We start from the raw sequence: 57671 nt of genomic DNA on the forward strand, positions 1-57671 counted from the left end.
GACAATTGTAAAATGAGTAATTAATAACTCAGGTAGAATTAACTTTAATAAGTCTAAGGACAGTTCCATTTTTTTTACAAAAATCCAACTTCTATTTTAATTCACACACAACTTTTAGGAATGATCCCTTATAAGTTGTCAAGTTACAGAAATAAATTTGCTGTCTTTTTATTTAACTCTGCTCTATATATTTGAGTTTGTTATTGATTTTTAGATTCGTCAATAAACTTAAATATTTCTCATTTCCAATCAATTATACTATAGAATTAAAATGTGAATCCTTAAGATTGGATAGGTATTACTAAATAAAGATTTTGAAAAATAGCACTTAAAAACATTGTAAAATCAAAACAGGGAAGAAAAGGAAACTGTACATGTGAAAAAGCTGAAAGCACACTAAAAATAAGTAAGCATCATCAAATTAAACAACAAGAAAAATGATTAAAATAGAAAAATCGTTCATTATAGTTTTTATACTAGTGAGCATCTTTGCGTGTAATACAGAAGAAGAAATTCCTCTAGAGTATAATGAAGAACCAATAGAATCTAGTGAAAGTAACAGATATATGGATGCTTTAGATTCAAAATTTGATGCATTACCAGAAGAGGATTTTGCATACATGAATTCCCTACCACCGTATGATCCTGAAGAATTAGCACTTGCGTTGAAAAAAGAATCTCAACAAAATTCTGGCAATAGATCAACAGAAGAGGTTTGGGGTATTGGAACTGGCCGCACTGTCTGGAAATGGAATGGGGCTAGTTGGGGGCAGCCAAATCCAGCCGCTAGGCTAGACATTGTTGAAGTTGCAAAAAATGGAGATGAAAGTGTTTGGGGAATTGGTACTGGTGCTACCGTATGGAAATGGAATGGTGCCAGTTGGGGGCAACCAAATCCGGCGGCTAGGCTATACCATATTGCAGTTTACTCTTCTACGATTGCATTTGGAATTGGATCAAATGGAACGCTTTTCGTAACCTACAATGGAGGGCAAAACTGGGGGTATTTAAACCGTGATTTTACTGGTGCAGTCTGGTTGTCTACTGGTAGTAGTTATCCTAATGGTATATTGTCTGTTTCAGACAATATTGGAAATTTGTATAAATACAATGCGCTTACTCAGCAACTAAATTATATAACCATACCTTTTGTTTCTAATGTACATACCACTACGTCTGGTGGAGGTGTTTGGGCCATTGATCTTCTCACAAAAAGAGTATATAAGAGTTTGAATTATTTAAACTTTACCATACCAAATTATTTTACGCAATTGTCAATTATATCTTCTAATGACAATCAGAAGGCTTGGGCAATAAGAAATGACCGTACAGTTTGGAAAACAATCAATTCAGGAGCAACTTGGTATCAGCCAAATTCTGCTGCACGTTTGGACTACATATCTGCAGCTTTTAATTAGTAAAGATTTAGGTTTTAATTACCAAACAACACTTTTTCAAAACAAAGAACTGGCGCGCTACCTTATTGAATTAGGTAGTGCGCCATTTTTAAATGATTCTTCCTATGTCATGTTAAGAGAAAAAAACATAGGTCTTTTTCAGTTTAAGCTGTTTATCAAGACCTAAGAAATGATGCGTTTATACAAAAGAATAATAGCATCTATAGTCCATTAAATAAAGGATTTAGTGATTTAGAAAAGTCGTCAAAATAGGAAAACAACTAATCAATAATGGGATAGTTCGATGTCCAAAAGGCGGGCTACTTAATCAAAAGCCTGATCTTTAATAAATTAAACTCTTTTGCTTGGTCTTTATTTTGAATTACGTTGATCCTAATTGCGACTTACTTAACCAAGATCACGAAACAACACTTCTGTACACGCTTTCGCGAAAGCGTACTCAACCTGCTACCCTATAATTAAATGTGTAAACAACAATTCAAAATATATTAACGACGATTGAACAAAATCCCGTTTGTATTCCTATGTAATAATCACATCTTTGAACCATCAATTAAAAACGAACAACTATGACACCCACCGAAGTTTTCTCTATTGCCGGCATGATCACCATGCCCATGTGGATTTTGATGATTCTATTGCCCAAATGGAAAGCCACCCGATTCTTAATAGACTTTAAAGTCATTCCGTTAGCCTTATCAATTATCTATGCGGTCTATATTTTTAAAGCGATGCAAATAGGAGGCGCACCAGATTTTGGAAGCCTTGCCTCTGTGATGGCATTGTTTACAGAAGAAAATGCCGTACTAGCCGGCTGGGTTCATTATCTCGCCTTTGACCTTCTGGTGGGGATGTGGATGCTAGATCAAAATAAAAAACTACAAATTCATCAAATACTCATGGCTCCGTGTCTTTTTGGAACGTTTATGTTCGGGCCTATAGGATTTCTTGCCTTTATGATCATCAGAACTTTTAAACTAAAAAAATCATGAATGCAGTCAAACATTTAATCAGTACCGTAAGATCTTCAAGCCCCATTCTGTATGGAATTGTGATCCTACATCTTTTAATGGCCGTAGCTTGCTTTATTGGTTTACTAATAGATGAGAGAACATTAATGGGGATCAATGTCTGGATCAAACCCTTAAAGTTTACCCTCTCTGGAGCCATCTATATTTTCACATTTGGATATCTCATTACGTTATATCCTTTCTCCGTAAGGAAGAAAAACATCATTAATAATATCACTTCGTGGACATTACTATTGGAAATAGGCATTATTGTATATCAAGCCGCACGCGGTGTGCAATCACATTACAATATGTCTTCTGCTTTTGACGGATTGCTCTTTGCAGCGATGGGCATCTTAATAGGGATTAATGTCGTGATTATGGTGTTCTTTATTTTTGAGACGATACGATTACGATTAAAAGCCCCGAGACCTGTACAATGGGCGATACTCATGGGATGGATTATTGTCGTAGTAGGAAGCTGGGTTGGCGGTCAGATGATCAGCCAAGTAGCTCATAATGTAGGTGTAGCCGATGGAGGTGCAGGATTGCCTATACTTAATTGGAGTACAGTTGCTGGCGACTTAAGAGTAGCACACTTTTTTGGATTGCATAGCATCCAAATAATACCGTTATTCGCAGTGGCGCTGTCTAAAAAATGGAAGACAACCACAAGAAATCAAACTGTTGCAGTGCTTATTTTTGGGTTAGTATTTGCCGCGTGGATTGGGTATACTTTTTATCAAGCCAAACAAGGAATGCCATTTATTAAACTATAGGGATTTGTCTCTGTTACGCTTTCGCGAAAGCGTACTCGGAAAAATAACCCTCAGAAATCATGGGTTTGACCCTTGCTAAAACAATTAAAATGTTATTTAACAAAAAGAAACGGATCAAATATTTAGGGTTTAATGACTTTTGGTTTACCTTTTTTGGAATTGTCATTCTGAGTTTTGTCACTGATTATCTTTTTAATAATTCATTTACACGTTATCCGCTTGTCGAAGCTATTATTAATTGGAGTTTTTCTTTACTATTCACAATCCTGAACTGGTTTTTCATGAGATTAGTGATTTTTTATCTACGTAAAAAATACCCCTCATTTCAAGACACTAGTAAGCGTATTATCATCGCCTTCATTTTTATCATAGTTTCTGTACCACTGATTGATTATGTTGGAAGTACTGTTATAGGAACACTATTTTTTGATAGCTATTATTATAATTTATTTGATAGATTTAAAGTGCTTTTGCCTATTATTATTATAGCAATGATGATTCAAGCAATTTACGAGGCCATTTTTTACCATGCGATACTCAAAAAAATTATCAGAGAAGAAGAGCAAGCAAAACAAGTGATGGTACAAGCACAACTTGATGCATTACGTAATCAAGCACAGCCACATTTTTTCTTTAATACTTTGAATACCTTGCGTGATATTATTGACCAAAACTCAAAAGAAGAGGCAAAGGAGTTTGTTGATAAATTATCTAATGTATATCGTTTTATCCTAGAGTCTGAAAATTCAAATTTGATTTCACTAAGAGACGAATTGAAATTTGCGCGTGCATATATCCATATTCAGTCAGAACGGTTTGGGGATAACTTGCGCATACAATGGGATGTTCCTGAAACTGCATTAGATCGAATGGTGGTACCTATGAGCGTACAGCTTTTACTAGAAAACGCTATTAAACACAACGTAGTATCAAGATCTAAACCGCTTCTCATAGAGGTATACATTAAAGATAATCATGTCTTGGTAACCAATAAGATTCAGGCAAAATCTACACAACTCCCTTCCACTAAACTAGGACTAAAAAACATTGATAAACGCTATGCCTTAATTTCTAATAAATCTATTGAGGTAAAAAACGATGAGCATACATTTAGCGTAACCCTTCCATTATTAACCTTATCTGATCAAAAACAGTAACTATGCAAGTACTGATCATTGAAGACGAGCCAAGAGCTGCCAGTCAATTACAAAACATGCTTAAGGCATGTGATTTTGAATATCAATTATTAGATATTATAGATACTGTAGAAGATGCAGTGATTTGGTTTCAAAAAAACACAGCACCCAATTTGGTGTTTATGGACATTCAACTAGCAGATGGTTTAAGTTTTGAAATCTTTCAAAACATAGAAGTAGAAGCACCTATTATTTTTACAACAGCCTTTGACCAATACGCGATTCAAGCATTTAAAGTTAATAGTGTTGATTATTTATTAAAACCAATACAGAAAGAAGATCTGATGAAGGCATTGGATAAGTTTGATAAATCAAATAAAACACCAGCTATAGATCCTATCATTTTAAAACAACTACTAGCCAACATCCAAGCACCTCCATCACGAACAGGTATTCTTGTAAAAGAAGGAGCTGGTTTTGTGCAAATTAAAGTGTCAGAGTTACTCTATGTGTATTCTCAAGAAAGCATCACTTTTGGGGTTACCGCTAGCAAACGCTATATCGTAGATGAAACCATCGATCAATTATTCAATACGCTCGATAATTCTTTATTTTATAGAATAAATCGAGGTCAAATTATTGCTAAAAGCGCCATACAAAAAATAGAATCTTACTTTAATCATCGCGTAAAACTATCTATATCAAATCCTCGCGACCAAGAATTTATAGTAAGCAGACCCAAAACAAGTGATTTTAAGGAATGGATGAATAGGTAATACGCTCTTATTCAATTACGGTACATCCATTCACCGACACTTATTGTCTATTTGTCTACACACTTATTTCGTTAAAAGAATATATCTAGATCAAATCATCTTCTGCTTTACTTTTGATCTATACTCATAAAGCAATGGAGCCTTACGATATAGAAAATAAAGAATCGGAGACAGTCAATAGGGATGCATTAAGCTTTGCTCTTAAGCATTTGGAATTTATTTCATTCTTTGAGCTTGATTTAAAAGAAAAAAACACACATTCTAGCCGTTTCTTAAAAGCCTTTAAATCGATTAAGGAAGAAGCCCAAATAGAGGTTTTAAAATATAGTACGCACTGTAAAAAATGATCAAAATGCTATTACCACTCGTCGACACTTAATGGTTATTCACCGTACTTAAATTATAGATTAAACGAAACAATTGATGATTGACAAAAAATTAAATTATTTTTCTATTTAATTTTGATACAAATTCTCTTATGAGTAATTTACTGAATGTTCTATTAATTGAAGATGACACTATAGAAGTCATGAAATTAAACAGAACGATTACTACCCTAGACTTAAAACATACCATTGTTGAGGCTCGTGATGGCGAACAAGCACTTGACATTTTAAAAGGTAAAAGTTTACTGCCAGATATTATTTTATTAGACTTAAATATGCCAAAAATTAATGGAATCGAATTTTTGAAGATTGTAAAAAGTGATCCGCATTTAAAATATATCCCTACCATTGTATTAACCACCTCAAACAATGAGAGAGATTTATTGGAATGTTATAAAATAGGAATTGCTGGTTATATTTTAAAGCCTTTAAAATATGAGGATTACGTCTCTAAAGTTGAAAAACTTTTAGCATATTGGAGTATTAATGAATTAATAAAAGCATAAATGAAAGGAATTGTTTTTACAGAGTTTTTAGATTTAGTAGAGCAGAAATTTGGACTAGAGATGGTTGATAAAATCATCACTCAATCTGAGTTAGCATCCCAAGGGATCTATACCTCGGTGGGTACGTATAGATTTTCTGAAATGTTATCCCTACTTCAAAACCTAAAAAATAATACAGGCATTGCCATAGATGATTTACTATTAGCCTATGGAGAGCATTTTTTTAGTGTAATAGAGAATAGTTATCCTGGGCTTTTAAACACGTATAAAGACCCTATAGAGATGATTTCTTCTATAGAAAATCATATCCATGTTGAAGTACGAAAAATATATCCTGATGCCGAACTTCCTACTTTTTTTGTAGAAAGTAAAACAGAAAACACGCTAGTCATGATCTATACCTCTAGTAGAGCAATGCATCATTTTGGCCTAGGATTAATGAATAAAACATTTGAACATTTTAATACGAAAGCCACGATTTCTTTAGAAAAAATAAAAGAAGATGGCACAGAGGTAAAATTCATTATTACTAAAGATTAATGAGTCAAGAGCAAATTGACATATTACAACGTACGCTACAAAGAGAAAAAGCGGCAAGGAAAATAGCCGAAAAAATTCTAGAAGAGAAGTCGCTACAGTTATACAACACTGCTCAAGAATTAAAAGTAGCAAATCAACAATTAGAGCAACTTCTAGACGAAAAAACATCACAACTTCAAGGGATTTTTGAAAATATTAATGATGCTTATGTCGTCATGAATCTGGAAGGGAATATCCTCAAAATGAACGACGCTGCTATTGATCTTTTTGGATATGACATTGAGAAAGAAACGCTAAACGTTGTCTCCCTAATTTACAAGGAAGATTTTGCCTATGCCATGCAATCCTTTCACGAACTAAAAACTAACCATTTTTTTACAAATTATACCGCTCGTATTACTACAAAAAGTAAAGAGGTTAGGTGGGTACATATTAATGCAAGTATTGTATTTGATAAAAACAAAACTCCTATCGCAGCGCAGGGTATTGTACGAGATATTACAGAAGAAAAAGCTGCTGAACAACGCCTTATAGATTCAGAAAATCGGTTATCTACATTAATCCTAAATCTAGAAAGTGCTGTTCTTTTGGAGAATGAACATCGTAATATTGTCATCACCAATAAACGTTTTTGCGACTTTTTCAGTATTCCTGCTACCCCAGAACAACTTGTAGGACAAAACTGTGAACATGCCGCAGAGCAAAGCAAGCACCTATTTGAAGACCCCGAAGGATTCGTAGCGCGTATTCTTACGCTTACGCGAAATAAAAAACAGGTCCTTGCTGATGAGCTTACCCTTACTGATGGTCGTATTTTAGAAAGAGATTTTATCCCTATCTATGAAGATGGACACTACAAAGGTCACCTATGGACGTATAGAGATGTTACCCTAAGAAGAAGATTTCGCGAAAACATAGAAGCAGAGCGTGTTAAGTACAGTAATATCATTGCAAATATGAAACTCGGACTCATCGAAGTTAATAATGATGATGAGATTTTAATGGTCAATCAAAGCCTTGAAGAAATGTCTGGCTATACAGAGGCAGAGCTATTAGGCAAGAAAGGAGCAGAAATTTTACTTGAAAAGGGATTCAAGGAAAAAATGCAAGATGAAAACCAAAAAAGAATCAAAGGGCAATCTAACTCCTATGAAGTTCTAGCCAGAACAAAGAATGGAGACTTAAGATATTGGCTTATTAGTGGAGCCCCTAATTATAACCTCAATGGTAAAGTTGTAGGCTCCATAGGAATTCACCTAGATATTACAGAATTAAAACAATTAGAACTTCAGAAAGAAAATCTTTTACAAAAACTAGAAAAAAGTAATGACGAGCTACAAGAATATGCACACATTGTATCTCATGACCTAAAATCTCCCTTACGAAGTATTGAAGCACTTACCTCTTGGATTAAAGCAGATAATAAAGAAAAGCTTGACGAGGCGAGTTTAAAAAACTTTGACCTTATAGAAATGACCCTAGAAAAAATGGAGCAGTTAATTTCTGATATCCTAAAATATTCTAGTATTGGATCAAATACTGAAGATACTCAAGAAGTAGATCTCAATACCGTGGTGCAAGATGTAAAGCAGGTATTATATATCCCAGATAACATATCCGTCACTTCACTAAAAAACTTGCCTGTTGTAAAAGGAGATAAGATAAAATTTCAACAAGTTTTTCAAAATCTGATAGGAAATGCAATTAAATTTAATGACAAAGAAAAGGGAACCATTACCATTGATTATGTAGATAAAAAATCCTACCATCAATTCTCGATAAGTGACAACGGAATGGGAATTGAAAAAAAATACCATGAGGCTATATTTAAAATATTTAACTCCTTAAAACAGAGTAAAGATTCTTCTGGAATCGGACTGTCTATCGTCAAAAAAGTAATCGATCTATATAAAGGAAATATCTGGGTCGCATCAGAACTCAATAAAGGCACTACATTTTATTTTACCTTAAAAAAATAATCCCTTGGAGCTACCCAATTTATCCTATATAGATCAACTCTCTGCTGGAAATATATCCTTTAAAGAAAAGCTAATCACGGTTATCAAAGAAGAGTTTCCCGATGAAAAAGAAGTATATCTTGCTAACATACAGACAAAAAACTATAAAGAAGCTGCAGAAAACGTACATAAGATTAAACATAAAATTAGTATTTTAGGACTTGAGAAAAGTTATGAAATAGCAAGAACATTTGAAAACAATCTTAAAGAAGGAAACACCGACTTAAAAGAGGATTTTAAAAACATTCTTCATGTTATTTCTGAGTATCTGATAACATTGTAAGCTATTTGTATGAATTGTATTATTATAGATGATGAAACTACTGCCCGAGTGATTATAAATCAATTATGCTCTCAGATAAATGATCTGACCATTATCGATGAATTTCCTAATGCGATACAAGCCATCAAATACTTGAATCAACATGAAGTAGACCTCATTTTTTTGGATATTCACATGCCAGATTTCACAGGATTTGACTTTATCCAGACATTAAAAAATCCACCAAAAATTATTTTAACGACTTCTGATGCTAATTTTGCTATCGAAGCCTTTGAGTACGATTGTATCGTAGATTATCTCGTTAAACCGATTCTTTTTCCAAGGTTTGAAAAAGCGATTCAAAAAGCACATACTATTCCTGCTGTACAAAAAAGTGCATCCACTCCTAGTGATGGTGTAGAAGGAACTTCAGACAATCATTTATACATCAATATTGACAGACGATTAATCAAATTAGAGATTCCTAGTATTTATCTGATAGAAGCCAAAGGCGATTACATCAATGTAAAAACTGAAGAAAAAAACTATACCGTACACTCTACGTTAAAGAAAATAGAAGACAAACTTCCTAAAGATCTCTTTTTAAAAGTGCATAGATCCTACGTGATTAATATCAAAAAGATCATTGATATTGAAGACAACAGCGTCCTCATCAAAAAAGATGTTGTTCCTGTAAGTAGATCTAACAGACCCGAACTGATGAAACGACTTAATTTGTTGTGATATCCATTTATTTTATACACGATTTGAAAAAATAATGCAAAACAAGAAATCTGTTATTAAAAATGAATACATTCCTATATCTGCAGTCGTTTCAATAGAAGAATTACCCACAATAGATTTAATAAATACATATACAAAGGGAAAAGAACAAACAAAAGAAATTACTCATTACCAAAATTGGAAAAAGTCACCAGATGAATTAGTTGCTTTCTGTAGAGTAATTTATGAAACAGAAATTCCCAAGAAATTTGATTTTTTAATAGATTTAAGTGATGATTGTGGAGGAATTGAGATAGCTGCAACCATTACTCAAGCAATTTGGAATGGAATATTACCTTTGAAATTTATTGAGTTAGGATACAAAACAATTTTGATAATCCAATTTGAAAATGGAATCCCAGAACGCCTGTATTCCCTTAAAAATATTAACGACGCCGATTTCAAAACAAGGTTTGCGCTATGTTCTGCATTAAATAAAGAAAAGGTATTATCCAAATTAAAGACCTATTATAAATAAAGTATAAAATTTTCTCGTTCGAAAATCTGTAATTGCTCTAATTATAATCATTCTTTTAACTCCCCAACCACTTTCCTAAAAATAGGTTTCTTCGTCAAATCCCATTTTACATGAAATCCAACCTCTGTAAAACGAAAACCAGCAGCAGTCGCAGAAGCAATATTACTATGCAATCCAAACACATCCACAGACAATCTTTCTGAAACATGATACCCTAGCTTCCCTTGAAATCTATAGATAGCTTGTTGCTCTTGATCTTCTATAAATTGTAATCCTGTGGCGGCATTTAGATTGTAAAACCACTTCCCTTTTTGATTCTTTAAAAAATCGACAAACACCTCCACCACATTAAACGATTCCGGACTAAAATAAATAGCTGGCACTTGATCTTTAAAGCTGATATATTGATAATTAATCCCCGTTTTCAATAACGGTTTATCAAAAATAGAGTAATATAAAGAGGTGAATAGTAAATGTTTCTGGTTGTCATCATTTTGAAAGGTAAAATTATACTGTGTATACCATCCTATATTTGCATTGGTGCTTAGGTTGTACGTACCATACAACGTATTTTTTGCGATCGCTCTCTGTAATAAATCGGCATTAAAATCTTCCCATTCTCTTCGGTAGCCTAGATCTAAGTTTTGACGTTTCCCAGGTTGTAGACTCAAAGATACATCTGCAAGAAACGCTGCATAATTCCCATCATTTGTCGTCACATCTGTAATCCCTGCTTGTGCATTAAGCATCACTCTAGGTTTCACGGCATAGCGCAATCCTACATACACACTAGAGGCTTTAGCTTCGCTATTGGTCACGGTATTTTGTGCATCTCGATATTGATAGGCGCCAAAGACTTTTAACTTCGTAGACAACGGCAACGATGCATTGGCTAGAAAGGTTGTTGCCTCATTATCACCATTGTCAAAACTATAAGACGTTCGGGTTTCTACCACAGGAGTAAATTGTTTATCCAGTGTTTTTGTAAAAGTCATGACATCCTTTTGTTTTCCAAAAATAGCGTATGCTTTCGCTGCTTGATCATAGGCTTTTTCATAATCTCCCAAAGCTTTCTGTGCATTTGCTTTCCCTAGATTTCCATCAAAGGACAGGCTGTCCTTTTCTAAAATGGAATCATACTGTATCAATGCCTTTTTAAAATCTCCTGTGTACACGTCTTGTGTTGCGCGTAACGAGCGCACCCAATTCTTATCAGGATATACTTGGGTTAGGCTATCAATTACATGACCGGATATCGTGTATTTTTTATTCCATACTAACGCTTGCGCGAAACGTTCTACAGTTTGATTGCGCACTGTTTCATCGGTTTGGTCTGTAAGGAGTGCCATGGCTCGTTTACTTATTTTCAACGCTTTTTTTTCTTTTCCTTCCAAATGCGATACGAGCGAGAGACCGTTTAACGCAATAATGCTGTCATTTTTTTCTAGAGTGAGGTACGTTGTTTTTGCTTTCGCGAAAGCGGACGTAATCAAATACACATTGGCGATATTGAGAAGCGTCTCGGTATCTGATGGATCAACCTCTATATTCTTCTGTAATACTATTAGTGCGGTGTCATACTCTTGAGATTGCACATATTGATTGGCGTATCCTAAATAGATGTATTTTTTTGACACCAATGCATTCGCATTTCCGGGCAAAACCGTTAGTGCTTTATTCACATAGGCTAATGCCTTTTCATACATCTTAAGATTGGAAAGTGTATTGGCATATCCTAATAAGGTAGGAAAACTGGTGTCATCCTTTTTTAATAAGGTCTCGTAATATGTTTTTGCTTCAGTATATTTTTTATTCCATAATAAAGACTCGGCATAATTGAGTTGAATTTCGAAATCCTGCGGATACTCTTTTAGTAAGTTTTCAAAAATAGCCACTGCTTTTGGCGCGTCGCCTTGAAGACCTACCGCACGTCCATAACATAATCGAGCGGTTTTGTTTTCTGGATAGGTTTCTAAGACAGACTCAAAGTAGGTAACAGCCTCTTGATACTTGCCCGTTTCCAAATACGTAAACCCTTCTTGCATGTCTTGAGCGTGACCTAAAAAGGATTGTAAAATAATGAGTATTACTATAATAGTAGTGGCTTTCATGGTGTTGTTTTAAGTTATATGCAAGTTAAGCACAAGCTCTTCTTCATTCATCTACAGCAAATGGTCACTCATCGAAATGTATGCGGAGTACAAAGAAACCCGAACGATATTTACACCAGATTTAAGAAAATAAACCCCAAAATAACACACATTATGGCCTTACAAATTTTAGAATGCAACGGAACTTTTTACTTAAAAGGAGCGCTTAACCTAACAACCTCATATCCTTTTATACATCACTTTGAAAACGTACTTAAAAGCACTAAAGAAGTCACTGTAAACATTGATCAGGTGCAAGAAATTGACAGAAGCGGTGTAGATGCTTTTAAAACAATATACTGCAATGCAGAAAAGGAACACAAACAATTTTCTGTGATAGGAAATGGATGTAAGGATCTCTATGATGAGTTTAGATATTCTCCTGTAGCATAATTTATTATACTCATATTAACACCACTACCCTCATGATTAGTATCCCTAAAAAACGTCCTTATGTGCTCACACAAGAACAATTGTTTATGGTCAGTGCGCTTGTCGTAAATGCAGGCAACTATCTCTATAATCTTATATTGGGTCGGTTGCTAGGGCCTGAACAGTTTTCGGATGCCGCAGTACTCATCACTTTTTTATTGGTTTTATCCTTTGTAGCAATGACTTTTCAACTGGCTACCGCAAAATTTTCGGTAACACTTACAAAAGAAGTACTTCCAAGGTTTATATCTAATATGCATGCGTACGGTATTCTCATTGGAGTCCTAACAGGAATACTCACCATCGTTTTTGCCAATCAATTACAAGCACTCTTTCACACCTCATCCTCAGGAATGTTTACGGTTTTTGGCATCGGGATCCCTTTGTATTTTATGATGAGTGTTAACAGAGGTGTTTTTCAGGGAAAAAAACAATTCAAGATGCTTTCTGTCACCTATCAATTAGAGATGTTGAGCCGTTTAGGAATCACATTAGGACTGATTGTGCTTTTTGATATCACCTCTTCGTTAGTCATTGCTATCGGAATCTTACTTTCTTTTGGCTTTGGACTGATTCCTTTTGAATTTAAAAAAATATCGTTTCAAGGACTCGGGGCTATGCATGTAGCAGAGATCAAGCAAATACGTGCCTTTTTTATAATCACGGCTTTTTATGAGCTGACTCAAATCATTATTAACAACAGCGATATCTTACTCGTAAAGCATTACTTTGACGCATGGGATGCGGGTCTTTATGCCTCGCTAGCCCTCATTGGTCGTATTGTGTATTTTATTGCTTGGATGTTTGTGATGTTATTACTTCCTACAGTGGTGCAATTACGAAAAGAAGGCAAAGCGACCGCACCTATCTTATTCAAATATATAGGATATATAGGCTGCGTGGCACTTGTCATCATAGGAGTAAGTGCAGTATTTCCAGAAATAGCTATTCAGTTATTATTTGGTGAGCAATACCTAGAAATAGCTCCTTTATTATGGAAATATGCCCTAGCGACAGGACTCTTTGCCATCGCAAATATCTTTGCCTATTATTATTTATCATTAGATACCTACGTCCCTGTGATCATCTCTGGTATTTTTGGAATGCTTCAGATGGGATTGGTGATTTTCTTTCACGACAGCCTAGCCCAAGTAGTCCATATGCAAATAGCAGCGATGGTTTTATTACTTATCACGCAAGTTGCTTTTTTCTTTTTAGACACACATAAAAAATAATATAAAATTTAAAAGTAATGCTATCTATCCTCTTGATTATCAAAGTTTATTATACGCTTTCGCGAAAGCGCACACAAATAAAAAACCGTTATATCGACACCTATATTCCATTCATCTACAGCAAATAGCATCCTATCTAATACTACTGTTTTCTCAATTCATTAATTGACATATTTGTACTGTAATTATCAAACAACACTATTATGAAACTTGCCATTGTCACCGCATATCCTCCTAGTAAAGTCACATTAAATGAATATGCATTTCATCTTGTAAAGCATTTCAGACAAAAAGAAGCGATTACGGAGATTGTATTGCTTACAGACAGAACGGAAGAGAAAAAACCTGTTTCATTCATAGAATACGGTTGTAAAGTGACAGTAAAGGAATGTTGGTCTTTTAATAGCTACCGTACTCTTTTTAGTGTGAGTAACGCAATAAAAGACGTACAACCAGATGCCGTTTTATTCAACTTACAGTTTATGAAGTTTGGAGACAAAAAAGTGGCTGCTACTTTAGGACTGTTATTGCCATTAGTGTGCAAGTTGAAAAAGATTCCAAACATAGTTTTACTACACAATATTATGGAAGAAGTAGATTTGGCATCAGCTGGATTTACTTCCAATAAAATGCTTCAGAAAGCATACGGTTTTATTGGATCAATGATCACACGATTAATCCTTCAGGCAGACGTTGTCGCCGTAACCATGCAAAAATATGTAGGTATTCTTGAAAAAAAATATAAGGTTTCTAATGTACAACTCATTCCACACGGGACCTTTGAAGTTTCCCATCAAAAACCAGATCACATCCTTCCAGAAGGCCCTTTACAGATTATGACTTTTGGAAAATTTGGCACCTATAAAAAAGTGGAGTCTCTCATTGAGGCTGTTGAGGTCGTAAAAAAATCTTCTGGATTGGATTTAGAAGTAGTGATTGCTGGAACCGATAATCCGAATGTACCTGGCTATTTGGCAAGCGTACAAAACAAGTACAAACACTTGAGCCAAGTTCGCTTCACAGGATATGTAGAAGAGCATGAAGTGCCTACGTTGTTTAAGAACAGTGCAGTGGTTGTCTTCCCGTATACCGCTACTACAGGGAGTTCTGGCGTGTTACATCAGGCAGGGAGTTATGGCAAAGCTGTCGTCCTTCCAGACTTGGGAGACTTAGCACTCTTAGTGAAAGATGAAGGCTACCGAGGGGAGTTTTTTGCCCCAGAAAGTGTCCAAAGTTTAGCAAAAGCTATTGAAACCATTATTACAAATGACGTTTATAGAATCGAATTAGGAGAACTTAACTACAAGGCCTCTATTGCATTCCCTATGGAAAGAATCACAGATATGTATTTAGATACATTTCACAAAATTATAGAAGCAAAAAAACACCATACCGTGACACAAAAACAACCTTCTATTATTTAAACATGTTTACTTGAACACCTACTTTCACCCCTTTTTTTAATGCCCCAACTTGTTTCTGATTTATTGCCAGAGAAGTTTCCCTAAGATTTCTCTGGCATTTCAGAAATTTAATTTCCTAGTTAAGTCTCGATTTTAGACTCTAAAAGCGATCCCTCAAAATATAACTGAATACACGCTTTCACTCCAAGTATTTTTAATTCCCAAAAATTATTTTTTTGATTATTTTTTCACCTCAGAAGTTTCCCCTAAAACTACTGAGGTGTTTTTAGAGTGCTTATACCATTTACCAATTGAATTTACTGTAATAAAACACCCTTTTTCCTTTCTATTTCACAAGAAAAAAGAAACCGTAGCTTAGGCTATGCTTTAGTTTTCTTTCTCATATAAAGAAAAAAATCATCGTTTTCTTTTCCAGTAAATTCAATTAATAACTGGTATAATTTTAAAATCTATGTAATCGCACTTATCGTTTTGATAAACAAAAATTTGAAACACAGAAATAACACTTCATCAAACTATAAAGAAGATTAAAATGCCCATTGGGCTTGACTAGAGATAGTCTACCTACTCAAACGCTCCTTCAACTTAATATGAGGAGCTGTTTTTCGGTTATTATAAGCATGCAAGGTGGTAATGGCTATTAAAACAATCGCACCACATAGCGCATAATAGGCGATACTTTCTATGCTATCCTTGTGTCTCATGTAAATAGCAATAAGAGCCCAAACGGCAACAAGCGCAAACTCACGCATATTACGTAGCCAGACCATAAACATATTAAGAAGCACGGCAATGGTGATCATAATCATGGTCCATAGAATCTGTGTAAATTCATCTCCTGTAACATCTATGCTTGCAAAAAAGGCACTAAAATTGGCAATGGTAGCCACAGCAATCCAACCACTATAAATGCAAATAGGCCACCATACAAAGGCAATCACCTCGATAGGAGCGTCCCATCGCTCCATATTAGTTTTTCGAACAATCTGCATGAGACTAACTAGAATACCGAGCATAATGACCACAGAAAGACCTACGTATCCATAGGTGAAAGCCACAACCCAACTCGCATTACACACATTGGCGACAGCAAACCACCAACCTGTTTGTTTGATAAATGGGGATTCTTTTTTACTAAAAAAGGCTCTTCGTATTTGAAACAGCGCATACCCAACAAGCATCAAAAAAATAATCCCCCAAATGGCAAAAGCATATCCAGCAGGTGTAAAAAGATTCTCATATTGATCACTTATTTCTCCAATAGTAGTGTCATTCCACCGCTGAGATTGAGATAAACCATTTACTAAAAGCACAAGAAGCACCGAAAGTAGATTTATAATAGCAAGCGTCTTTTTCATATGACTAAGTTCATTTTTTATAAAGATACGTAGGCTTTCGCGAAAGCGCACTTTAAATTTTAGCTTACATTGAGATCAAAAATAATTTTTTTTATGGCAAAGTGTGATTTGTTTAAAATTGATGCGAATAATAGGGTATAACAACAAAACGGAATCGTTTGAATAAGCAGGCAACATTTATTGAAATTATCGAAAAGTATAAAGGCATTTTATATAAAGTGATCACAATGTACTGTACCGACGATGATGATAAAAAGGATTTAGAGCAAGAAATTCTTATACAGATATGGAAATCTCTAGACACGTATAATGACACTTATGCAATGACCACATGGTTGTATAGAATCTCAATGAATGTCGCTATTTCTCATTATCGTAAAACATTTAAAAAGAAAGACAATACCATTAGATTAGATACTGGTTTGCTTGAATTTACACCTGCTCCCGATACTAGTGAAGGGAGCTATGAGCAAGATCTTTTACAAAAGTTGTTAGCTGAACTGAATGAATTTGATAAAGCCCTGATATTTCTTTACCTAGAAGACAAAGATTACGAGGTCATTGCAAGGATTTTAGGAATTTCAAAAACGAATGTTGCCACAAAAATTAACCGAATTAAAAACCGATGGAAACAACAACTTTCATCAACTAAAAAGTAGAAATTATGAATATAGATGATATAAAAAGCATTTGGAAAGAAGACATGAGCCAATTAGAAGCACGTGTTAAAGTCAATGAAGAAAAAATAAATAAACTAGAGTTTAATAAAGCAAAAACAGGGTTTGATCAACTTTTAAAAATATCGCTTGCAGGGAAAAATATGGCATTGGTATATGCGTTTCTCTCCTTGTGTATGATATACACTGTAAGAAATTCATTTCCATATATATTAATACTTTTGGTCGCTTCTGGGACGATGGTTTTCTCTTATTTCCAGCATAGTGTCTTAAAAAAGATAGATTATGGGAAACTGAGTCTTATCCAATTACAAAAAGAGATTACTAATTTTAGATTGCATACAGCGCGTACAGCGATATATGATATGTCTATCGTAGCTATTTGGTTTGCAGCAATAGGACTTGCTTTTGCAAAATGGAGAAATAATTTTGATATTTTTATAGCACCAGAAAAAATAGGATATTCCGTTGTTGTTTATGGGGTATTACTAGTTGTAATGATTCTTTTATCTAAATTTATTTATAAGGATTATGACACAAAGCTTAAAAAATATGAAGCAGATCTTGATGTACTAACTAATTATGAAGCAGAATAACACGTTTTATATACTAATAGATTTTTTGAAAAAGTATTTTTAATTGTCTTCCTGAGCCTATATGATATTTTAACTTATTGATTATCAGTAAATCTAAAAGGATCAGGAAGGCGATTAACTTATGTTACATCTTTATCAAGCAAACCCTTCACAAAGAGCAATGGTGTCTTTTACATCCTGAAAACTAGTTCGCGGATTAATCAAGCACATCCTCAATACCACTTGACCATTTAAGACCGTAGTGACCAGAAAAGCTTCCTTGGAAGCCATCACGCTTTCGGATATTTTTTGGTTCAAGGCATCGAGTTCTTTTTCAGAAAGTTGGTTGCCAATAGGATTATACCTAAAATTAATAATTGCCAAAGTTGCAGGAGAAACAATTTCCCATTGCGAACTCTTACGAAGGAGTTTTTCTGTTTTTTCAGCGAGGGTTATGTTGTATGTGATGGCATTTCTAAATGCCTCTAATCCAAATGTTTTAAGAGACATGTAGAATTTTAACGCTCTAAAACGACGGGTAAGCTGCACGCCATGATCATAAAAATTAATCTCAGACTCATTCCCTTCGATATCGCGCAGGTATTCTGGTTTTTCTACAAAGGTGCTTTTAAGGTGTTTGTGATTCCGTATTAATAGGCATCCCATTTCATACGGTTGAAAAAACCATTTATGAGGGTCTACGGTAATCGAGTCTGCTTTAGAGATTCCTTTGAGGAGTTCTTTGCCTTTTTTGTCTAAAATCGCTGCCCCTCCATAGGCACCGTCTATATGAAACCACAATTTTTCTTCTTTACAAATCTTAGAAATCTCTGTCAGCGGATCGACGGTTCCTGTATTGGTGGTTCCTGCAGTTGCAATCACACAAAAAGGATGATATCCTTCCAGACGATCTTTTGCAATGGCATTTTTTAGTTTTATGGTCGAAAACTTAAATTCAGAATCGGTTGGGATTAAGCGTATTTGTTCTTTCCGAAAGCCAATGGTTCTAATCGCTTTGATATTACTAGAATGAGCTTGATCAGATAGGTAAATAACCGCCTTTGAAAAATCATCCCCACACATGACGCCTCTAGCGGTGACAATAGCGGTAAGATTTGCCATAGAACCTCCACTGGTAAAAATCCCGCCTCCTTTTTTTACAGGAAGGCCAAAAATTTTGAGTAACCAACTAATGGTGACAATCTCAAGCTCGGCAGCAGGGGGTGATTGTGACCATCCTCCAGAGAACACATTATATCCTGTTGCTAATGTATCTGCCATGGCACTGATGTAATTACTAGGACCTGGTACAAATGAAAAGAACTTAGGATGTGCCGCAATCGCTCCTTTATTCATCACCTTATCAATCACAAAATCTAATACTTCTTTAGGGTCTGAAGACTTTTCTGGCGCTTCTTCTAGAAATAAGTGATCCATTTCTTTACGATTGCCCGTCGCGATTGGACTTCTGTCATTAAGCGTATCATAATGCGCTACCACAGCATCTACGACGCTATATCCGTAGGCTTTCATTTCTTCTTTAGAAAGTTCTAAAGTGTCTTTGTTCATGGGAATGTATTTAAATAGACCGCAAAGGTAGGGTATTGCTCAGACCATTAAAATTATTATTGAAACTCAATTTTGAGAAATCTGAAAGATGCACTCAAAATTGCAAGTTGAAATAATCCCGCTTTCCCAGCGGGATCTCACTATGCTTTATTGAAACTCAATTTTGAGAAATCTGAAAGATGCACTCAAAATTGCAAGTTGAAATAATCCCGCTTTCTCAGCGGGATCTCACTATGCTTTATTGAAACTCAATTTTGAGAAATCTGAAAGATGCACTCAAAATTGTACGTTGAAATAATCCCGCTTTTCCAGCGGGATCTTGCTATGATTTATTTAAAAAACGATGCTTAGTTGATACTTCTTACACTTTTTCTCTGCGATACAAACTGTTGATGATATTTAAAATAAAACTTAGATAAGAAAGAAATAAAATAAGAAAATATGCACCATCAAAAATAAATTGAAATTCAAAAATAATAATAAGTGTTATTGTTGTAAATAAATGAATTTTGGAGAGTATGACGCTGGTTTTGAATCTTAATAAGCCTATAAGAGCATAGAGAGTTAAAATGATAGCCCAATCATAAATCATGATTACTTTTAAATAATAGGTAGGATCAAACAGAGGTCCTATTGTTTGATTAAAGATCTTTCCTCATACGATGTTGTGTAAAACGCCATTAGATAGGTAAAACCCATCAGAAGGAACATTCTTCTTTCTACAAGCTCATTAAAATTTAGTGTTTTTCTCATTTTAATAAAAACAAGCGACAAATTTTTCAAAATCTTCGGCAGTATTATACACGTGGGGAGCGACTCGAATGGCTTTGCCACGAATGCCTACGGAGATTCCGCTTTCGCGAAAGCGGTCTTTGACAGCATCCATCTTGATATGATCAGGGAGATACACCCCAAAGAGATGTTTGGAACGATACTCTGCCTGCTCTATAAAACAGCCTTTCTCGCGTAATTGTTGAATGGCTGTTGCAGAAATCGAATCACAATAGTCCTGAATATTTTGAATACCCCATGCTAGTAATTGCTCAATAGCGCTGATTTGCATGGGGAGGAGTATAAAATTACTAGATTCTCCCACGCAAAACCGATCAGCTTTGGCTTGGTATTCGTCTTGATAATGAATCAACTGACTAAAATCCTCACTATTTTTTCGATTCATCCAATTATATTCTAGGGGTTGCCCGTCGTTAAAGGTATTGGCGTAATACGCCATTCCAATAGAATAAGGACCTAATAACCATTTATATCCTCCTACAATCAACGCATCTGGTTGAATTTCCTTGACAGAAAACGGAAGTGCTCCTACACTTTGGGTGCCGTCTATGACGAGTTTGGCGCCGACTTCATGGGCTTTTTTACGAATAGAAATCAAATCAAACAACGTACCATCTGCCCAATGGATATGCCCCATAGCAACTACTTTTGTCTTAGGGTTGATCGCTTCAAGAATTGCTACATTCCACTGTTTTCCTCGGTTTTCAAAGGTTTTTGGCGGTGCCACTACATTAATGATAGCACCCGTTGTGTTTGCTTTTTCGCGCCAAGCGTATACATTACTAGGAAACTGCTCATCGATCAATAGGATTTCATCTCCTTTTTGTAAATGTATATTTTTTGATACCGTCGCAATGCCATACGACACCGAAGGGATAATAGCACAATTTTGATAGTCTGGTGCGTCAATGAGTGTTGCAAAACGTTGTTTTATGATGGCACGATTAGTAAAAAAATCTGACTGCGAAATAGATGTAGGATCATTTTTCTTTAAAACACTTTCTAAGCCAACTTGAGCAACGCTTTTGAGTTGCGGCGACATATAAGCGCCGTTGATATAGGTGACATTTTCAGGGAGTGAGAATAGGTGTTTTTGGTGTTGCATGTGTTGTTTTTAAGGTAAAAAAGTAAAAGCGCTTTAAAAGTAATTTATTTATGAGTGTCTATCTGTATGAATATTCTTAATTTTAATCACATAATATGTAGTATTCATGAAAATAATTACAGAGACCAAAAATCTCATTCTTAGAGAAGTTGAAATAGAAGATACTGGTTATATGTATGATCTAGATAGTAACCCTTTGGTACATGAATATTTAGGTAAAAAACCTATTTCTTGTATCGGCAAAGCGCGTGCCTACATAGATAGTATCCAGATGCAATATAAAAAGTATGGGATAGGTCGCTGGGCGGCCATTGAGAAATCAAGTGGCGATTGGATTGGATGGACAGGACTCAAAATGAATACCGAGTGGTCACCCAATGGACACACCAACTTTTATGATATCGGCTACCGATTTATGCCTCAATATTGGGGTAAAGGCTACGCCACCGAATCTTCTATAGCGGCGAAAGACTATTTTTTTGAGCATTTTCCAGATCAAAAACTTTGCGGTATCGCAGAGCTAGGAAATGGCGCTTCGTGTCGTGTACTAGAAAAGATAGGTCTAGAGCGCAAAGAAGATTTTTTCTATGAACCCGAAAATTTGATGTTGGCTTGGTTTGAAAAGTGTATGGGTTAATTATTTCCAGGTTTGACCATTTAAAGTGAGTGCCGCTTTGAGAACATCTTTTTGACTGATTTGCCCTACGAGCTTTCCATTTTCTACAATAGGAAAACGACGGCGCTTGGAGTTAACAAACTTATTGGCAGCGTCAAAAACATTCATGTTTCCGTCTATGGTTTCTACTTCTTTGACCATGTATTTTTCTACAATCATGTCTTCCATGGGCATATTGTAATAGCGACTTTCTGAAATTTGCTTCATACAATCACCTTCTGAAATAATGCCCATAAGTTCATTATTTTCGTTCACAACAGGACCTCCTGAAATTTTATTTTTAATCAACAGGTTCATAACTTCTAAGACCGATTGATCTGACTTAAATGTGATTAATTTTTTAGTCATGTAATCGCTTACTTTAATATCTGTGGCGTTGCCTTTTGTAGGTTTGGCACGACGTCCTGTAAAACTTTTGATTCCCATGGTGAGTTATTTTATGTGTGAGTAAATACTCTTAAAGTTAATGAATTAAAAGGAGATTATGTGGTTTATGCTTTCGCGAAAGCGGAAACAACATCAAAAATCGTATTTTTAGGAGTATAAAACCAACCAACCATGAAACGAATTGTACATGTTTTTTCTATCATTCTTATTATAGCGTTAGTTTCTGTTGCCTTCAATTCTTTATTACCAAAAGAAATAAGTGATCTTAACACCCCTCCTACCGAATTTTCTACCGAACGTGCTTTACAACACCTCGAGGTCATCGCAAAAGAGCCTCATTTTGTCGGAACCAAAGCCCATACAGAGGTAAGAGATTATATTGCCCAAGAGCTTGCAAAATTAGGATTAGAACCACAGGTACAAGAAGGATTTACGTTTAGTCAAAATGGAGGATACGGTAATTTGGTAAAGCCTCAAAATATCGTAGCGCGTATCAAAGGAACAGGAGACGGAAAAGCACTGATGCTGATGTCTCATTATGACAGTGCGCCACATAGTTCTTCTCATGGAGCTAGTGATGCTGGTTCTGGCGTAGTGACCATACTTGAAAGTGTGCGTGCGTATCTCGCAACGGGAGCTACCCCAAAAAATGATATCATTATTTGCATTACAGATGCAGAAGAAGTAGGACTAGATGGAGCTTCCTTATTTGTAAATGAACACCCGTGGGCAAAAGATGTAGCCCTTGCACTCAACTTTGAAGCACGTGGTAGTGGCGGACCCTCTAATATGATTGTAGAAACTAACGGTGGCAATGGAAACCTGATCAAAGGATTTATGGAAGCAGATGTGAAATATCCTGTCGCTACTTCTCTCATGTATAGTATTTATAAAATGCTTCCTAATGATACGGATTCTACCGTTTTGAGAGAAGATGGAGATATCGATGGATTTTTCTTTGCTTTTATAGATGACCATTATGATTATCATACCATCAATGATACGACCGAAAATCTAGATAGAAGTAGCTTAGAACATCAAGGAAGTTATTTGATGCCACTTTTACAATACTATGCAGAGGCAGATTTGTCTTCGGTCAAATCAAATGAGGATTATGTATATTTTGATACGGCTGTTGCTACGTTTGTGGCCTATCCTTTTTCTTGGATCTGGCCGATGCTTATGCTGGCAATTGTTCTTTTTGTTATTCTCTTGGTCTATGGGCTTAGAAGAAAAAGACTTTATGCAACCGAAATAGGAAAAGGATTTAGTGCTTTTATGTTGAGTCTCGTACTAGGTGGAGGGTTGCTATATTTGTTTTGGGAATTGATTAAAATCATCTATCCTTCTTACAATGATATCTTGCCTGTATTTATTTATAATGGCCATTATTACACGGCTGTTTTTGTTTTTTTAGGGATCAGCTTGTGTTTTGGGATCTACCACAAGATGGTGAAACCAGAACATACCGCTAGCTCTTTGATCGCGCCACTTGCCATTTGGCTGGTTATCAATATAGCACTAGCCCTTAAACTTCAAGGAGCTGCGTTCTTTATTATTCCAGTGTATTTTGGATTATTAGCTTTGTTCTTGTTGATACGACAAAACAATCCGAGTATGACACTTATGGTATTGCTATCGGCGCCAGCTATTTTTCTATTTGCTCCCTTAATCCAATTTTTTCCCGTAGGTTTAGGACCTAATATGCTCTATGCTTCAACTATTTTTGTAGTGCTACTATTTGGGCTATTACTCCCTGTTTTTGGCGTTTTTAGAAATAAAAAAGCGGTGGGAATCTTGAGCTTATTGATAGGAATTGTTTTCTTGGGCATTGCACATTCAAAATCAAGTCCTTCCCCAGAACGGCAACAACCGAATAGCTTAGTGTATTACCAAAATGCCGATACTGATAAGGCCTATTGGGCAACCTATAATAAAGAAATAGACGACTGGACGCGGGGATATCTAGGCGATACTCCTGAAAACGCCACAGCTTATATTGGGAATGCCGCCGGAAGTAAATACAATACGCCGTATTCGTTTGCAAAAGAAACAGCCGTAATGAATTTACCCGAAAGTGAGATTCGGATATCTCAGGATACGATTATAGACAATATTGCTTATAGCACCATGACCATTGTGCCACAACGTACGGTACACCAAATACGATTATATACCGCACAAGACACACCGTTCAGTTATTTGTCATACAACGGAAAAGTATTTAAGCCAGATAGTACCGAGACGCTGTATAAAAAACGTCGTAGTAATGGTATTTTGAGTTACTATATGACATTAGGAGATTCTTTGGAGTTCACGTATGCGGTGCCTAAAAATGTATCCCCTACTTTTACATTGAAGGAGTTTTCTTATGATTTGTTGGATAATCCAAGTTTTACAGTTTCAGCGCGACCCAATACGACCAAGCCGACTCCATTTGTGGCAAATGATGCAGTAATTGTAGAGCGTACGATTGATGTATCTGAATTACTTGAGAATAATATAGTAGTCAAAAATGATACGATTGTCGTAGGGCAGAATTAGAAATAGCATATAAATTGGGTGAAATAGTATTGTGAATTTAAAAGATAAATTAGCTAAAATAGAATCTGAAATAGATAATGGATTAAAGCTAAAAGCTGCTGATAGATTACGGAATTTGATTAATCAATATCCCAATGAAACAGGCCTATGGGATCGACTTGCAGCATTGTATTATGAGAGTGGTTTTTTAGATGCAGCGGGAAGATATTGGATCTTAACAGAGCCAACCGAAGATCGAATAAAAAGATGTGTAGAAATTTATGAAAAGTCAGTCAATTATTCTGGCACAAAAATACTACAAGACATTACCTTTAGAGGCGACAAGCATTCGTTGAGTGAATTTGCCTTAAAAAAGCTAACTGATTTAGAAGTAGACAGTAAAAATAAATCAAAGTATATTCCAACATATACTAATAAATTAAATAAATCGAAGCAAAATACAGCACAGTATAAAAGCACTTTTAAGGATAAATTATTAGGTTTTGCTTTTGCAACCTTTTTAATTTCAATACCTATTTTTGCCATTATTGGATTCATAAAAGTTATACATTGGGTTTTATAGTATTGGAAACCTAAAATAATATTTTAATTGCAAGATGTATACGCTTTCGCGAACCTGCCTGACGGTAGGCAGGAGCGTGTAAAGACAAAATAGACACTTAAAAAGATTACTAATGAGATTGCTGCCCCTTCGCAGAACATACAACTAAACAATATTAATGAGATTCCCCCCGAAGTTTATGCTTAGCATAGTCGAAGTACGGGAATGAAAAGAAAAGCTATTGAATAAAAAAATAACAATTGCAGGATTAGGGTGGTTAGGAAAAGCATTTGCAGCGACGCTTATCAATTTAGGTTACACTGTAAAAGGAAGCGTCACTGATGCTAGTAAAGCGCAAAACATTTCAGAAAGCGGCATCACGGCATATCCTGTGCTTATCACAGAAGGAGGTGTGACAGGAAAAATAGACACTTTATTATCTGACACCGATGTACTGGTCATTATGATACCTCCGGGTCTTCGGAAGAATACAGGAGCTAATTATGCGTTAAAAATGGCTCATTTTTTACACCAGATAGAACGTACTTCGATACAAAAAGTAATCCTGATTAGTAGCACGTCTGTATATGATGATAATCAAGGTCACGTCACAGAAAAGGATATTCCAAAACCTCAAAGCAATGCTGGAAAACAGCTATACGATGTAGAGCAATTGTTTTTTAATACGCCTGCTTTTGAGACGACGATTGTTCGTTTTGGAGGTTTGTTTGGAGGAAGCCGGAACCCTGTTAAATTCCTAGCAGGGAGAACAGGATTGAGTAATGGAAATGCGCCTGTCAATATGATTCATCGGGATGATTGCATCGGGGTTCTTTTATCCATTATTCAGAAAAATGCTTTTGGGCATATATTTAATGCTGTCTCACCAGAGCACCCTACAAAGCGTGAATATTACACCGCACAAGCAAAAAAACTAGATCTAGAAGCCCCTCAATATGATGCAGAAGACACTACTGTTTTCAAAAAAGTGGATAGTACCTCTGTGCCTGATGTGCTAGGATATGAGTTTAAAGTAGGTTTGTAAATAGACATTTATTCCAAACAAAAACCACCTCATTATTGAGGTGGTTTTTTTATGTTTTCATACTTCGATTTCACACTTCGGCAAGCTCAATGTTACATGGTATAAGCTTTAGCAAAAACGTTGAACGTCAACATTAATAACTATGTTTTTTACCAGATGCGAACACGTTTTTCTGGCGCTAAGTACATAGAATCTCCTTCTTTGATATCAAATGCTTCATAGAACGCATCTATATTGAGAAGCGGTTGTGTGGCACGTACTTTTCCTGGAGAATGCGGATCTGTTTTTACTTGTGTGCGTAATGCTTCATCACGACTTTTGGTTCTCCATACGGTTGCCCAAGACATAAAGAAACGTTGCTCTGGAGTAAAGCCATCAATATTGTCTGGGCGTCCATTTTCTGCGTAGAATTTTTGAAGTCCGTCATACGCACCTAAAACACCTCCTAAATCTCCAATATTTTCTCCTAAAGTAAACTTTCCATCCACATATACACTGTCTAATACTTCTATGTTGCTATACTGTTCTGCCAGTGCATTTCCTCTTTCAGTAAAGGCTTTAAGGTCTTCTTCTGTCCACCAGTTTTTTAGGTTTCCCTCACTATCAAAACGAGCACCGCTATCGTCAAACGCATGAGAAATCTCATGGCCTATCACGGCCCCAATACCTCCATAATTAACAGCTTCGTCTGCGGTGTAGTTATAGAAAGGGGGTTGTAAAATAGCAGCTGGAAATACAATCTCATTGTTAAGCGGATTGAAATATGCATTTACAGTTTGAGGAGACATTCCCCATTTTGACTTATCAACAGGCTCTCCTATTTCTGCATAGTTTTTATCTTGCCCCCATTTTCCTACAGCGATCATATTTTCGAAATATGTCTTGTCAGCAGCTACTTCCATGGTACTATAATCCTCCCATTTGTCTGGATATGCGATCTTAACTGTGAACTTATCTAGTTTTTCGATCGCTTTTATTTTTGTATCAGCACTCATCCAATCTAGCTTTTGGATTCGTACCTTGTATGCTTCGATGACATTTTTGATCATAGTTTCTGCACTTTCCTTAGCTTCTGGCGGGAACTTAGCATCTACATACAATTGCCCTAATGCTTCTCCCACGGTATTATTTACCGTAGCTAGTGCACGTTCTTCAGCAGGGCGTTGCTTTTCTGCACCATTTAAATAGTTGCTGTAAAATTCCCAGTTTGCCGTTTCTATGTCTGTTGTAAGTAAGCCAGCAGCACTATTAAAGGTATCCCATTTTATCAGTGTTTTAAGATCCTCAACAGAAGTTTCTTTGAGGAAGGTGTCTAAAGCTTCTGTATATCTTAGTTGCGTAACAATGAGTGTGTCAAACTTTTTAGTAATCCCTATATCAGAAATCATTTTAGTGAGATCAATAGAAGAGAGTATGGCATCTACTTCTGCTATCGTCCTAGGATTGTTATAGTTACGCGCATCACGACTCTCTACTTTATCAAGTCGAGGTGCTGCTAGTTGGGTTTCCATTGCTAAAATTTTAGTAGCAGCTTCTTTTGCGTTAGCTTCGCTGTCACCAATCATTTGTAGCATGCGCGCAATGTGTTTTTTATACTCTTCACGAATCTCTTTTGATTTCTGATCTTGTTCCAAGTAGTAATCACGATCAGGTAACCCAAGACCATTTGCTACAAGATATACCGCATTCATAGCACTATTGTTTAAATCTCCTTGGACTCCTATGCCTAAAAAAGGAGAAGAAACAGACGGATTTTTTGCTAGTACAGTTTGTAGGTCAGTCATATCCTTGATACTTTCTATTTCTTCTAAGGCAGGTACAAGAGGGGTAATTCCTGCTTTGTTACGAGCGATCGTATCTAGTTTTGTATCAAAAATAGCCAATGCTTTTGCTTGATCAGAATCAGGCGCATACGTACCGCTAGCTTTTGCTTTGGCTAGTATTTCTAGCACATCGGTATCTGTTGACTTACGTAGCACGGCGAAACCTCCCCAGCTAGTTCTATCTGAAGGAATTTCTGTATTTTTCATCCAATTACCATTTACATAATTGTAAAAATCGTTTTTAGGATTTACTGATGTATCCATGTTTTCTAAAACAATTCCAGGTGTTTTTTCTATGGTAGTGGAAGTCTCTTTTTGAACCGTTTCTTGTTTACAACTTGTAAAAGCAATAGAACAAGAGGCAAGAATAGCCACTGTTTTTATAAGTTTCATGTTTGTGTTTAGATTTTTTATTTATGGTGAATAAGACGTGTTTTTATATATTTTGTTACACATCAAAGGAAGTGGAGAATTTGTGCCATTTAGTGTATTCGTAAGCAGTAATTTATAAAATTATTGCTTTCTCATTTTCTCCATATGCTCAAGATCCCATTCTTTTTTCATGGCTGTTACGTCTTTTACATTTTCATTTGGAATGGCAATAGACAACACATAATGTTTTACTTTCCATACACCGTTTTCTTTTTTTACAACGCCAGAACCCCTGCAAATCCCCATTTGGGTGTCGAGGTGTTCATCAAACCAGGCGGTATCTCCGTTTTCATCTAGATAGATGTTTCGTTCTAAGGTAGTAAAGGTCCACGCTTTACCCTTATCAAAATAAGGTTTTGAAAACGATTTAAACTCGGCATTCTGCCAGTTTTCAGTGGCATCTGTTCCGATAAAGACTGCATCCTGAGTCATCATACCAAAATAGGCGTCAAAATCTGCATCGGCAGCGGCTTTATGCCAAGATACAAGCATGGTATCAATGGTTTGTTTTTCTGTTTTTTCTGTTAAATTCTGAGCGATTCCTGTTGTAGCAAAAAACGCTACAAGAACGAATAAAGTAGTACGTATCATTGGTTTGTTTTAAAAATTTTTACAGGGGGCTTTCCTTTGGGTATGGGTTTTTCTTGTTCAATAGAATCTGCTGGATCAGTAATTTCTTGATCAAGTTGTTTGAGGATTTCTTCTACGGTTAATGAGAATTTTTCATTGATTTGAAGATTCAGATTTTGAAATGCATTTTTAAGATCTACAATTGTAAGCGCTATTTCTTCGGGATTAGGATCGCCTTTTTGAGCATAATTATTTACTATTTTTAATTTGGTTTCTACCGTAAGTAATCTTGCATTTATCGCAGGCGTTTCTAAATTGTCTGGTGTAAGGTCTACGATTTCTTCTGCTGCTTCTCCTTGGCCATCAAATGTAGCTATTAGCGTAGCTAATTGATTTTTTAAGGTTCCTAACGAAACACCCTGCAAACTGTCTAATCGTTTTGAAATGTTTTGGTATAATGACCAGTTTTTTACCGCCTCTTGCGCTTTTGGTGTTAAGCGTAAAGAAGGTTTGAGTCCCTGTGTGCTATTGGGAATTGTGAGCGTGTCAATAGCCAGTAGTTGTGTTTCTTCTGACTCTTGGACTTGAGTTTCTTTTTTTTCACAGGCAGTAAGAAAAAAAAGGGTGCTCAATAGGTATATGAGTATACGCAGTTTCATAAATAGTTAAAAAGTTGATAGACAAAAGTAGCCTAAATAGGAATATACAAGAAAAATTTATGATTAAGTTTGCTTTTTGTATACGCTTTCGCGAAAGCGTACTTTTATTAAAAATATCAAGATGAAATCAAGAATACTAATTATAGGTGCTTGCGGGCAAATCGGGACAGAACTTACATTGGCTTTAAGTAAGCGATTTGGAAAAGATAAAGTGGTTGCTAGTGACATTCGTGAAGGCGATGAAGCGATGATGCAAAGTGCTCATTTTGAGATTTTAGACGCAACAGACCTGCAAGCTGTTGAGGATATTATTTTTAGGTATAAAGTAGAAACTGTTTATCTCATGGCAGCAATGCTAAGTGCCATTGCGGAGCGTTTTCCTGCAAAGGCATGGGATTTGAATATGAATTCGCTTTTTCATGTCTTAAATTTGGCAAAAGATAAAAAGATAAAGAAAGTCTTCTGGCCTTCTAGTATTGCTGTTTTTGGGGAAACCACACCTGCTCAAAATACACCTCAAACTACGGTGATGGAACCTTCTACCGTTTATGGGATTTCGAAGCAAACAGGAGAACGTTGGTGTGAGTATTATCATAAAAAATATGGCGTAGACGTACGTAGTATCAGATATCCAGGATTGATAAGTTATACCACAGAACCTGGTGGAGGAACCACAGATTATGCAGTAGATATTTATCATAGAGCATTAAAACATGGGCAATATCGTTGTTTTTTAAAAGAAGGGACTATACTTCCTATGATGTATATGGATGATGCTATAAAAGCAACCATTGCTATTATGGATGCTCCGTCAAAAAACATTAAAATTCGATCTTCCTACAATTTGGCGGCAGTAAGCTATGCTCCAGAAGATGTGACAGCGAGTATTCAAAAGCATATTCCAAATTTTGAAATAAGCTATGAGCCAGATTTTAGACAGTCTATCGCAGATACCTGGCCAGAAAGTATAGATGATAGTGAGGCGAGACGCGATTGGGGCTGGTCACATAGTTTTGGCTTGGAAGAAATCACAAAGACTATGCTGGATAATTTAAAGGATAGATATACACTATAATATCGTGAGTTCGACGTAAATAATTAGTTACTCTTTAGTTTGATTATGTTAAAGTATAATATAAACAACTCACAATCATATGTTTGTTCATTTTCTTTGCTCGTCCAAAGAAAACCGAACCAAAACCTGCCTGCAGGCAGGGAAAAGACGCTTTTTATGCGTGTCATTTCTATTTTAAATTTTAGAACTTATGAATCTTCGATTTCTTAGGTATTTTTTCGCTTTAAGCGAAAAACCACAAAGAAGTTTCTCCATCGCTTCATCTCGCCCAGAACTCACGTTCTGTCGTATACTGGAGAAAAAGAAGAAAAACTTATATCAAATTCGCGTTATAATATATTAAAAAGTAACTCTAAAACTAAGATTAGGAGTCATTCCAAGAGACGTATTATCTATTCTTGAAATAGTGCTGTCTTCATTTAAGATGAAGTAGGTATTTAGGATATTTTTTCTGTTTAATATATTCCAAAGAGATACCCCTATTTTTCCTTTTACTTTCCCTTTTAGGTTGAAAGAATAGGTTGATGAAAAGTCGGTACGTACATAGTCATTTACACGCTCGCTATTAGGAGGACCATAAATGATTTCTCTAGCAAAAGGGCTATCTCCATCAGGTAATGTCGTAACATTCCCCGAGCGCCAGTTTAGACCTAGTGCAAATTTTAAATGATCCCCTACATTATAAGCTCCTGCAAATGTCAATGCGTGTGTAATATCTGCATTGTTAGGGAAAGGGTTCCCGTCATTTAATGTGTTAAACTCGTTGTAATTTTCACTAAACGAGTAGCTTAGCCAAGTACTCAAGTTTCTAAATCGTTTGTTGACAAGAAAGTCAATGCCCTTTACTTCATAGTTTCCAGTAGCGTTTACAAACTGAAACTGGTTCTGAAACCCTTGGCTTCTAGCGGTAATTCCATCTACTTTTTTAAGGTATCCCTCTGCACTTATGAATAGTTTTTTTTTGTTATATTGCAGTCCTATAGATGCTTGTTTGCTTCTTATAATAGGAATGGTACTGTCATTCGCAAGCACCCATCGTCTGCTCTCAACACCAATAAAATCATTCTGCCTATCTATAATTTGTGATGTCGTCTGGCTTTTTAATTCTCCTAAAACCTCTACTTTAAAATCAGAAAGAAATTCTTGACTAAAACTTATTCGGGGCTCCATGAGCACTTTGTCAAATTTCCTAAAATAGTTGGCTCTCATGCCTGTTTTTAATTCTGTTTTCTTTGATTTTGTCGTTAAACGTACTTCGCTATAAAGTGCGTGACTTCTTAATACTTCTTTGATATTACTTCTAAAAGGAGGATTGTCTATATCTTCTAAGTTAACAACACCTACTTCAAAGAATTGATATCCATTCATCCAGTTTATATCATTATTTATCTTGTAGTTGGTGTTAAGTTTTATGCCTGTATCTAAGACTTCATTTTTTTGATTTAGGCGTTGGTTGTTAAGGAGGTCTGCATTTGTAGCATCTAGCGTATACAGTGAACCATACACTTGTATGTCACTTGAGAATCTAGAACTCCATTCTCTACTGTAGGTAAGCCCAGTCGCGAGGTTTTGTTGCGTGATACCACTGCTAGAAGCCTCTCTGTTATTCTCCAGATCATTAGTCTCTTCCAAATACGCTAGCGTGTTAAAAATAGAGGTGAAGTTAAAACGCAGTTTATCTTTTTTTGAAATATCATACAGCAGTTTTGTCCCAATGTCATAAAAGTAAAAAGATTCATCTCTAATTACAGTTTGATCGGTACCTGATAGTGTATTTGTAATTTCGGTATTTTGAAAAACTCGATCAAAATACTGTTGAAATGTAGGCGTTTCTATAGCATCTGTAATAGACCTTCTTGCAGATACTTGAAGCTCGACTTTGTCTGATAAAGGGATTTTTGAAAACGCATTAGCATCTATAAAATTAAATCCAGCTCCTCCTGAAAATTGATTGTTGATAGATGCGTCTAACTGTATATCTATGATACTTGAAACACCATCTCCATATACAGCACTCGTTCCGTTTTTTGCTATAAAAACATTCTTTACTAGGTGCGGATTAAAAGCAGAAATTAACCCAAAAAAGTGTCCAGATTGATACATTTTAATCCCATCCCACAAAATAAGATTTTGGTCGTGGGTACCTCCTCGTATATTTATATTTGATACTGTTTCGTCTACACTTAAAATACCAGGAAGTGCTTGAATGGTCTGTAATATATCAGGCTCAATGAGACCTGGTAAAATTCCAAAATCATCTGGTTTTATTATAATCGCTCCTGTTCTGTTTGTAGAAATACCAGAGGTGAGGTAATTTTTTATGTATACTTCGTCTAGTTGTTGACTATTAAGTACTTCTTCTTTTGTTTTTTTTATAGCTATAAAACGGTTGCTAATAATTTCAAAAGTTAGTCCTGTCGTTTTTTCTAAAATCAGTAAAACCTGCTTTAAAGGCAGGTCAGTTTTAGGTATAGTGGCTGTTTTATTTAAGATCGTGTCATCTGCATAAGAAAATCGAATATCATACTGATCCTCTATAAGTTCCAAAATATAGGAGAGGGGTTTTATTTCAGCTTCTTCTTTTGTTTGGGATCTTATTTCAGAAAAGCTAAAAAAAAGAATAATGAAAAAGAGAATTAATTTATTTTTTTTGTTCACCCTTTAAAGTTATCATTCGATTGTTTCTAATGTACTTCAGATTTAGGGGTAAGGTAATAGATTTTAGGGCAAAATCCATATCATCATGAGGAAAACTTCCAGTGAAGAGTTGTTGTGAATCTATGTCATTTTCAACGAACTTTATATCATATTGTCTTTCAAATTCAGCAAGAACAAAACTATACGGCATACTTTTGAACGAACTGATATTGTCGATCCAAGATGGATTTAATTCTGTTGTTTGCGTATTAAAAGTAAGTGCTCCGTGGATATTGAGGTAACGCTCTCCTTTTTTAAGGACAAGTGACTGACCTTGATGGTCTACACGTACAATGCCCTCGTAGCATACAACTTCAAAAAGATCATCTCTTTCTTTTACTGTAAATTGAGTCCCCACAACAGTAACAAGCCCAGTTGCGGTTTTGACGTTAAACGTTGATCCTTTTTCTACTTTAAAAAAGGCTTCTCCTTGTAATTGTACTTCACGCTGTGTATCCCATTCTTTTTCATTGAAAGATACTGTGGATAGCGCATTGAGAAATACATTAGAGTTATCAGGAAGTTTCACCTCTTGTTTTTGACTAGCGAGTGTGGATACTTGTGTTTCTTGTAGAGAAAGGGATTGATATATCCCAAAAAGAATGACAACAGCTGCTGCTATAGCGATAAGAGGTTTTAACCAATTTTTTTGCTGGTTTTTGAGCTCTAACGATTTCTTTAGTCTGTTCAATTCAACATCTGTATCAAACGCATCAGGTTTAAAACTCTGCATACTGTTAGAAATACGAAGTAGATCTTCATAATCATCTAGTGCCTTAAAGAGCTCTAGCTCTTTAGGTTCTAGCTCATTATCTAGCCATTTTCTTATTAATTCTTCTCTTTTCATAACGGTACATTCAATAATAAAACAACCAACTTATAAAAACTCCTACCCGAGTCTTTTTATAATTCGTCAATTTGTTCTTTTAGCTTTTTTAGGGCACCATATATTCGTTTTTCTACGGCCTTTGTACTAATATCTAAAAGCTGTGCTATTTCTTTATGTTTTTTTCCCTCTATTCTATTTAATAGAAATGCAACTCGTTGTGCTTCTGTCAAACTAGCTATTGCTTTTTGTAATTTTTGAGAATACTCCTGTTCTTCCATTAAAAACTCTGGATTCTCGTGCGTGTGGGATTTTGGTTTTTCTAATTGATATTTTAATACTACTTTTTGATGTTTTACCTCATTAAGCATTAAATTATTTCCTACCGTAAATAAATAACTCTTTGCTTTTTCTGGAGTAATATTTTTACAATTTTCCCAGACTTTAATAAATGCTTCTTGTACTTTGTCTTTGGGATTTAAGTGCTCACCAAACTTATAATATAAAAAAGAGTGTAGGTCACTTGCATACTTCTTAAAAAAGTTTGCATACAACGTTTCTTCACAAATATTTTTATATAAATTTTTACTCATGTGTAGGTGTCAAAGAGTCAAAATGAAAACTTAAACTATTTTTTTAAATGTAAAGGTAGGAGTTTTCATCACCTAATTGTTTTAGTTATGTGGTTTAATACTACAATGAATTGCAAATAAAAGAAATCATTTTTTAATATTTGCGATCTAATATTTTGAAAATGCTATCTAACAATAAAATTACATATTTTCTGATTTTACTCCTCTTTCTTGTAGGGGTGTCTTGTCAGCAAGAAGAGTCAGATATTATAACTCCAGATAGTCAGGAGGTTATAGATGCAAATTCTAACTTAGCTTTACTTTTATTACAAACCACCTCAAATGATGGTTCTCAAGATGATATACTAGACAATGCAAGCTGTATTGAAATTAATCTTCCTGTTACTGTTACGATAAATAATGAACTTATTATCATCAATACCGAGAATGATATTACGCTCGTAGAAGAAAATATAGATGCTTCAGATACGGATGATGATATCATAGAAATTTCATTTCCTATTACAATAACACTTAGTAATCATTCGGAAGTATCTGTTGCTAACGAAGAAGAGCTATTACAATATGCAATTAATTGTTTAGGAGAAAATAACATCCCTTGTGTAGATTTCCAATATCCTATTTCCTTTTCTGTATTTAACTCTGATTTTCAAAATGCAGATGTTGTTACTATCAATCATGACGAAGCTATGTATGAATTTATGGTTAGTATAGGAAATGATGCTGCTATTTTTGCAAGTTTAAATTATCCTGTAATACTCATCTATGACAATGGAAATACGATAGAAATAAATAGCAATACAGCACTAGAAGCTGCGATTAACAATGCAGATCAGAACTGTAGTTTTATTCCACCAGACATATGCTTTGATGTGACAGATTTATCTCTTTGTGATGATACGAATGATGGCTTTATAGCATTTGATTTAACCCAAGCTGTCCAAAATTGTAGTGATCTTGAATTGTATTCAGTTTCCTATTATGAGACAGAAGCAGACGCTATCAATCAAATAAATTCGATACCAAATCCTACTACATATACCAACACAATAATAAACACTCAAACCCTATATTATAGAGTTGAGCTTATTGTGAATCCTACCATTTTTCAAATATTCCCGTTAACATTAATTGTTGAGGATTGCTGTGATAACCCTGAGGTGTTATTTGATGATTTAGTGATCTATATGCCATTTTCAAGCGAGTTTAAAGATCTCATAAGTGGATATACCATAGATAATGTAGATGGGAATTTCGTAGAAGATAGAGACGGAAACCCTACCTGCGCCTATTCTTTTGTACAATCAGATTCTTTAATGATCCCTGTAACCCCTACAAATCAATTAGTGCAAGGGGATGCTTATTCTATAAGTGTATGGTTTAAAATGCAAAATAATAATCCAAGTGATATTGAAGTGATGTTCCAAAAAGGGACACAATTGGGAGATGGTTTTGAATTAAAAGCATTTAGCTTAAATACACCTTATTTTATAGATATCTATGATACTTCTGCTATTGATTTTGATTGGATTAATCAAGTAGATGTATCTTGGGAGAATACTGACTGGCACCATTTAGTTGTGACTGTAGACGAAAACAATACTGTACGATTATATCGTGATAATTTATTAAGAGACATCTTACCAAACTCTGAATTCGATATCGGTTCAGACCCTCTATCTTTTTTTACCCTAGGTCAAGGCTTCACAGGTCATCTTGATGATTTGAGAGTCTATAAAAAAACCTTAAATCCTACTGAAATAAATCAATTATTTACGCTAGAAGCAGATTGTAATACCTGCCTATAGATAACAAAAACTAGTTTGGTTGAGTTGTGTAAAAGGGGTCACTTATCTTATAGTGGCCTCTTTTGCCTTTTATATCAATTTTTACATTTGTTTAATCTTTTTTAAATATCTTTGAACAAATAATAAAAATGCATCGCAAGCAATCCCTTCCTGAAAAAATTTGTCTCGTCTGTAATAGACCCTTTACTTGGAGGAAAAAGTGGGAACGCGACTGGGACGAGGTTAAGTACTGTAGCGAGCGATGTAAGCGCAACAAAAAGACTATAGATTAATATGAACACTTCATTGGTTTGGTTTAAAAACGACTTACGTGTAGAAGATCAACAGTCGCTTTCTAAAGCAATTGCTTCTGGCAATCGTGTGATAGGTGTCTATTGTTTTGATCCACTCCTGTTTGAAAAGGATGCATATGGTTTTAAAAAAACAGAAAAATACCGAGCTAAATTTCTGATAGAAACCATTACCGAACTTAGAGAATCGCTGTCCTTATTAAATATTGACTTATTGCTATATCACGATAATACGTCCATTGTCATAAGCGAGATTATAAAAAAATATACCATTACCGATATATTTCTACAGAAAGAGTGGACACAAGAAGAAGCACGTATGGTATCAGCCATACAAAAGAAAACTTCAGGAGTCACTTGGCATGAAAGCTATGATCAGTTTCTATTTCATCCAGAAGATATTCCCTATGACGCTTTTTCAGAAATCCCCAATATTTTTACTATTTTCCGTAAAGAATGTGAAAAAAAAGCTACCGTACAGCCTGTCTTAGCCTCTATACAATCACTTCCTGTAAGTAATAAGATAGAAAACAACACAAAGATTCCTACCCTCCAAGAATTAGGGTTAGATACTTTTACAGTAGATACTCGAACGGCATTTCCATACAAAGGAGGGGAACTCCAAGCAAAAAAACGCATCCAACACTATTTTTGGGAAACAGAAAAATTAGCTTTTTACAAGAAGACCAGAAACGGACTCGTGGGTACAGATTACAGTAGTAAATTGTCTCCATGGCTTGCCAATGGGAGTATTTCTGCACGGCAAGTGTATTGGGAAGTCAAACAGTTTGAAAAAAAAATCAAAAAAAATCAAGACACCTACTGGCTCATTTTTGAGCTCATCTGGAGGGATTACTTTAAATATGTCTCGCTTACATACGGAAATGCTATTTTCAAAATTGGCGGTATTCTTGAGAAAGACTATGACTGGCACTCTAATAAAGCTGCATTAACTCTGTGGATAGAAGGTAAAACACCGTATGACTTTGTAAATGCAAATATGATTGAATTACGAGAAACGGGGTGGATGAGTAATCGTGGGAGACAAAATGTGGCAAGCTATTGGGCAAAAGAACTTAAACAAGATTGGCGCATTGGAGCTGCTTATTTTGAAAGTTTGCTCATCGATTATGACGTACATAGTAATTGGTCAAATTGGATGTATAATGCAGGTGTAGGCAATGACCCAAGAGATCGTATATTTAACATCAACGGCCAGGCAGAACGCTACGATGCCCAAGGGAAGTTTAGGAAGTTATGGTTGCAAAATCAATTATTTTAAATGAAAAAAGGTAGACTTATACTCGGTGATCAGCTTAATCACAATCATTCTTGGTACACCAAGGTAGATGATCAAGTGGTGTATTTTATGGCAGAAATGAAACAAGAAGCCACTTATGTCACTCATCATATTCAGAAAGTAGTCGCTTTTTTTTGTGCCATGCGTTCTTTTGCCGATCATCTTAAAAATCAAGGGCATTCAGTCGTATACTACACCTTGGATGATACTCAAAATCAAGAAACTCTAACAGAAAACATCAAGCATTTTCTCAAAGAAAATGCTTGTGACGCCTTCGAATACCAGTTGCCAGATGAATACCGATTGGATGAAGAATTAGTACGCTTTCGCGAAAGCGGATACATCCCCACCACCTCTGTAGATTCAGAACATTTTATGACGTCCCGCAACGATCTGTCAGCATTTTTTGAAGGGAAAAAACAATACACCATGGAATACTTCTATCGAATGATGCGAAAGAAGTATGATTTAATGATGATAAATGATAAAGACCCAGAAGGTGGTAAATGGAATTTTGATCAAAGCAACAGAAAAAAATGGAAGCAAGACACCCTTATTCCTACCGAGAAAACATTTGAAAAAGATGTTTCAGATCTAGTAAAACTTCTAGAAGATCAAGAGATCAAAACCATGGGAAATATCAACCCAAAAACTTTTGGATGGCCCACAACGCGAGAAGAAAGCTTAGGGATCTTAGATTATTTTTGTGAACATTTACTGGTACATTTCGGCGATTATCAAGACGCCATGGATCCCGATCAAGCCTATTTATATCATAGCCGATTAAGTTTTGCTATGAATAGCAAACTTTTGTCTCCAGAGGAGGTGGTGACCACGGTGATCTCTTATTGGCGATCACACCAAGACACTATTGATATTAGTCAAGTTGAGGGGTTTGTTCGTCAAATCATAGGATGGCGAGAATATATGCGAGGGATGTACTGGATGCAAATGCCCGAATTTGCCTCTGTCAATTACCTTGAAAATCATAATCCGCTTCCAGATTTTTATTGGACTGGTAAAACCAAAATGAATTGCCTTAAATGTAGTATTCAAAATAGTTTGGATAATGCCTATGCACACCACATACAGCGTCTAATGATTACTGGGAATTATGCCCTTCTCACCATGACAGAACCGTCAGAAGTAGATTTGTGGTATTTGGGGATTTATATAGACGCCATTGAGTGGGTAGAAATCACCAATACCAGAGGGATGTCACAATGGGCAGATGGCGGAAAAATTGCCACAAAACCCTATGTGTCTAGCGGGAGTTACATCAATAAAATGAGTAACTACTGTAAAGGATGCCATTACAAAGTAAGCAAAAAAACAGGGGAAGATGCATGTCCGTTTAACAGCTTGTATTGGAATTTTCTGGACGAAAAACAATCGTTTTTTAAGGATAACCAACGCATGCGTATGATGCTCTCATTACTCAATAAAATGGACAAAAATACCTTGATTAAACATAAAGAAAGAGCTCAAGACATTATTGAAAACCCATCAAATTATTAAAAAGGAAGTAAACATAGTATGGTTAAAACGGGACTTGCGACTGCTAGACCACCTCCCGTTATACAATGCTTTGAAAGAAGAGCTTCCTGTACTATTGTTGTATGTTTTTGAACCTTCTCTGCTAAAAGATAAACATTACAGTGACCGACATTGGAATTTTGTAAAGGAGTCTTTACAGTACTTACAAGGACAATTGAGCACCTATAACGCAGAAATTCTCATCGTAAAAGACGAGGTGATTTCTGTTTTTAAAACCTTGCTCGATCAAGTTAAGATTCACACACTGTTCTCGCATCAAGAGACAGGTTTACGTATTACCTATGATCGTGATATTGCACTAGAAAAATTTGCGGAGTCTTTAAAGAAAGACCAGCCAGATAAAAAATTTAGATGGGTAGAGTTTTGTACTAATGGAGTCCAAAGAGGGTTGCGCAATCGCAAGGGGTGGAGCGAAGACTGGGAATGGTTTATGCAACAACCTCAACTCCCTTTTAAACCTAAAAAAGACCAATTGGTTGATGTAGTTTTTATATCAGAGTTAAAAACATACTTCACAATTCCGTCGTTAGAAACACCAGCACAAACTTCTTTTCAACCAGGAGGTACACGTAATGGTTTACGCTATTTGGATTCGTTTTTAAAAGGAAGGTATCGAAACTATAATGCTCATATTTCAAAACCTATGCTTGCGCGAAAAAGTTGCTCTAGAATTTCTCCCTATATCGCTTGGGGGAATCTTTCGATTCGACAGGTGTGGCAACAAGCAAAAGCGTTCCGAAAAATAGCTACGAACAAAAGAGCGATTGATGGCTTTACCTCTCGACTTCGTTGGCAAGCTCATTTTATACAGAAATTTGAGATGGAAGACATCATGGAGTTTGTGAGTATCAATAAAGGCTACCAAACGCTTAAAAAAACGAGAAATAAAGCCTATCAAAAAGCATGGCGAGAAGGAAAAACAGGCTATCCACTTGTAGATGCCTGTATGCGGTGCCTGACAGAAACAGGCTATTTGAATTTTAGGATGCGTGCGATGACACTTTCCTTTTTTACTCATAATTTATGGCAACCTTGGCAAGATGCTTCCCCACATCTCGCGCAACAGTTTTTAGATTTTGAACCAGGTATTCATTATCCCCAAATACAAATGCAAGCTGGAGAAACTGGTATTAATATGTTGCGTATTTATAATCCTGTAAAAAATAGCCTAGAACACGATCCAAACGGCGATTTTATAAAAAAATGGATCCCAGAGCTTCGTGAAGTCCCTGTAAAGTATATACATGAACCCTATACAATGAGTCTTCTGGAACAACAGTTTTGCAACACTTTTATAGGGGTAGACTATCCTCTACCTATTGTAGATATTAAGAAAACAGGAAAACAAGCAGGGGATGTTTTATGGAATTTGAAAGAAAATAACTTGGTAAAAAAAGAAAGCTATCGTATCTTAAGAAGACATACACTAGCAGATAGAAACCTCTTTGATTAACGAGTATAGCATGCGCATATTTCACAGAAGTGAAATGAAAATTTTAAAGAAGATGAAAAAAGAGATAGTACCCGAATTTACAGAACGAGAAATAGATCGTATTATAGAAATGGCATGGGAAGACCGCACTACATTTGATGCTATTCAAATGCAGTTTGGTATTAAGGAGCAACAGGTTATTGAGTTGATGCGACGAGAGATGAAAGAGAGTAGTTTTAGAATGTGGCGTAAACGTGTGCAAGGCCGCAAAACTAAACATGAAGCAAAACGCGCTTATGATATGGATGATGCACGATTTAAGTGTAGCAGGCAAAAACAGATTACACACAATAAAATATCCAAAAGAAGGTAATGTAAGGGGTAGTTTTTATTCGCTTTCGCGAAAGCGAAGTTCACACTGAGCTTGACGAAGTACGAAAGCTTACGAAACCCTAAAAGAACAAGTATTATTCAAAAAAGTATACTAATTAATGAGATTCCCGTCTACACGGGAATGAAAAGAAACCGTTTTTACGGGCAATACACATGACAAAGAAAAAACCAGATCAAGTTGTTTATAACGAAGAAAAAGGGCGTTATGATGCGGCATTAACACCGTATGCGACCAATCTTGGCGCTCCAGCTATTGTAACGGGTGATGTAACTACTTGGAAAAACACGAATATTAATAAGGTAAATCATCAGTTCAAGACGGAGTATGAAGATCTAAAAGCTAAATACGAGGCGATGATGGAGCAGTTTGAGTACAATAACCTGATTTACTCAGCTAAGTTTGCTTTTGAACCTATTGTGGGAGAAATTTATCACTTATACCGCTCTAAAGATGGAGACCCTTTTTTATCCTTAATTTCGCCAGAGGAATGCAGTTGGGATTTTGTTGGAACATTCCAACTTAATACTGATAAAGTGTGGTTAAAAATAGACAAAAACGAAAAAGAATATGAGTAATTCAACAATCGAAGTAGCTACTTTTGGTGGGGGTTGTTTTTGGTGTGTCGAGGCAGTAATACAACGCTTAAAAGGAGTAGAAAAAGTCGTTTCTGGATATGCGGGTGGTACGGTACCCGGAAAGCCAACGTATAGAGAGGTTTGTTCGGGACTTACAGGACATGCAGAGGTGATTCAAGTGACTTATGACAGTGCAATTATTGACTATGTTTCCTTGCTTACTGTATTCATGACTACACATGACCCTACCACTTTAAATCGCCAAGGAGCCGATAGAGGAACACAGTACAGATCTGTTATTTTTTACCACAACGAAACGCAAAAATCACAAGCTGCAGAGGTATTAAAAGAAGTACAAGCGTATTATGATGACCCGATTGTCACAGAACTTTCGGAGCTTCCTGTGTTTTATGAAGCAGAAACCGACCATCAAGATTATTATAATAGCAATCGCTCCCAAGGATATTGTGTTGCTGTGATTGATCCTAAGGTGCGTAAATTACGCGCTATGTATGATTCTCTATTGAAATAAGATATAATCTCTTCAAATGCAAAAGCCCCATACTGTTTACGTACGGGGCTTCTATATTGAATCTGCGTTATGATTATAATATATATTTAACTATCTAGGCTTCTTATTTTGTTGGCTCTAAGATCAATGTCACTTTGTTAAAATCTGCAGCACTATTGATAATTGTTCTATACTCTTCGTATAAGGATACAGGAAGGATATTTTCATCATAAATTTCATTGGCTGTAATAATGACTTTGTTTCCTTCTTTGGTGTACGAAGAAATAAAGTTCATCACGTCTTTCCCGTCTTTTTCATAGCGATTTGAGATATTAATATCATCCAAATTGGCTATTGTATACCCCTCTGGAATCGTTAATTCTATCGTACGTAAATAGGTCTTTCTAAATAAATTTTCTACAGGTAATTGGCGCTTTTTTTCTTGATACATCTCTACTTGAGGCCCAATAAGTTCCCCCAATTTAAATAGATATTTTGGACCTGCTTTGTCTGTAAAAGTGCTACTAGAGATCACTGCTTTTATTTGTAAAGGTTTTTTGCCAAAATTTTCAGCAGCTTCATTTACGATTTCTTTTGACTCTATCGTAATGTCATCTCCCATCCTTTTGATAAACTCCTCGTAAAACTCTTCTTTGTTTTCATCACTCACAAGATTCATAAATGGATGAATAAAAGAAGCATTATATCCACTAATAGCATGATCAAAATCAATACGAACTTCGGTCAAGTCTTCTGGGTCAAAGCTGACTTTGAAATTCATTTCATCAACAGAGGCTGCAGCATCTGGAGACTCGATGTATTTTACTTTTCCTACACCAGAGCTCAGTTTTCCTAAGGAGACTTCTTTTACGAAAAGTCCATAGGTGTCTGTGTATTCAAATGGAGGAAACCCATAGCGACTTTCTTGTTTTCCAGGAGCCAAATATTTTTTTGTGCTTGGGAAGTATAACAGATAATCTTGAAGAAAGCTTAAGGCTTCTATTTCTGGATCAAATTTCATTTCTGATCGGTCGCAAGTAAGCACAATTTCAAATGGAATCTCAAGTTCTTTTAATGCATTTGCAAATAAGCGAATGATACCTGTCTCGTCTGCTGCTTTGTTCTCTAATACAAAGCCGACATCAGACAGTTGGTCTCCCCCTGTATTTGTGATGTAAATCGTGTTTTTGATATGATTTTCGAGGGTTCTTATTTTGGAAGCATCATCTCCGTTAAGATCAATATTTGCTTCTTTAATAAATTCCTTGACCTTTGAAAGTTCCTCTTTTTTTAATTCGGAAGAGACAAAGTTGTATACATTTTTTGAAATATCACTGTAAGAGCTAAAATTACGCGCACCCGTTGCTTTATTACTATCTAATTTATAGATAATCGCCATTTTCATTGCTTCAACAGCAGAGAGGTCTTCTGATTCTAATTCTGGAAGATCATAGTTTTGTACAATGAGATGTTGTTTCCCTTTGACCCCCGTGTCTTCAGCAGCTTCTTTCTTGCTATTTACAGGATAAATTTTAAAGACTAGGTTTTCTGGAGCATATAGTTCGAATTTTGAGTCTTTGATTTTATAATTCTCTTGAAGTCTAAGATATTCTCCTTTATATTTGGCTGCTTTTTTTATGATATATAAATATTCTACAAAGCCTCCTTTTTCAATGCCTTCTAAGGCATAGTATTTTATGGTTCTATTAGTTGTTTCGTCGGTTGCAGTAAATATTTTTGAATCATCAAGTTCTTGTACGGTACCGTTTGCAGTAACAACACGCGCTTGACTACGTAGTAATTCTGAATCAGATCTATACGGAAGGTAAATTCGATTAAATTGCTCAATTCTGTCATCAGAATTCAACCATAAGACTTTATGAATAATATCAAATTGATAGAATTCATTTTGATTTTCGAATCCAAATTCTGTGATCGTATAATTTTTAACGCCTACCATGTCGAGTGATTTATCTTCCTCTGCTATGGTATATGAAGGGTTTTCTTCCCAGCTATAGGAGGTATGCACAAGTTCTTGTCCCGTAGAGACTATAGAAAAGGTGAAGGTAAGAAATGCAAATATGTACTTTTTCATTTATTTAATGTTTTGTTACAACCTGTGTATTCATGATTTAGTCCTATTGGCTGGATATTGGTGGTTGTCTTCCAAATCTTCATTATAGGGTTTTAAAAGATGTTTATTTAAGCACCACTACTTCTTTAAAAGCTTTGTTTATCTTTTTTAATGATTTTCTAAAAGCATCGTGGGTTTCTTTTTCAAGGGTTAATGTTTTTGTTTCAAAAGCATGCGTATAAACAATGGTATTTCCTTCTTTTTTATAGGTAATCGATGCACTCATAAAGTCATTATCTACGGTGACATCCTCTGGGAGGTAGGTCACTTCTTTTCCTTCTGGAATTTCAAAAATAACAGTGATGCTGTCTTTAGATCTGTATCTAAATTCCAAAGCGGTTTTTCTATCTTCTTTTACTTTATAAGCATTGATCGCTGTTTTATAAAGATTAAGATTGATAAAAATCTCATCATTTAAGGATTGCGCATAATCTTTAATCGTAAAAGCATAATCTACCTGAAAAGGACTTTCATAGCTGTATTTGTTTTTTTCTTCAAAGCTTTCTATTAAAAAACGATTACTTCCTTTTCGTAAAAAACTATTGTAGTACTCCAGTAGTTTGTCCTGAGTATCTCTATTTTCGATAGAATTAAATAGTGTTGATTTTTGATATCCAGTTAGCGATAGTGTCCCGTTTCCTTTAATAGAGTTATCTTCTAATTTGATCGTCACCTCATCTGTAAAAAGATTTTGATCTGCTTCTACAATAGGGACTTCTACAATTTTGTAATCTCCTTCGCCATTTTCTATAAGGGCTTCTTTCCCTTGTATAAAAGAAGATGGAATCTCTAATGGTAAATATCTCCCCGTAGCATCTAGAAAATACGTTTTTCCTTCATTTTCATAGGTCAAAATCATATGATTATCTGCAGCAGGGGTTGGCATTTCTGTATATCTGTAGGGAATGCTTCTTGTCCCCAACCACGTGAGGCTTCCTTTGATATTTGCAATTTTAAACATCTCTTTAAGAATACTAGAGTTGTCTTTGCAATCTCCAAATTTTTTCTGAAATACAGCATTGGCATCTCGGGGTATAAATCCTCCTAATGCATATTCAAAATCTATGTATTTGATATTTTCTTGTACCCAATAATAGATGGCTTTTACTTTATCTATTTCTGATGTTTTTGAGCCAATAAGATCATTGGTAATCGCGACTAATTCCTCATCAAGTTCTTCTTGATTAATGTCTTTTACTAGCGAATAATACCAACTGTAAAGATCTTTTACATCCTTCAAAACAGCAATTTCTTCATTTTTACTCTGGTATGAAGAGATGATAGGCATGATATGAGGTAGTATCTTTTTTGGGCTAGGGCCATTGTCTTCTATGTCATACGCCTCTTGATTTTCTAATTCCCAAGTGTAAATTTTTCTGCCTCTTTTTTCGCTTTCGCGAAAGCGGACATCTACTCCATCCATATTGAATTTTTCAAACCGTAAGTTGATATCTTTATCTACCATAATCTCTACTTTCTGATTGATAAGCGGATATACATTGCCAAAATATACAGGAGATAAGAAGCGAGGATTGGTAATGGAAGTCGTATAATTTAGTTTTTTGATAGCGCCTTGTTGCAGTTTTGGATATAGAAAATTTACCGATTTTGTATCATCATAGAAGGATTCACTTAATTCGTCTTTACGCACAAAATCAGTGACTTCGTACTCGCGGTATTTTTTTCCATCAAACACCATAGAAGAGGCTTCGATTTTGTCTAAAAGAAAAAAAGATGAGTACTCTACAGATTCTTCTGTTGCAAATTGAGCGGTCTCGTTTAATAAGAGGTCTTCTTCTGCTATGGTTTGAGATATTTTTATTTGATTATCCTCTATAGATATGTCAATAAGCCGTTGTGATTTGAGTCTAGCGAGATATTCGTCAGGATAGGCGTTTTTATATTTAATAAACTCTGGGGACTCTTGAGCGCTACTCAAAGTGGTTATCCCCAACATGCAAAGTAGTAATAAGATGCTCGTATATCTCATATTAAAAAGTTTGTGATGTAACGATTTCTTCGTCAAAATAGTGTTCTGTTTTTGTTTTATTGCCTTGTTCATCATAATACTGAGCCTTTCCAGAGCGCTCGTCATTTTTGTAATTGATCTCCTGTTTGATAGTACCATTAGGGTAATATTTTTTTTCTAGACCTTGTTTGTAACCATACGTATATGATGTTTCGGTTTTTGTTGTTCCGTCAGGGTAATAGGTGTAAGCTATTCCGTGATAATCATCATCTACATTATTATGTTTTCGTTCTAGATTTCCATTCTCATAATACGCAGTATATTCTCCTTGGATTTCCCCTTTCTCATACGTCATCTCTCTAGCAATTTTTCCGTTAGGATAGTAGGAGATTATTTTTCCAGTACCGTTGGGTAATGGAATCATCGGGAGTTCTTTTCCCTCTTTATCTAGATAGCTATACCCTATGAGTTTATTTTGATCATAAAACCGAATAAGCTGTAAAGTGCCTTTTTCTCTTCCAAAAAATTTACGAGGTCCATGCGCTTGATTATTTATATAGGTTGCTTCTCCTATTTTTACTCCTTTTTCACTGTATTCCAATGCAGTACCTTCCAACTTCCCGTTGAGATAGGAATAACTGTCTTCTAGTTGTCCATTTTCATAATATATTTTATAATCTCCATCTAGATTGCCAGAAGTATACTTTTCTTCTGATTTCAGAGTCCCATCTGAATAATATTTTTTGAAAGTGCCATGTTGATCATTATTCACATAAGACCCTTCCCCCCTTAGATTGCCATAAAAATCATACGCAACGTAATCTCCATGGATCACGCCATTTTTATACGTAAATATGGAGTTTACTTTTCCATTCGAATAGTGATATGTAATCTTATCATTTTCTGTATTAAAACGGTCTATTTTTTCTGTGATATTTCCTCCTTTATCATAATGTGTTTCAGAAAGTGCGACACCAAATTTATAAAATACTTCACTGGATAGTTGTCCACTAGTGTCATAGTATTTTTGCGTTCCGTTGAGTTCTCCTTTGTGGTAGTAGTTTTGAGTGTCTATGGTTCCATCTGGATAATAGATATACCATACACCATCTTTGGTTCCTTTATCATTATAATATCCTTGTGTTTTTAGTTGTCCAAAAGGATAATATGAGGCTCCGTATCCAGTTACAATATCATCTACGTAGGTATTGATATCTGCGAGGTTTCCATTTGTGTGGTATACTTTATATTCTCCTTGTGATAGATTTTCTGTGTATGTGCCTTGATCACTAAGCGTCCCATATTTATTATAATAAGACCAAAGGCCCATTTTTCCGCCCTTTACGTCGTATAATCCTTCTGTAACAAGTGTACCGTCAGCCATAAACCCTTTGTAATTTAAATCACCACTTTTCTTTTTCTGGGATTCAATGACCGTGCCATCTTTAGCATAAAACGTATACTCTTTAATCATCCCATTGCGGTATAAAAATTTGCTAAGGAGTTTTCCGCCGATGTTATAAGATAGGTAAGGACCATCTAATTCTCCCTTTTCATAGATCACTTCTTCAGACAGGATCTCATTAGAGTAGTAACTTTTATAGGGACCTTGATTAAGTCCTTTTACATAGGTTCCAGTTCCGTTTAATTTCCCGGAAGGGTGATAGGTTTTATAAGGGCCTTCGTACGCTCCGTCTACAAAAGTTGCTTCAGAGGCAAGTTGCCCGTTAGGGTGATATACTTTTTCTGGACCTTGCTTGCTTCCATTAGAAAATGTTACTTCTTGCGCAAGAACACCTGTGGCATAATATTCTTTAAAGGAGCCATCATACTCATTGTTTTTCATGGTATACTCGTATTTTACTAGGCTCTCATCTGCTTCAAAAAAATGTTTTCTAATTCCATCTAAATTTCCATTTACATAGGTGCGCTTTTCTAGAGCACTCCCGTATAGGTTGTACGAAAGGTAATCTCCGTCTAATTTCCCGTCTTTAAATGTGACGGTAAAACTTTTGTTGCCGTTGTCATGATAGAATTGATAGGTGCCTTGTTCAAGTCCTTTTACATAGGACCCTTCTTCTTTTAACTTCCCGTTTGGATGATACCATTCCCAATCTCCACTTCGTTCTCCATCGACAAAGTTTCCTTTTGCAATAATTCTTCCTAAAGAATCATAGTATATCCAAGGTCCCATAAGTTCTTCTTTTACAATAGCTCCTTCGCCACTTATAAGTGCGTCTACATAATCATAAGCGACAATTTCTTTTTTACCATTAACTTCCTTTGCGTTATTCGCTCCAATAATATCTACCCATTTTTGATAAGCTATAGGAAGAAATGTTTTGATGTCTTCTGTTTTTTTTGCTATTATTTTTTTGTAATCTTCATTCTCAATGGAGTAGGTTGTCGTGTAGGCTAGGTCATCAAAATATCCATTTTCTCGAATCCAATTAAAAAACGGGATTACTTTCTGACTCCAGAATACAGAGGTGCCCTCAAAAGGTTCTTCTTTTAATAGGTTTAAAATTGCATGCGTCTGCCTCGTAAAGCCAATGTTAATATCATTAGAGAAATCATATTCTTTTTGAAGGGCAAGTTTACTCTCTATAATAAGATTTTGTGTCTCAAATAAGTTATCGTCAGGAGTGATAGGAAATACTTCTCCTTCTGTATCAAGACCACTTGCCATATCATTTGCTACTTTTAATATAGCAAGAGAATTCTCTTCATCGGGGGAGAATAGAAGACATAGGTTATATAATAGTAGTGCTTGTGCTTTTTTATTTTGTTTCCTGTACATATTTCCCAAGAGCAACATCGTATTTCCGTATAATGGACTTGCCTCTAAGGTTTTCATTAAATAAGTAAATGCCTCTTCAGGTTCATCTAATTTCTGATGAATAATCCCTAGATTGTAATAGAGTTCGTGATTTCTAGGAAATTCTTTAAGACCTTGTATGTATGTTTTTTTAGCAAGATCATAGGATTCTAAATTTCTAAGGGAAATCCCTTTATTGATATAAAAGCCTAATCTACTATTGTGAGATCCTTCTAATTGGAGTCCTCTATCTATGGTAGCAATGGCATCTTTATATTTTTCTTGCGCCATCTGATAATAGGATATGGTCACAAAGGAATCATTATATAAAGAGTCATTAGGGCTTATTTTTTGGAGCTCCTTTATGACATCGTCTATTTTTTCTTGTTCAATAAGTTCGGCGGCTTTTTTTAGAAGTTCGATCCCGCTCTCATGCTTTATTTTTTCTTGAGCATTTACAGATAAAAAACCAGTTAAGAGGAGAAGTAAAAAAATATAATTTCTGACCATTTTATAAAAATTAATAGAAAGGTCAAAATACTAAAAAAACCGTATGTGTTATCTATAAATAACATCATTTTAAGACAGAAGTCTGTATTATTGAAGCATTTAATTATCTAGGTTGATTGATTAATCTATAAATTAAAATAGCCGTGCGTTGTGTAAGCATTTCAATGGTATTGAGATTTACGGTTTCCGACGGCGTGTGGGCACCTGTTCCCATAGTTCCTAATCCGTCTAGACATGCGACATATTCAGCCACAAAAGAGACATCGGCAGCACCTCTTTTTCCAGGGTCGTAACCCTCTACTTTGGGCTGTTCTAGGTCTTGGCTTACTTGGCTTAAAATTTCAAGGAGTTCATAGTTTTCAGGGGTAGGTTTCATGGCAGGATAACTATCTTGAAATTCAATCACAGCACTGGTTTGAGGAAGATTATTTGCTACAATTTCGCTCATTTTGGCACGGGCACGTTCTTTTTGATCTTCAGATATAAACCGAAGACCTCCTTGCACATAAGCCGTTTGAGCAACGACATTTCCTTTCCCAAAAATAGCCCCTTTGCTTTCTTGTGCTTGCAAATCCATGGTGGTGCCTCCAAGCATCATACCTGGATTAAACGTGAGTAATTCTTCTCCTCGTACATCGGTATAAAATTGATGTAGGATACGCGCCAATTCAAAATTGGCGCCAGCTCCTGTGTTTTCATTGAAAATTCCAGAAGAGTGTGCTCTTTTCCCAGTGACGGTTACTTTCCAGTTGGAAGACCCTCGGCGAGCGACGGTGGCATTATCAAATCCTGTGGACGTTTCAAATCCTAAGGCAATATCGCTTTGTTTGGCAGCATCAATTAATGATTTTCTACTAATACTTATGGGCTTACCCGTGCTTTCTTCATCTCCTGTAAAGGCGACTGTAATCTGCGTATCTTTGAGTAAACCAGCTTCGTACAACGCTTTTAAGGCATATAAAACCACTACATTTCCGCCTTTCATATCATTGGCGCCTGGACCTTTGGCAATAGAATCATTGATCATCTCAAATTGTTGAAACTCGCTATCTTTTTCGAAGACAGTATCGAGATGCCCAATCAACAATAAGCGCTTTCCTTTATCTCCTTTTGTAGAGGCAAAAAGGTGTCCTGCACGCTTCATTTCTGATGGCATAGCGATCCATTCTGTGTCAAATTCGATGTCTTGAAATGCTTTTGTAAATACAGCTCCTACTTCTTTCACACCTTCTACATTAAGAGTTCCACTATTGATATTAACGACTTTTTCCAAAAACTGAATCGCTTCAGGATTGTTTTCAGAGACAGTAGCAATAATACGTTGCTCTTGAGGTGAGAGTTGTTGCGCTTTCGCGAAAGCGGAAAAAAATAAAAACCCGATAGCTAGTATAGAAGCAATAAAACGAGATCGTAGCATGAGTGAAAGTATATGGTTGATACCACAAGGTACGGAAACTTTAAAAAAAGATTTGAGGCTTTGAAGGCAAAAAGGATGCCCTCATTTTGTTTAAAATATAGTTGAAGAATTGTTAATTACTAGTATTTAACAATTTATGTCAGTATATTTATGAGGTAACTACACGAAAAAGTTTACATATCTTTAAAGGTATGGAGGTCTAAAAACAAAAATTTATTATGAAAAAGCTAGTACATCTAAAAGGAGCTGAAGCGCTTACTTCAAAACAACAAAAGAAAATAACGGCGGGATTTGGTTTTATTCCAGGCAATAGAGATTGTTGTGGGTGTGTGGTTCAAAATAATCGAGGTTTTTTAGAAATCATAGAGTTAAGTTGTGATCTTACGTGTCCTGATGGGGGTCAATCAGTTTCAGGATTGGGATGTTAGACTACAATATTAGATAATTAAAAAAGCTTAATTTATGGTAACAACTTTAGATTCACACTCTTTAATATGAATAGTTCCCAATTTATTATTACTACTATTACCAAACTTATCTTTTGAAACACGATAATAAAACCCTTCTAAGGGTAGGTTTTTAAAGCATCCATATTCTCCTGGGTTTACAGAAATAGTGCTGTAAATAGTTGACAATGTACCGTAGTCATTGATTTGTATATAATAGAAGTTTTTTGTGTTATTTTGAAAACATACATCCCCCACATTTTCTTCAGCACAATTAGGGTTTTCACTTTTATTCTTTTCTACTTCTTTTTTCTTTTCTTCCCAGCCTTCTAATCCTAAATACTTCGCCATATCATATGTTATAGGGAGTTTTTGAGAACCAGTTGCTATTATTCTTCCAGTTTGAGTATCTGTAACCTTTATTTTAAGTCGAATAATACTATTAAAAACATAGACCTTTCCAGTGATATATGCATCGGCAGCGATGAGCATTCCAAATTCTTTTTCTGTAGAAGGGTCAATAAGCCCTTCAGACTTTAATTGATGTTCTTGAAAATATTCTTCAAAAGTGGCTCTATCTATGACTTCAAAAGAAGTTGCTTTTCTAGGGAGGCCCTCCCAGAACTCATCGGTAATATATTCTGCTAACCCTTCTTCATTATTTTTCAAATACTGAAATGGATAGATTGCTATTTGGATATTCTTCTTTTTGTTGAGCTGTTGTGCAATATCTGTGATTGCTTTTCCTACTTCTGTATCAAAATCTTGTGCACTTAGTGTGTTTATGATACATAATAAAAATGTATATAATATTCCTTTTTTAATCATAGCGATACTTTTTTAATTGTGTTTTGCTTTGCCTCTTCTTTTGTGAATCCAGTACCTGTTATGATTTTAGAGAATGATTTGTCAAGATCAGGGTTTCCTTTTGTATCAAATATGTCATAAACCAACTTCATTTCACAGGTAAATAGCTTGGCTTTCATTCCAGATTCTCTATAGGTGTAACTTACAGAACCTACACATAAATAGTCTATGTGTTTTTTCATGTCACTCTTATAGATAGAAAGATCTCCTTGTTGAAGGTGTTCTTTTAGTTGAGGGTTTAGTTTTTTGGCGGCGATTAAATATGGTGTTGTTCTATAGTTTTTAAAAAGATTTTTTTGTAATTGTTTTGCCAGTTCGATATCGAGGGTATCGTTGCGAAATATAAATACTGCCAGTTCTTCTTCTTCGGGCGTGTTTAAAAAAGATGTGTTAAAAGGAGATTTTAATACATACTTATTAATGATGTGCTGTGTGATAGGTTTGACATCTTTTTTATAAATAGGGTGAAATCCATTGGCTGTAAAGTAATCTATTTTCCCATTGGGTTTCTTATAGTACCATATACGAGGTAATCCATTTTCAAAAAAAAATTGCGTATTTACGTTTACTTCTATTTTTTGAAAATTATCTATTAGTTTTTTATCATAAGGTTCTAACTTAGCTAGTGATTTCCAGGAGCACGTAACTTCTTCATAATGATTTTCATTCCACACCATACAACGTTGATCTTCTGATGGAAGAGACGCAAGCTGTATTTTATCTCTCAGAAAATAACCTGTTGTCATAAGGATTGCTCCAAAAGCAATGACTATTTTAAGAGTAAGCGACCATTTGTATTTTTTTTTACTTTTATTATTTGTGTCTTCTTTTGAGGCTTTATTATTTGTAGTGGTAGGTGTATTATTTTTTTTTGTAGAAGTATTGCTGGTATCTGTAACAAAAACTTCTGGTGAGATCATTCCAGTATCTTTTTCCTCCTCTATATGATTATCGTCTTTATGTGAATAATAAGCCGCATAGGGTCTGGGGTTAAAATCAATAAGCCAGCTGACCATTTCAACACAAGTATCATCAGGATCTTTAGTTTTTCCTTTCAAGAAATTATCAATGGGTCTAAACTTATCAAGATCAAATTTTTTGATTTTTTTATATGGGTCTTCTTCTTCTTTAAAATCAAAAAAACGACGTAGTATTTCACCATCATTTTTTTCGTTTCTTTTATTATATAGCCAAATACAAGCTTCTCTAATACGCTTTCTTGTGGGTTCTAAAAGGTAACTTTGTACATCACCCCCTTTTTCTTCTTGATATTTTTTAAGAATATCTCTTTTATACGTTTGATTGGTTCTTACTTCCATCCTTTAGGGAAACTCTTTTTGTGTTTAGGGGGGAGCTAATTTTTACTAAAATCTAAACATTGGTTAGTATTATAGCTAACATAGGAAATGTCCCTAATTACTCTTTACGGAAAACCGTAAAAAGCAATAACTTCTAAAAAGTATTTCAAGACCTGAATACCAATTTTTTCAATAGTATCCCCATTATTTTATCTATTTTTTCAGGAATTAGCATGAATTTGAAGGATTAATGAGGAATCTCAGGAATCTTCGGAATCCCTTTGTTTATAGGGGATACAACAATTATATATTTGCCTCAAGAAATAGTTCCTGTTATGAATTGCTAACATAACGATTGTACAAAACTACTTCTTACGTAAACCCGTAAAGCAGTCTATTTAAGGACGGTCGGAAAGTTACCTAGAGTAACTGTGATACGGATTTAAACTTTCCAAAAACCAAGGAGAACTCCTAAGTGAGTGACGGGATTCTAAAGCCCGTGCTGTAGATCTGAGATCGTCTCAGGCAGGCTCTCCTAATTCAAATTTAAATTTTTTAAATCATGAAAAAGTTGTTTTTAGTAGCCGTAGTTTTTGGTAGTATGTTTTTTACATCTTGTGATCCAGAGGAATCTCTTTTGGACGAATTTCAAACCCCCCAAGCGTGTTGTGGGGAGGATGAAACGATTCCACCACCACCACCGCCTCCTCCAGGAAGTGGGAATAATGGAGGATAATTTTTTGCTATATAATTGTTAACTAGATAATAGTTAGTATTTTAGAGGGATGAAAATAATAAAAAATTTATCCCTCTTTTTTTTATTTCTTCTATGTGTAGGAACTGGAAGCGGTTTTTCACAGACCATAGATAGCACTTCGTACTGGAGTGGTTTAATCCTATCACCAAAGAAAGAAGGAGATTTAGCGAAAGGATATTTGCATTTTGCAAAGGCTAGAGATTTAAATTTAAAACAAAATAATACTAGAGACTTAATCTATAGTTCGGGTATGTTATCTATTGCTGAGTTTGAATTAGGTGCATATCATAAAAGTAAAAATAGCGCTATCACTGCTTTAAAATTAGTTGATGAATCAAAAATTGATAAATGGACTTTCAAAGTTATTCCTAGTATATATAATAGTTTAGGAAAAGCTCATAAAGAGCTTAAAGATTACGAGAGGGCAATTGAATCCTATGATAATGTATTAAGATTAAGTGAGAACATAAGTGATTCTATTGCAGTATATATCAATAGAGCAAATGTGTATAGAGAAGAAGGAAATTTTGATCAAGCATTATCTGAATTATCTACTGCGAATCGGTTAATTTTTAGAAATCCAAAAGCGACTCAAAATGCAAGAGTTTTGAATAATTTGGGATATGTACAGTTCAAATTAGATAAGGCTGAAGCAATTAAAAATATGCTTAAAGGGTTAGAAATTAGAATTTCAGAGGAAGATACCAAAGGTACATTCTCTAGCTATATGAGTTTGCTAGCATATTACAATGAAAAAGGCAATAAAGATTCAGCAAAGATTTATGTAAATAAAGCCCTTGATCTATCCGAAAAAATTGATAGCCCAATCTATAAGAAGGAAGCTATATCAAACCTATTAAAACTGGAAGGAAACCCATGGCTTCTAGAATATCTAAAGATTGATGATGAATTAAAAAAAAATAGATTAGAGCAAGATGTTAAGTTCTCCCATTTAAAATATGACGTAGAAAAAGAACGTGAAATAGCATTAAAGCAAAAACTGGAAGGAGATGCAAAGAACAAGCTTCAGATGTTAATATTCTCTGGTATAGGGATTATTCTATTAGTAATAGCAATCCTTTTGTATTCTTTTTTAAGATCCAAACACAAAAGAGAAAAGGTTCAACAGGTAATTAAAACAGAAACCCGTATTTCTAAAAAAGTACACGATGAGTTAGCAAATGGTATTCATGCAATTATGACACGGTTACAACGTGAATTACCAAAAGAGGTACAAGAAAAAATAATAGATGAACTCGACATCATATACAAAAAAACACGTAATATCTCCCATGATATAAGTGCTGTTTCTGGAAGAGAAAAATACCATATTGAGATTAAAGATATGTTAGGAGTATACCAGAAGGAGGATAGAGTGATTATGATTAAAGGTCTCACTCCAGCTTTGTGGGTTGGTGTTGCAAAGTATAAAAAAGGGACACTTTATCATGTCCTTAGAGAGATAATGGTTAACATGGATAAACATAGTCAAGCAACGATTATTATAGTAACTTTTAAAAAGGAAAATAGAAAAATAATAATTGATTACATGGATAATGGGGTAGGCTTCTCTAAAAACCATCTATCAAAAGGCATAGGATTGCAAAATACGGAAAACCGTATAAAAACTATAGGAGGAACTTGTACTTTTAACTCGACAAAAGGGAAAGGTGCTCGTATAACGATCAGTTTTTCAATATAATATACCTTTATTATGTTTGATAAAATTTTAATTGCCGATGATTTAGGAAACACTAACTATAGTGTGAATCATATTTTAAGAGAAGAATATAGAATATCCAATATAGTTCAAGTTCAGTATTGTGATGATGCTCATATTAAATTCATAAAAGCACATCAGGATAAAAAACCTTTTGAATTATTAATTACGGATCTATCATTTAAAGAGGACCATAGATCTCAGAATCTTAGCTCTGGAAATACACTTATAAGTTCCATTAGAGAAATAGACTCTGAAATAAAAATCATTGTGTATTCTACAGAAGATCGGTCTTCAAAAATCAACAATCTATTTAAAACATACGGTATTGATGGTTATGTTTGTAAAGGCCGTAATGGCCTTAAAGAACTTTTAGATTCAGTAAAACAAGTTTATAATAATCAAAAATACATATCCCCTGAATTAGCCATTGCATTAAGAACTTCATCCGTTTTTGAAATAGAAGAGTATGATATTTTATTGTTGGATCGTTTGTCTAATGGATACGTGAAAGATGAGATTGCTATTAATTTTAGAAAAAACAATATTTCTCCTTGTAGTATAAGCTCTATTGAAAAACGACTTAATAAG

General features: G+C 35.2%; 51 protein-coding genes (1 of these 51 running past the window's edge). 34 read left to right on the plus strand and 17 right to left on the minus strand.

From position 1 onward, the window contains the following. Window positions 1-437 precede the first annotated feature (437 nt). The 12 genes from ACFO3O_RS06400 (at window position 438) to ACFO3O_RS06455 (ending at window position 10092) form a co-directional block, all read left to right on the plus strand. Window positions 438-1418, plus strand: coding sequence for a beta propeller repeat protein (locus tag ACFO3O_RS06400; RefSeq protein WP_379977738.1), 981 nt, complete (start codon window positions 438-440; stop codon window positions 1416-1418). Window positions 1419-1987: 569 nt separating this feature from the next. Then, window positions 1988-2410: an ABA4-like family protein gene (locus ACFO3O_RS06405; protein ID WP_379977739.1), complete on the plus strand. Its 423-nt coding sequence runs from the start codon at window positions 1988-1990 to the stop codon at window positions 2408-2410. Next, entirely contained in the window at window positions 2407-3207 is an 801-nt protein-coding gene (locus ACFO3O_RS06410; RefSeq protein WP_379977740.1) for a hypothetical protein, read from the plus strand. The genes ACFO3O_RS06405 and ACFO3O_RS06410 overlap by 4 nt, the downstream gene beginning before the upstream one ends. Window positions 3208-3296: 89 nt before the next feature. After that, complete coding sequence (locus tag ACFO3O_RS06415) at window positions 3297-4364, plus strand: sensor histidine kinase (RefSeq protein ID WP_379977741.1); 1068 nt, start codon at window positions 3297-3299, stop codon at window positions 4362-4364. 2 nt (window positions 4365-4366) lie between these two features. Next, window positions 4367-5119 (plus strand): LytR/AlgR family response regulator transcription factor, encoded by a 753-nt coding sequence (locus ACFO3O_RS06420; RefSeq protein WP_379977742.1) that lies wholly within the window; start codon window positions 4367-4369, stop codon window positions 5117-5119. A 134-nt stretch (window positions 5120-5253) separates the two neighbouring features. Further along, window positions 5254-5466: a hypothetical protein gene (locus tag ACFO3O_RS06425; RefSeq protein WP_379977743.1), complete on the plus strand. Its 213-nt coding sequence runs from the start codon at window positions 5254-5256 to the stop codon at window positions 5464-5466. A 131-nt stretch (window positions 5467-5597) separates the two neighbouring features. Continuing rightward, window positions 5598-6011, plus strand: a complete 414-nt coding sequence (locus ACFO3O_RS06430; RefSeq protein WP_379977744.1) for a response regulator — start codon at window positions 5598-5600, stop codon at window positions 6009-6011. Beyond that, window positions 6012-6551: a heme NO-binding domain-containing protein gene (locus tag ACFO3O_RS06435; RefSeq protein ID WP_379977745.1), complete on the plus strand. Its 540-nt coding sequence runs from the start codon at window positions 6012-6014 to the stop codon at window positions 6549-6551. Next, a complete protein-coding gene (locus ACFO3O_RS06440; protein ID WP_379977746.1) occupies window positions 6551-8530 on the plus strand; it encodes a PAS domain-containing sensor histidine kinase in 1980 nt (659 codons plus the stop codon). Before ACFO3O_RS06435 ends, ACFO3O_RS06440 begins: the two co-directional genes overlap by 1 nt. A 4-nt stretch (window positions 8531-8534) precedes the next feature. Continuing rightward, window positions 8535-8852 (plus strand): Hpt domain-containing protein, encoded by a 318-nt coding sequence (locus tag ACFO3O_RS06445; RefSeq protein ID WP_379977747.1) that lies wholly within the window; start codon window positions 8535-8537, stop codon window positions 8850-8852. Between the two features lie 9 nt (window positions 8853-8861). Then, window positions 8862-9575 carry a LytR/AlgR family response regulator transcription factor gene (locus ACFO3O_RS06450; RefSeq protein WP_379977748.1) on the plus strand — a complete coding sequence of 238 codons (714 nt, stop codon included), beginning with the start codon at window positions 8862-8864 and terminating at the stop codon, window positions 9573-9575. A gap of 34 nt (window positions 9576-9609) precedes the next feature. Further along, window positions 9610-10092, plus strand: coding sequence for a hypothetical protein (locus ACFO3O_RS06455; protein WP_379977749.1), 483 nt, complete (start codon window positions 9610-9612; stop codon window positions 10090-10092). Between the two features lie 47 nt (window positions 10093-10139). On the opposite strand, the gene ACFO3O_RS06460 is transcribed toward ACFO3O_RS06455, so the two are convergent. After that, window positions 10140-12203 (minus strand): tetratricopeptide repeat protein, encoded by a 2064-nt coding sequence (locus ACFO3O_RS06460; protein ID WP_379977750.1) that lies wholly within the window; start codon window positions 12201-12203, stop codon window positions 10140-10142. A 153-nt stretch (window positions 12204-12356) separates the two neighbouring features. On the opposite strand from ACFO3O_RS06460, the gene ACFO3O_RS06465 reads away from it, so the two are divergent. The 3 genes from ACFO3O_RS06465 (at window position 12357) to ACFO3O_RS06475 (ending at window position 15333) form a co-directional block, all read left to right on the plus strand. Beyond that, entirely contained in the window at window positions 12357-12635 is a 279-nt protein-coding gene (locus ACFO3O_RS06465; protein ID WP_379977751.1) for a hypothetical protein, read from the plus strand. 32 nt (window positions 12636-12667) lie between these two features. Continuing rightward, on the plus strand, window positions 12668-13909 hold the full coding sequence (locus ACFO3O_RS06470) for an oligosaccharide flippase family protein (protein ID WP_379977752.1): 1242 nt from the start codon (window positions 12668-12670) through the stop codon (window positions 13907-13909). A 203-nt stretch (window positions 13910-14112) separates the two neighbouring features. Next, entirely contained in the window at window positions 14113-15333 is a 1221-nt protein-coding gene (locus ACFO3O_RS06475) for a glycosyltransferase (protein WP_379977753.1), read from the plus strand. A 560-nt stretch (window positions 15334-15893) separates the two neighbouring features. Here the strand turns inward: ACFO3O_RS06475 and ACFO3O_RS06480 are convergent. Next, window positions 15894-16691: a tryptophan-rich sensory protein gene (locus tag ACFO3O_RS06480; protein WP_379977754.1), complete on the minus strand. Its 798-nt coding sequence runs from the start codon at window positions 16689-16691 to the stop codon at window positions 15894-15896. Window positions 16692-16849: 158 nt separating this feature from the next. Here ACFO3O_RS06480 and ACFO3O_RS06485 point away from each other — a divergent pair, with 158 nt between their 5' ends. Further along, on the plus strand, window positions 16850-17350 hold the full coding sequence (locus ACFO3O_RS06485) for an RNA polymerase sigma factor (protein ID WP_379977755.1): 501 nt from the start codon (window positions 16850-16852) through the stop codon (window positions 17348-17350). 5 nt (window positions 17351-17355) lie between these two features. Next, entirely contained in the window at window positions 17356-17964 is a 609-nt protein-coding gene (locus tag ACFO3O_RS06490; protein ID WP_379977756.1) for a hypothetical protein, read from the plus strand. 135 nt (window positions 17965-18099) lie between these two features. Here the strand turns inward: ACFO3O_RS06490 and ACFO3O_RS06495 are convergent, their stop codons facing one another. Then, the gene (locus ACFO3O_RS06495) at window positions 18100-19512 is read right to left on the minus strand and encodes a pyridoxal phosphate-dependent decarboxylase family protein (RefSeq protein WP_379977757.1); all 1413 of its coding nucleotides are present in this window, start codon (window positions 19510-19512) and stop codon (window positions 18100-18102) included. A 754-nt stretch (window positions 19513-20266) separates the two neighbouring features. Beyond that, window positions 20267-21409 carry an aminotransferase class V-fold PLP-dependent enzyme gene (locus ACFO3O_RS06500; protein ID WP_379977758.1) on the minus strand — a complete coding sequence of 381 codons (1143 nt, stop codon included), beginning with the start codon at window positions 21407-21409 and terminating at the stop codon, window positions 20267-20269. A 106-nt stretch (window positions 21410-21515) separates the two neighbouring features. Here ACFO3O_RS06500 and ACFO3O_RS06505 point away from each other — a divergent pair, with 106 nt between their 5' ends. After that, window positions 21516-22046 (plus strand): GNAT family N-acetyltransferase, encoded by a 531-nt coding sequence (locus ACFO3O_RS06505; RefSeq protein ID WP_379977759.1) that lies wholly within the window; start codon window positions 21516-21518, stop codon window positions 22044-22046. Here ACFO3O_RS06505 and ACFO3O_RS06510 read toward each other — a convergent pair whose 3' ends face one another. Continuing rightward, on the minus strand, window positions 22047-22511 hold the full coding sequence (locus ACFO3O_RS06510; protein WP_379977760.1) for a CBS domain-containing protein: 465 nt from the start codon (window positions 22509-22511) through the stop codon (window positions 22047-22049). A gap of 132 nt (window positions 22512-22643) precedes the next feature. Between ACFO3O_RS06510 and ACFO3O_RS06515 the strand changes: the two genes are divergently transcribed. From ACFO3O_RS06515 to ACFO3O_RS06525, 3 genes are all read left to right on the plus strand, one after another. Then, the gene (locus ACFO3O_RS06515; protein WP_379977761.1) at window positions 22644-25016 is read left to right on the plus strand and encodes a M28 family peptidase; all 2373 of its coding nucleotides are present in this window, start codon (window positions 22644-22646) and stop codon (window positions 25014-25016) included. A 31-nt stretch (window positions 25017-25047) separates the two neighbouring features. Then, entirely contained in the window at window positions 25048-25578 is a 531-nt protein-coding gene (locus ACFO3O_RS06520) for a DUF6584 family protein (RefSeq protein WP_379977762.1), read from the plus strand. A gap of 220 nt (window positions 25579-25798) precedes the next feature. After that, window positions 25799-26602, plus strand: coding sequence for an SDR family oxidoreductase (locus tag ACFO3O_RS06525; RefSeq protein WP_379977763.1), 804 nt, complete (start codon window positions 25799-25801; stop codon window positions 26600-26602). Window positions 26603-26751: 149 nt separating this feature from the next. On the opposite strand, the gene ACFO3O_RS06530 is transcribed toward ACFO3O_RS06525, so the two are convergent. From ACFO3O_RS06530 to ACFO3O_RS06540, 3 genes are all read right to left on the minus strand, one after another. Continuing rightward, the gene (locus tag ACFO3O_RS06530; RefSeq protein ID WP_379977764.1) at window positions 26752-28818 is read right to left on the minus strand and encodes a M13 family metallopeptidase; all 2067 of its coding nucleotides are present in this window, start codon (window positions 28816-28818) and stop codon (window positions 26752-26754) included. A gap of 120 nt (window positions 28819-28938) precedes the next feature. Beyond that, window positions 28939-29448 (minus strand): nuclear transport factor 2 family protein, encoded by a 510-nt coding sequence (locus ACFO3O_RS06535; RefSeq protein WP_379977765.1) that lies wholly within the window; start codon window positions 29446-29448, stop codon window positions 28939-28941. Next, window positions 29445-30086, minus strand: coding sequence for a hypothetical protein (locus ACFO3O_RS06540; RefSeq protein ID WP_379977766.1), 642 nt, complete (start codon window positions 30084-30086; stop codon window positions 29445-29447). Before ACFO3O_RS06540 ends, ACFO3O_RS06535 begins: the two co-directional genes overlap by 4 nt. A gap of 121 nt (window positions 30087-30207) precedes the next feature. Here ACFO3O_RS06540 and ACFO3O_RS06545 point away from each other — a divergent pair, with 121 nt between their 5' ends. Continuing rightward, entirely contained in the window at window positions 30208-31161 is a 954-nt protein-coding gene (locus ACFO3O_RS06545; RefSeq protein ID WP_379977768.1) for an NAD-dependent epimerase/dehydratase family protein, read from the plus strand. Window positions 31162-31500: 339 nt separating this feature from the next. On the opposite strand, the gene ACFO3O_RS06550 is transcribed toward ACFO3O_RS06545, so the two are convergent. The 3 genes from ACFO3O_RS06550 to ACFO3O_RS06560 are packed head-to-tail and all read right to left on the minus strand — an operon-like array spanning window position 31501 to window position 35277. Continuing rightward, on the minus strand, window positions 31501-33819 hold the full coding sequence (locus tag ACFO3O_RS06550; RefSeq protein WP_379977769.1) for a TonB-dependent receptor plug domain-containing protein: 2319 nt from the start codon (window positions 33817-33819) through the stop codon (window positions 31501-31503). Then, window positions 33803-34705: a FecR family protein gene (locus ACFO3O_RS06555; protein WP_379977770.1), complete on the minus strand. Its 903-nt coding sequence runs from the start codon at window positions 34703-34705 to the stop codon at window positions 33803-33805. The genes ACFO3O_RS06550 and ACFO3O_RS06555 overlap by 17 nt, the downstream gene beginning before the upstream one ends. 56 nt (window positions 34706-34761) lie before the next feature. Then, the gene (locus ACFO3O_RS06560) at window positions 34762-35277 is read right to left on the minus strand and encodes an RNA polymerase sigma factor (RefSeq protein ID WP_379977771.1); all 516 of its coding nucleotides are present in this window, start codon (window positions 35275-35277) and stop codon (window positions 34762-34764) included. A gap of 161 nt (window positions 35278-35438) precedes the next feature. Here ACFO3O_RS06560 and ACFO3O_RS06565 point away from each other — a divergent pair, with 161 nt between their 5' ends. From ACFO3O_RS06565 to msrA, 8 genes are all read left to right on the plus strand, one after another. Continuing rightward, a complete protein-coding gene (locus ACFO3O_RS06565) occupies window positions 35439-37085 on the plus strand; it encodes a LamG domain-containing protein (RefSeq protein ID WP_379977773.1) in 1647 nt (548 codons plus the stop codon). Between the two features lie 128 nt (window positions 37086-37213). Next, window positions 37214-37357, plus strand: a complete 144-nt coding sequence (locus ACFO3O_RS06570) for a DUF2256 domain-containing protein (protein WP_379977774.1) — start codon at window positions 37214-37216, stop codon at window positions 37355-37357. 1 nt (window position 37358) lies between these two features. Further along, window positions 37359-38657 (plus strand): DASH family cryptochrome, encoded by a 1299-nt coding sequence (locus tag ACFO3O_RS06575; protein ID WP_379977775.1) that lies wholly within the window; start codon window positions 37359-37361, stop codon window positions 38655-38657. Beyond that, the gene (locus tag ACFO3O_RS06580) at window positions 38658-40193 is read left to right on the plus strand and encodes a cryptochrome/photolyase family protein (RefSeq protein WP_379977776.1); all 1536 of its coding nucleotides are present in this window, start codon (window positions 38658-38660) and stop codon (window positions 40191-40193) included. Beyond that, complete coding sequence (locus ACFO3O_RS06585; protein ID WP_379977777.1) at window positions 40171-41685, plus strand: cryptochrome/deoxyribodipyrimidine photo-lyase family protein; 1515 nt, start codon at window positions 40171-40173, stop codon at window positions 41683-41685. The genes ACFO3O_RS06580 and ACFO3O_RS06585 overlap by 23 nt, the downstream gene beginning before the upstream one ends. Before the next feature lie 52 nt (window positions 41686-41737). Further along, on the plus strand, window positions 41738-42037 hold the full coding sequence (locus ACFO3O_RS06590; RefSeq protein WP_379977778.1) for a TIGR03643 family protein: 300 nt from the start codon (window positions 41738-41740) through the stop codon (window positions 42035-42037). Between the two features lie 173 nt (window positions 42038-42210). Continuing rightward, complete coding sequence (locus ACFO3O_RS06595) at window positions 42211-42633, plus strand: DUF2452 domain-containing protein (protein ID WP_379977779.1); 423 nt, start codon at window positions 42211-42213, stop codon at window positions 42631-42633. Then, window positions 42626-43165, plus strand: coding sequence for a peptide-methionine (S)-S-oxide reductase MsrA (gene msrA, locus ACFO3O_RS06600; RefSeq protein ID WP_379977780.1), 540 nt, complete (start codon window positions 42626-42628; stop codon window positions 43163-43165). The genes ACFO3O_RS06595 and msrA overlap by 8 nt, the downstream gene beginning before the upstream one ends. 103 nt (window positions 43166-43268) lie before the next feature. Here the strand turns inward: msrA and ACFO3O_RS06605 are convergent, their stop codons facing one another. The 4 genes from ACFO3O_RS06605 to ACFO3O_RS06620 form a co-directional block, all read right to left on the minus strand. Continuing rightward, window positions 43269-45239, minus strand: coding sequence for a DUF3857 domain-containing protein (locus ACFO3O_RS06605; protein ID WP_379977781.1), 1971 nt, complete (start codon window positions 45237-45239; stop codon window positions 43269-43271). A 103-nt stretch (window positions 45240-45342) separates the two neighbouring features. Continuing rightward, entirely contained in the window at window positions 45343-47268 is a 1926-nt protein-coding gene (locus ACFO3O_RS06610; protein ID WP_379977782.1) for a DUF3857 domain-containing protein, read from the minus strand. Window position 47269: 1 nt separating this feature from the next. Next, complete coding sequence (locus tag ACFO3O_RS06615; RefSeq protein ID WP_379977783.1) at window positions 47270-50575, minus strand: hypothetical protein; 3306 nt, start codon at window positions 50573-50575, stop codon at window positions 47270-47272. Window positions 50576-50678: 103 nt separating this feature from the next. Continuing rightward, the gene (locus ACFO3O_RS06620; RefSeq protein WP_379977784.1) at window positions 50679-51992 is read right to left on the minus strand and encodes a M20/M25/M40 family metallo-hydrolase; all 1314 of its coding nucleotides are present in this window, start codon (window positions 51990-51992) and stop codon (window positions 50679-50681) included. Window positions 51993-52210: 218 nt separating this feature from the next. On the opposite strand from ACFO3O_RS06620, the gene ACFO3O_RS06625 reads away from it, so the two are divergent. Continuing rightward, window positions 52211-52420: a hypothetical protein gene (locus ACFO3O_RS06625; protein ID WP_379977785.1), complete on the plus strand. Its 210-nt coding sequence runs from the start codon at window positions 52211-52213 to the stop codon at window positions 52418-52420. Window positions 52421-52447: 27 nt separating this feature from the next. Here the strand turns inward: ACFO3O_RS06625 and ACFO3O_RS06630 are convergent, their stop codons facing one another. Both ACFO3O_RS06630 and ACFO3O_RS06635 read right to left on the minus strand, forming a co-directional pair. Then, window positions 52448-53266 carry a hypothetical protein gene (locus ACFO3O_RS06630; protein WP_379977786.1) on the minus strand — a complete coding sequence of 273 codons (819 nt, stop codon included), beginning with the start codon at window positions 53264-53266 and terminating at the stop codon, window positions 52448-52450. Beyond that, window positions 53263-54624 (minus strand): hypothetical protein, encoded by a 1362-nt coding sequence (locus tag ACFO3O_RS06635; RefSeq protein WP_379977787.1) that lies wholly within the window; start codon window positions 54622-54624, stop codon window positions 53263-53265. Before ACFO3O_RS06635 ends, ACFO3O_RS06630 begins: the two co-directional genes overlap by 4 nt. Before the next feature lie 541 nt (window positions 54625-55165). Between ACFO3O_RS06635 and ACFO3O_RS06640 the strand changes: the two genes are divergently transcribed. The 3 genes in view from ACFO3O_RS06640 to ACFO3O_RS06650 are tightly spaced (at most 49 nt apart) and all read left to right on the plus strand, a layout consistent with a single transcriptional unit that may run on beyond the window. Further along, entirely contained in the window at window positions 55166-55339 is a 174-nt protein-coding gene (locus ACFO3O_RS06640; RefSeq protein ID WP_379977788.1) for a hypothetical protein, read from the plus strand. A gap of 49 nt (window positions 55340-55388) precedes the next feature. Next, on the plus strand, window positions 55389-57062 hold the full coding sequence (locus tag ACFO3O_RS06645) for a tetratricopeptide repeat-containing sensor histidine kinase (RefSeq protein WP_379977789.1): 1674 nt from the start codon (window positions 55389-55391) through the stop codon (window positions 57060-57062). 12 nt (window positions 57063-57074) lie between these two features. After that, window positions 57075-57671, plus strand: the 5' portion of a protein-coding gene (locus ACFO3O_RS06650) for a response regulator (protein WP_379977790.1). The gene runs 75 nt beyond the window's last position; the window shows 597 of its 672 coding nt (coding positions 1-597); it begins with the start codon at window positions 57075-57077; its stop codon lies beyond the right edge, outside the window.

The sequence above is a fragment of the Dokdonia ponticola genome (assembly GCF_042653865.1).
Lineage (GTDB): Bacteria > Bacteroidota > Bacteroidia > Flavobacteriales > Flavobacteriaceae > Dokdonia > Dokdonia ponticola.

Excerpts from the sequence above, each read along its gene's own strand:
- ACFO3O_RS06635 (WP_379977787.1), bottom strand. The coding sequence starts at position 54,624 with ATGGAAGTAAGAACCAATCAAACGTATAAAAGAGATATTCTTAAAAAA.
- ACFO3O_RS06630 (WP_379977786.1), bottom strand. The coding sequence starts at position 53,266 with ATGATTAAAAAAGGAATATTATATACATTTTTATTATGTATCATAAAC.
- ACFO3O_RS06565 (WP_379977773.1), top strand. The coding sequence starts at position 35,439 with ATGCTATCTAACAATAAAATTACATATTTTCTGATTTTACTCCTCTTT.
- ACFO3O_RS06400 (WP_379977738.1), top strand. The coding sequence starts at position 438 with ATGATTAAAATAGAAAAATCGTTCATTATAGTTTTTATACTAGTGAGC.
- ACFO3O_RS06575 (WP_379977775.1), top strand. The coding sequence starts at position 37,359 with ATGAACACTTCATTGGTTTGGTTTAAAAACGACTTACGTGTAGAAGAT.
- ACFO3O_RS06535 (WP_379977765.1), bottom strand. The coding sequence starts at position 29,448 with ATGATACGTACTACTTTATTCGTTCTTGTAGCGTTTTTTGCTACAACA.
- ACFO3O_RS06480 (WP_379977754.1), bottom strand. The coding sequence starts at position 16,691 with ATGAAAAAGACGCTTGCTATTATAAATCTACTTTCGGTGCTTCTTGTG.
- ACFO3O_RS06415 (WP_379977741.1), top strand. The coding sequence starts at position 3,297 with ATGTTATTTAACAAAAAGAAACGGATCAAATATTTAGGGTTTAATGAC.
- ACFO3O_RS06640 (WP_379977788.1), top strand. The coding sequence starts at position 55,166 with ATGAAAAAGTTGTTTTTAGTAGCCGTAGTTTTTGGTAGTATGTTTTTT.
- ACFO3O_RS06470 (WP_379977752.1), top strand. The coding sequence starts at position 12,668 with ATGATTAGTATCCCTAAAAAACGTCCTTATGTGCTCACACAAGAACAA.
- ACFO3O_RS06545 (WP_379977768.1), top strand. The coding sequence starts at position 30,208 with ATGAAATCAAGAATACTAATTATAGGTGCTTGCGGGCAAATCGGGACA.
- ACFO3O_RS06560 (WP_379977771.1), bottom strand. The coding sequence starts at position 35,277 with ATGAGTAAAAATTTATATAAAAATATTTGTGAAGAAACGTTGTATGCA.
- msrA (WP_379977780.1), top strand. The coding sequence starts at position 42,626 with ATGAGTAATTCAACAATCGAAGTAGCTACTTTTGGTGGGGGTTGTTTT.
- ACFO3O_RS06490 (WP_379977756.1), top strand. The coding sequence starts at position 17,356 with ATGAATATAGATGATATAAAAAGCATTTGGAAAGAAGACATGAGCCAA.
- ACFO3O_RS06500 (WP_379977758.1), bottom strand. The coding sequence starts at position 21,409 with ATGCAACACCAAAAACACCTATTCTCACTCCCTGAAAATGTCACCTAT.
- ACFO3O_RS06420 (WP_379977742.1), top strand. The coding sequence starts at position 4,367 with ATGCAAGTACTGATCATTGAAGACGAGCCAAGAGCTGCCAGTCAATTA.
- ACFO3O_RS06465 (WP_379977751.1), top strand. The coding sequence starts at position 12,357 with ATGGCCTTACAAATTTTAGAATGCAACGGAACTTTTTACTTAAAAGGA.
- ACFO3O_RS06440 (WP_379977746.1), top strand. The coding sequence starts at position 6,551 with ATGAGTCAAGAGCAAATTGACATATTACAACGTACGCTACAAAGAGAA.
- ACFO3O_RS06645 (WP_379977789.1), top strand. The coding sequence starts at position 55,389 with ATGAAAATAATAAAAAATTTATCCCTCTTTTTTTTATTTCTTCTATGT.
- ACFO3O_RS06405 (WP_379977739.1), top strand. The coding sequence starts at position 1,988 with ATGACACCCACCGAAGTTTTCTCTATTGCCGGCATGATCACCATGCCC.
- ACFO3O_RS06505 (WP_379977759.1), top strand. The coding sequence starts at position 21,516 with ATGAAAATAATTACAGAGACCAAAAATCTCATTCTTAGAGAAGTTGAA.
- ACFO3O_RS06425 (WP_379977743.1), top strand. The coding sequence starts at position 5,254 with ATGGAGCCTTACGATATAGAAAATAAAGAATCGGAGACAGTCAATAGG.
- ACFO3O_RS06410 (WP_379977740.1), top strand. The coding sequence starts at position 2,407 with ATGAATGCAGTCAAACATTTAATCAGTACCGTAAGATCTTCAAGCCCC.
- ACFO3O_RS06570 (WP_379977774.1), top strand. The coding sequence starts at position 37,214 with ATGCATCGCAAGCAATCCCTTCCTGAAAAAATTTGTCTCGTCTGTAAT.
- ACFO3O_RS06430 (WP_379977744.1), top strand. The coding sequence starts at position 5,598 with ATGAGTAATTTACTGAATGTTCTATTAATTGAAGATGACACTATAGAA.
- ACFO3O_RS06620 (WP_379977784.1), bottom strand. The coding sequence starts at position 51,992 with ATGCTACGATCTCGTTTTATTGCTTCTATACTAGCTATCGGGTTTTTA.
- ACFO3O_RS06625 (WP_379977785.1), top strand. The coding sequence starts at position 52,211 with ATGAAAAAGCTAGTACATCTAAAAGGAGCTGAAGCGCTTACTTCAAAA.
- ACFO3O_RS06530 (WP_379977764.1), bottom strand. The coding sequence starts at position 28,818 with ATGAAACTTATAAAAACAGTGGCTATTCTTGCCTCTTGTTCTATTGCT.
- ACFO3O_RS06515 (WP_379977761.1), top strand. The coding sequence starts at position 22,644 with ATGAAACGAATTGTACATGTTTTTTCTATCATTCTTATTATAGCGTTA.
- ACFO3O_RS06435 (WP_379977745.1), top strand. The coding sequence starts at position 6,012 with ATGAAAGGAATTGTTTTTACAGAGTTTTTAGATTTAGTAGAGCAGAAA.
- ACFO3O_RS06590 (WP_379977778.1), top strand. The coding sequence starts at position 41,738 with ATGAAAAAAGAGATAGTACCCGAATTTACAGAACGAGAAATAGATCGT.
- ACFO3O_RS06540 (WP_379977766.1), bottom strand. The coding sequence starts at position 30,086 with ATGAAACTGCGTATACTCATATACCTATTGAGCACCCTTTTTTTTCTT.
- ACFO3O_RS06495 (WP_379977757.1), bottom strand. The coding sequence starts at position 19,512 with ATGAACAAAGACACTTTAGAACTTTCTAAAGAAGAAATGAAAGCCTAC.
- ACFO3O_RS06450 (WP_379977748.1), top strand. The coding sequence starts at position 8,862 with ATGAATTGTATTATTATAGATGATGAAACTACTGCCCGAGTGATTATA.
- ACFO3O_RS06615 (WP_379977783.1), bottom strand. The coding sequence starts at position 50,575 with ATGGTCAGAAATTATATTTTTTTACTTCTCCTCTTAACTGGTTTTTTA.
- ACFO3O_RS06605 (WP_379977781.1), bottom strand. The coding sequence starts at position 45,239 with ATGAAAAAGTACATATTTGCATTTCTTACCTTCACCTTTTCTATAGTC.
- ACFO3O_RS06555 (WP_379977770.1), bottom strand. The coding sequence starts at position 34,705 with ATGAAAAGAGAAGAATTAATAAGAAAATGGCTAGATAATGAGCTAGAA.
- ACFO3O_RS06510 (WP_379977760.1), bottom strand. The coding sequence starts at position 22,511 with ATGGGAATCAAAAGTTTTACAGGACGTCGTGCCAAACCTACAAAAGGC.
- ACFO3O_RS06455 (WP_379977749.1), top strand. The coding sequence starts at position 9,610 with ATGCAAAACAAGAAATCTGTTATTAAAAATGAATACATTCCTATATCT.
- ACFO3O_RS06460 (WP_379977750.1), bottom strand. The coding sequence starts at position 12,203 with ATGAAAGCCACTACTATTATAGTAATACTCATTATTTTACAATCCTTT.
- ACFO3O_RS06610 (WP_379977782.1), bottom strand. The coding sequence starts at position 47,268 with ATGAGATATACGAGCATCTTATTACTACTTTGCATGTTGGGGATAACC.
- ACFO3O_RS06580 (WP_379977776.1), top strand. The coding sequence starts at position 38,658 with ATGAAAAAAGGTAGACTTATACTCGGTGATCAGCTTAATCACAATCAT.
- ACFO3O_RS06595 (WP_379977779.1), top strand. The coding sequence starts at position 42,211 with ATGACAAAGAAAAAACCAGATCAAGTTGTTTATAACGAAGAAAAAGGG.
- ACFO3O_RS06475 (WP_379977753.1), top strand. The coding sequence starts at position 14,113 with ATGAAACTTGCCATTGTCACCGCATATCCTCCTAGTAAAGTCACATTA.